General features: G+C 62.0%; 47 protein-coding genes (2 of these 47 running past the window's edge). 34 read left to right on the top strand and 13 right to left on the bottom strand.

Going from position 1 to position 57,671, the window contains the following annotated elements:
• From ACEXKH_RS04010 to ACEXKH_RS04020, 3 genes are all read left to right on the top strand, one after another.
• A protein-coding gene (locus ACEXKH_RS04010) for a hypothetical protein (protein ID WP_373573170.1) crosses the window boundary here: on the top strand, positions 1–143 show its 3' portion. It extends 52 nt beyond the left edge of the window; the window shows 143 of its 195 coding nt (coding positions 53–195); its start codon lies beyond the left edge, outside the window; the stop codon is at positions 141–143.
• A 112-nt stretch (positions 144–255) separates the two neighbouring features.
• Positions 256–1,881 (top strand): sensor histidine kinase, encoded by a 1,626-nt coding sequence (locus ACEXKH_RS04015; RefSeq protein WP_373573171.1) that lies wholly within the window; start codon positions 256–258, stop codon positions 1,879–1,881.
• A 4-nt stretch (positions 1,882–1,885) separates the two neighbouring features.
• The gene (locus ACEXKH_RS04020) at positions 1,886–2,599 is read left to right on the top strand and encodes a response regulator (protein WP_373573172.1); all 714 of its coding nucleotides are present in this window, start codon (positions 1,886–1,888) and stop codon (positions 2,597–2,599) included.
• 125 nt (positions 2,600–2,724) lie between these two features.
• Here the strand turns inward: ACEXKH_RS04020 and rlmKL are convergent, their stop codons facing one another.
• Positions 2,725–5,286 carry a bifunctional 23S rRNA (guanine(2069)-N(7))-methyltransferase RlmK/23S rRNA (guanine(2445)-N(2))-methyltransferase RlmL gene (gene rlmKL / locus ACEXKH_RS04025; RefSeq protein ID WP_373573173.1) on the bottom strand — a complete coding sequence of 854 codons (2,562 nt, stop codon included), beginning with the start codon at positions 5,284–5,286 and terminating at the stop codon, positions 2,725–2,727.
• A gap of 75 nt (positions 5,287–5,361) precedes the next feature.
• Here rlmKL and ACEXKH_RS04030 point away from each other — a divergent pair, with 75 nt between their 5' ends.
• Together ACEXKH_RS04030 and ACEXKH_RS04035 are read left to right on the top strand one after the other, a co-directional pair.
• Complete coding sequence (locus ACEXKH_RS04030; protein ID WP_373573174.1) at positions 5,362–6,189, top strand: HAD-IIB family hydrolase; 828 nt, start codon at positions 5,362–5,364, stop codon at positions 6,187–6,189.
• Positions 6,190–6,394: 205 nt separating this feature from the next.
• Complete coding sequence (locus ACEXKH_RS04035) at positions 6,395–7,099, top strand: transaldolase (RefSeq protein WP_373573175.1); 705 nt, start codon at positions 6,395–6,397, stop codon at positions 7,097–7,099.
• A 334-nt stretch (positions 7,100–7,433) separates the two neighbouring features.
• Here ACEXKH_RS04035 and ACEXKH_RS04040 read toward each other — a convergent pair whose 3' ends face one another.
• From ACEXKH_RS04040 to ACEXKH_RS04065, 6 genes are all read right to left on the bottom strand, one after another.
• Positions 7,434–14,147 (bottom strand): MBG domain-containing protein, encoded by a 6,714-nt coding sequence (locus ACEXKH_RS04040; RefSeq protein ID WP_373573176.1) that lies wholly within the window; start codon positions 14,145–14,147, stop codon positions 7,434–7,436.
• Between the two features lie 254 nt (positions 14,148–14,401).
• Complete coding sequence (locus ACEXKH_RS04045; protein ID WP_373573177.1) at positions 14,402–15,223, bottom strand: LytTR family transcriptional regulator DNA-binding domain-containing protein; 822 nt, start codon at positions 15,221–15,223, stop codon at positions 14,402–14,404.
• A 397-nt stretch (positions 15,224–15,620) separates the two neighbouring features.
• Positions 15,621–17,768 carry a Tex family protein gene (locus ACEXKH_RS04050; RefSeq protein ID WP_373573178.1) on the bottom strand — a complete coding sequence of 716 codons (2,148 nt, stop codon included), beginning with the start codon at positions 17,766–17,768 and terminating at the stop codon, positions 15,621–15,623.
• Positions 17,769–18,180: 412 nt separating this feature from the next.
• Positions 18,181–19,221, bottom strand: a complete 1,041-nt coding sequence (locus ACEXKH_RS04055) for a Gfo/Idh/MocA family protein (RefSeq protein WP_373573179.1) — start codon at positions 19,219–19,221, stop codon at positions 18,181–18,183.
• Positions 19,222–19,288: 67 nt separating this feature from the next.
• Entirely contained in the window at positions 19,289–20,545 is a 1,257-nt protein-coding gene (locus ACEXKH_RS04060; RefSeq protein ID WP_373573180.1) for an MFS transporter, read from the bottom strand.
• A gap of 66 nt (positions 20,546–20,611) precedes the next feature.
• Positions 20,612–21,493, bottom strand: a complete 882-nt coding sequence (locus ACEXKH_RS04065; RefSeq protein WP_271737117.1) for an SDR family NAD(P)-dependent oxidoreductase — start codon at positions 21,491–21,493, stop codon at positions 20,612–20,614.
• 233 nt (positions 21,494–21,726) lie between these two features.
• Here ACEXKH_RS04065 and ACEXKH_RS04070 point away from each other — a divergent pair, with 233 nt between their 5' ends.
• Entirely contained in the window at positions 21,727–22,605 is an 879-nt protein-coding gene (locus tag ACEXKH_RS04070; RefSeq protein ID WP_373573181.1) for a LysR family transcriptional regulator, read from the top strand.
• A gap of 43 nt (positions 22,606–22,648) precedes the next feature.
• Here ACEXKH_RS04070 and ACEXKH_RS04075 read toward each other — a convergent pair whose 3' ends face one another.
• The 4 genes from ACEXKH_RS04075 to ACEXKH_RS04090 all read right to left on the bottom strand — a co-directional run bounded on the left by ACEXKH_RS04075 (position 22,649) and on the right by ACEXKH_RS04090 (position 28,407).
• A complete protein-coding gene (locus tag ACEXKH_RS04075) occupies positions 22,649–23,740 on the bottom strand; it encodes a GGDEF domain-containing protein (protein ID WP_373573182.1) in 1,092 nt (363 codons plus the stop codon).
• Positions 23,741–24,181: 441 nt separating this feature from the next.
• The gene (locus tag ACEXKH_RS04080) at positions 24,182–26,101 is read right to left on the bottom strand and encodes an ABC transporter ATP-binding protein (RefSeq protein ID WP_373573183.1); all 1,920 of its coding nucleotides are present in this window, start codon (positions 26,099–26,101) and stop codon (positions 24,182–24,184) included.
• Complete coding sequence (locus tag ACEXKH_RS04085; RefSeq protein WP_373573184.1) at positions 26,094–27,908, bottom strand: ABC transporter ATP-binding protein; 1,815 nt, start codon at positions 27,906–27,908, stop codon at positions 26,094–26,096. The genes ACEXKH_RS04080 and ACEXKH_RS04085 overlap by 8 nt, the downstream gene beginning before the upstream one ends.
• Positions 27,901–28,407 carry a MarR family winged helix-turn-helix transcriptional regulator gene (locus ACEXKH_RS04090; protein ID WP_117655367.1) on the bottom strand — a complete coding sequence of 169 codons (507 nt, stop codon included), beginning with the start codon at positions 28,405–28,407 and terminating at the stop codon, positions 27,901–27,903. Before ACEXKH_RS04090 ends, ACEXKH_RS04085 begins: the two co-directional genes overlap by 8 nt.
• A 560-nt stretch (positions 28,408–28,967) precedes the next feature.
• On the opposite strand from ACEXKH_RS04090, the gene ACEXKH_RS04095 reads away from it, so the two are divergent.
• Entirely contained in the window at positions 28,968–29,792 is an 825-nt protein-coding gene (locus ACEXKH_RS04095; protein WP_373573185.1) for a PfkB family carbohydrate kinase, read from the top strand.
• A complete protein-coding gene (locus ACEXKH_RS04100; RefSeq protein WP_199408116.1) occupies positions 29,785–30,114 on the top strand; it encodes a TIGR04076 family protein in 330 nt (109 codons plus the stop codon). Before ACEXKH_RS04095 ends, ACEXKH_RS04100 begins: the two co-directional genes overlap by 8 nt.
• Positions 30,115–30,275: 161 nt before the next feature.
• Here the strand turns inward: ACEXKH_RS04100 and ACEXKH_RS04105 are convergent, their stop codons facing one another.
• Entirely contained in the window at positions 30,276–30,722 is a 447-nt protein-coding gene (locus ACEXKH_RS04105; protein ID WP_373573186.1) for a low molecular weight protein-tyrosine-phosphatase, read from the bottom strand.
• A gap of 63 nt (positions 30,723–30,785) precedes the next feature.
• Positions 30,786–32,015, bottom strand: coding sequence for an MFS transporter (locus ACEXKH_RS04110; RefSeq protein WP_373573187.1), 1,230 nt, complete (start codon positions 32,013–32,015; stop codon positions 30,786–30,788).
• Between the two features lie 167 nt (positions 32,016–32,182).
• Here ACEXKH_RS04110 and ACEXKH_RS04115 point away from each other — a divergent pair, with 167 nt between their 5' ends.
• The 26 genes from ACEXKH_RS04115 to atpA form a co-directional block, all read left to right on the top strand.
• A complete protein-coding gene (locus ACEXKH_RS04115; protein ID WP_373573188.1) occupies positions 32,183–33,124 on the top strand; it encodes an isopentenyl-diphosphate Delta-isomerase in 942 nt (313 codons plus the stop codon).
• Positions 33,125–33,367: 243 nt separating this feature from the next.
• Positions 33,368–34,825: an SLC13 family permease gene (locus tag ACEXKH_RS04120; RefSeq protein ID WP_373573189.1), complete on the top strand. Its 1,458-nt coding sequence runs from the start codon at positions 33,368–33,370 to the stop codon at positions 34,823–34,825.
• A 143-nt stretch (positions 34,826–34,968) separates the two neighbouring features.
• Positions 34,969–36,456: a UbiD family decarboxylase gene (locus tag ACEXKH_RS04125; protein ID WP_373573190.1), complete on the top strand. Its 1,488-nt coding sequence runs from the start codon at positions 34,969–34,971 to the stop codon at positions 36,454–36,456.
• 33 nt (positions 36,457–36,489) lie between these two features.
• Complete coding sequence (locus tag ACEXKH_RS04130) at positions 36,490–37,068, top strand: UbiX family flavin prenyltransferase (protein WP_373573191.1); 579 nt, start codon at positions 36,490–36,492, stop codon at positions 37,066–37,068.
• An 80-nt stretch (positions 37,069–37,148) separates the two neighbouring features.
• A complete protein-coding gene (locus ACEXKH_RS04135) occupies positions 37,149–38,060 on the top strand; it encodes a MerR family transcriptional regulator (protein ID WP_373573192.1) in 912 nt (303 codons plus the stop codon).
• Between the two features lie 101 nt (positions 38,061–38,161).
• A complete protein-coding gene (locus tag ACEXKH_RS04140) occupies positions 38,162–39,478 on the top strand; it encodes an ATP-binding protein (protein WP_373573193.1) in 1,317 nt (438 codons plus the stop codon).
• A gap of 114 nt (positions 39,479–39,592) precedes the next feature.
• Entirely contained in the window at positions 39,593–40,462 is an 870-nt protein-coding gene (locus ACEXKH_RS04145) for a hypothetical protein (protein ID WP_373573194.1), read from the top strand.
• Between the two features lie 79 nt (positions 40,463–40,541).
• Positions 40,542–41,435 (top strand): aldose 1-epimerase family protein, encoded by an 894-nt coding sequence (locus ACEXKH_RS04150; protein WP_373573195.1) that lies wholly within the window; start codon positions 40,542–40,544, stop codon positions 41,433–41,435.
• 294 nt (positions 41,436–41,729) lie between these two features.
• On the top strand, positions 41,730–42,656 hold the full coding sequence (locus ACEXKH_RS04155) for a transporter substrate-binding domain-containing protein (protein WP_225094001.1): 927 nt from the start codon (positions 41,730–41,732) through the stop codon (positions 42,654–42,656).
• Between the two features lie 9 nt (positions 42,657–42,665).
• Positions 42,666–43,814: an amino acid ABC transporter permease gene (locus ACEXKH_RS04160; RefSeq protein WP_373573196.1), complete on the top strand. Its 1,149-nt coding sequence runs from the start codon at positions 42,666–42,668 to the stop codon at positions 43,812–43,814.
• 22 nt (positions 43,815–43,836) lie between these two features.
• Positions 43,837–44,622: an amino acid ABC transporter ATP-binding protein gene (locus ACEXKH_RS04165; RefSeq protein ID WP_152078646.1), complete on the top strand. Its 786-nt coding sequence runs from the start codon at positions 43,837–43,839 to the stop codon at positions 44,620–44,622.
• Between the two features lie 72 nt (positions 44,623–44,694).
• Positions 44,695–46,110: a M20/M25/M40 family metallo-hydrolase gene (locus ACEXKH_RS04170; RefSeq protein ID WP_373573197.1), complete on the top strand. Its 1,416-nt coding sequence runs from the start codon at positions 44,695–44,697 to the stop codon at positions 46,108–46,110.
• Between the two features lie 291 nt (positions 46,111–46,401).
• The gene (prfA, locus tag ACEXKH_RS04175; protein ID WP_055252487.1) at positions 46,402–47,469 is read left to right on the top strand and encodes a peptide chain release factor 1; all 1,068 of its coding nucleotides are present in this window, start codon (positions 46,402–46,404) and stop codon (positions 47,467–47,469) included.
• A gap of 409 nt (positions 47,470–47,878) precedes the next feature.
• Positions 47,879–48,127, top strand: a complete 249-nt coding sequence (locus ACEXKH_RS04180) for a hypothetical protein (protein ID WP_373573198.1) — start codon at positions 47,879–47,881, stop codon at positions 48,125–48,127.
• A gap of 139 nt (positions 48,128–48,266) precedes the next feature.
• The gene (locus ACEXKH_RS04185) at positions 48,267–49,526 is read left to right on the top strand and encodes a N5-glutamine methyltransferase family protein (protein WP_373573199.1); all 1,260 of its coding nucleotides are present in this window, start codon (positions 48,267–48,269) and stop codon (positions 49,524–49,526) included.
• A gap of 68 nt (positions 49,527–49,594) precedes the next feature.
• Positions 49,595–49,780, top strand: coding sequence for a type II toxin-antitoxin system HicA family toxin (locus ACEXKH_RS04190; RefSeq protein WP_368156890.1), 186 nt, complete (start codon positions 49,595–49,597; stop codon positions 49,778–49,780).
• On the top strand, positions 49,747–50,238 hold the full coding sequence (locus ACEXKH_RS04195) for a type II toxin-antitoxin system HicB family antitoxin (protein WP_346978691.1): 492 nt from the start codon (positions 49,747–49,749) through the stop codon (positions 50,236–50,238). Before ACEXKH_RS04190 ends, ACEXKH_RS04195 begins: the two co-directional genes overlap by 34 nt.
• A 134-nt stretch (positions 50,239–50,372) precedes the next feature.
• On the top strand, positions 50,373–51,116 hold the full coding sequence (locus ACEXKH_RS04200; protein ID WP_349090487.1) for an L-threonylcarbamoyladenylate synthase: 744 nt from the start codon (positions 50,373–50,375) through the stop codon (positions 51,114–51,116).
• A 13-nt stretch (positions 51,117–51,129) separates the two neighbouring features.
• On the top strand, positions 51,130–52,671 hold the full coding sequence (glpK, locus tag ACEXKH_RS04205) for a glycerol kinase GlpK (RefSeq protein WP_373573200.1): 1,542 nt from the start codon (positions 51,130–51,132) through the stop codon (positions 52,669–52,671).
• Positions 52,672–52,794: 123 nt separating this feature from the next.
• Positions 52,795–53,442 carry a uracil phosphoribosyltransferase gene (upp, locus tag ACEXKH_RS04210; RefSeq protein ID WP_118376863.1) on the top strand — a complete coding sequence of 216 codons (648 nt, stop codon included), beginning with the start codon at positions 52,795–52,797 and terminating at the stop codon, positions 53,440–53,442.
• A 279-nt stretch (positions 53,443–53,721) separates the two neighbouring features.
• On the top strand, positions 53,722–54,033 hold the full coding sequence (locus tag ACEXKH_RS04215) for a hypothetical protein (RefSeq protein ID WP_195234844.1): 312 nt from the start codon (positions 53,722–53,724) through the stop codon (positions 54,031–54,033).
• A 3-nt stretch (positions 54,034–54,036) separates the two neighbouring features.
• Positions 54,037–54,840: a F0F1 ATP synthase subunit A gene (atpB, locus tag ACEXKH_RS04220; protein ID WP_022094263.1), complete on the top strand. Its 804-nt coding sequence runs from the start codon at positions 54,037–54,039 to the stop codon at positions 54,838–54,840.
• Between the two features lie 124 nt (positions 54,841–54,964).
• Complete coding sequence (locus tag ACEXKH_RS04225) at positions 54,965–55,159, top strand: ATP synthase subunit C (protein WP_022094262.1); 195 nt, start codon at positions 54,965–54,967, stop codon at positions 55,157–55,159.
• 15 nt (positions 55,160–55,174) lie between these two features.
• The gene (gene atpF / locus ACEXKH_RS04230; protein WP_195192805.1) at positions 55,175–55,777 is read left to right on the top strand and encodes a F0F1 ATP synthase subunit B; all 603 of its coding nucleotides are present in this window, start codon (positions 55,175–55,177) and stop codon (positions 55,775–55,777) included.
• A complete protein-coding gene (locus ACEXKH_RS04235) occupies positions 55,767–56,243 on the top strand; it encodes a F0F1 ATP synthase subunit delta (RefSeq protein ID WP_161155779.1) in 477 nt (158 codons plus the stop codon). The genes atpF and ACEXKH_RS04235 overlap by 11 nt, the downstream gene beginning before the upstream one ends.
• Positions 56,243–57,671, top strand: the 5' portion of a protein-coding gene (gene atpA, locus ACEXKH_RS04240) for a F0F1 ATP synthase subunit alpha (RefSeq protein ID WP_148346683.1). The gene runs 170 nt beyond the window's last position; only the first 1,429 of its 1,599 coding nucleotides appear in the window; the start codon lies at positions 56,243–56,245; its stop codon lies beyond the right edge, outside the window. The genes ACEXKH_RS04235 and atpA overlap by 1 nt, the downstream gene beginning before the upstream one ends.

Below are 57,671 nucleotides of genomic sequence, written 5' to 3' on the forward strand. Positions count from 1 at the left end.
AGGCGCGCGTCGACGCCGCCGAAGATCGGTTCTTTACGAATCGTGCCAACATGGACATGGCCGATCGCGTGATTTCGATCGTGGCATTGGTGTTTGTCGCGGCGTGCGTGTGCGCCCTGCTCGCGCACGTGCTGTTTGTCTAACGACCGCAGGCTGCAAAGGCTATACACTTGGAACCACCACAAGGGAAACCACCACAAAGGTGCCTGTCCCCTTTGTGGTGGTTTTTGTTTTTGAGAGAGGGGCGGGGCGCTGATGGACGTCCGTACGGACGGCGATATTGCCGATAGCTTTTGGTGGCGGCGTACAACGCTGACGCGCCGCACTCCTCTGTATGACGCCTGCGTATCGGTGGGGCTGCTGGTCGCGGCGACGATTGCGGGCGCGCTGCTCGACCATCCGGGTCTCGCGCCGAGCATCATGATCGTCTATGTGTTCGCCGTTCAGCTGTGCGCATTCTTTACCTGGAGTCGCCTGTATTGCTTGCTGAGCTCGGCTGCCGCCGTGGCGCTCTACAACTTCTTGTTTGTCGACCCGCGCTACTCGCTGTCGCTTATCGACCGCGTCTATCCCGGCATGTTCTTTATCATGTTTGCGGTGTCGCTCGTGTCGAGCTCCATTGCGCTGGCCCTGCGCCGCGCCTTGGCACAGGCTGCCGCCAGCGACCGCCGCACGCATATGGTGCTCGAGACCAACCGCATGTTGCAGCGCTGCGCCGACGAACAGCAGATCGTTCACGCTATGGCCACGCAGCTGGCGCGTCTTTCGGGCCGTCCGGTCGTGTGGTACGGCGCCGACGCCGAGGGCGATGACCTGCTGCCGCGTGCGACATACACGGCCGTGGGCGATGCCGCGCCGGTGCACGAGCTGGCGCCGCAGATGCCGCCGCGGCTCTCGGCGTCCGCCTATGTGGGAACGCCGCTCGATGCCACCTATGGCGGCTCGGCGTTTTATGGCATCTACCTGACGGTTCGCGCGGGCGACGGCTTCGTGCGCTCGGGCGACCCCGCCTCGGTGGTGGGCGTGCTGGCTATCGTTGCCGAGCCCGACGTGCTGACGCATGAGGAGCGGGCACTTGCCGATGCCATCGTGAGCGAAGGCGAGCTGGCACTCGATCGCGCCCGCGCCATGGAGGCCCGCGAGGAGGCGGCGGTGCTCGCCAAAAACGAGCAGCTGCGCGCCAACCTGCTACGCTCCATCTCACACGATCTGCGTACGCCGCTCACCAGTATTTCGGGCAATGCCGACGTGCTGCTCGATCAGGGCTCGACCGGCACCGCGGTGCTCGATGCCCAGACGCGCCGCGGCCTGCTCCTGTCCATTCGCTCGGATGCGCTGTGGCTCAACGCCACCGTCGAGAACCTGCTTGCCATCACCAAGCTCGAGGGCGGCGGCATGCATCTGTCGACTACGCTCGAGCTCATGGACGATATCGTCGAGGAGGCGCTGCGCCACGTAAGTCCGGCCGTGCGCGAGCACGACCTTAAGGTGGTGGCGTGCGATGAACCGGCGCTCGTTAACGTCGACGCGCGTCTGATGGTGCAGCTCGTGGTGAACCTGGTGAACAATGCCATCACCTATACGCCCGCAGGCTCGCATATCGTGATTTCGATTGGCGTCGATGATGGGCACGTGACGTGCTCGGTGGCCGATGACGGGCCGGGCATTGCGCCCGAGGACCGCGAGCGAATCTTTGAGTCGTTCTACACTGCCAACCACGGTCTTGCCGATAGCCACCGCAGCGTGGGCCTGGGACTTTCGCTCTGCCGCTCCATTGCGTTGGCGCATGGCGGTAGCATAGAGGTTGCCGCGGCGGACCCGCACGGCTCGGTCTTTACGATTGAGCTTCCCGTCGCCGATGTTTCGTTTGATAAGGAGTAGCGCCGTGCCGAACTCTGCCGTAAAACCGCTCATCTTGGTCGTTGAGGACGATCCCGCCGTTCGCAACCTTATCGTTGCCGCGCTCGAGGCGCACGGCCTGCGCCATATGGCTGTGGAGACCGCCCATGCCGCTATCGCCGCTGCCTCGTCGCAGGCACCGAGCATTGTGCTGCTCGATCTGGGCCTGCCCGATATGGATGGCGTCAAGGTGGTGGAGTCGGTGCGCGCATGGTCGGGCATGCCGATCATTGTGGTCTCGGCGCGCAGCGAGGACGCGGACAAGATTCGCGCACTCGATGCCGGTGCCGACGACTACCTGACCAAGCCGTTTTCGGTCGAGGAGCTGCTCGCGCGCATTCGCACGACGCTCAGGCGTCTTTCGTATGCGCAAATGGGCGGCGTTGCCTCCGAGGGCTCGTTCGATACTGGTGAGCTGCATATCGACTTTGACGCCGGCATCGCCACGATGGACGGCGAGGAGCTGCACCTGACGCCGATCGAGTACAAGTTGCTCTGCTTGCTGGCACACAACGCCGACAAGGTGCTGACGCACCAGTTTATTTTGCACGAGATTTGGGGTACGGCGACCAAGAGCGATCTGGCGAGCCTGCGCGTCTTTATGGGCACGCTGCGCAAAAAGATTGAGTCCGACCCCGCACATCCGCGCTATATCCAAACGCACGTGGGCATCGGCTACCGATTGGTCACCCAGGGGTAGGGCAGAACGCGGTCAGGGGCAGGACGGAGCGCGGCCCCTTTATATGAGTCGCGGTGGAATAGTTCCCGTTTTGGCCTTTGATGAGGCCGTCTGGGAACTATTCCACCGCATTTTTGTTACTTGCGTTACTTGCCCTTGGGCTTGCTGGCGTAGAACTTCTTCTTTTTGGGCTTGCCTGCTAAGGCAGACTTGCCGTCGCCGCGTGGCCCTCGGTCGCCGGCCTGCGCGTGCACGGGCGCTGCTGCGCGGGGCTTGCGGGCCTCGGGGCTGCGCAGCTCCTCGGTTCGCTCGGCAATTTCCTCGGCACTAAAGCCGACTTCGGCCATGGCGTCCTCGATGGGCAGACGGCGCACGATATAGCAATGATGCACCTTCTGGTTGCGCGCGAAGTCCTCGGGGATGGTCTGCGCCGTAATGTCCTCCAGCACGACGCCCGCGCGCGCGAGCTTGCGCGTCTCGGGGCGGAAGCCGCGCAGGTTGCAGCTAAAGATGGCATGGCCACCCTGTGCGAGCAGGCGCGATACGCCGGCCAAAAGCTCAACATGGTCGCGCTGAACATCCCAGGTGCGGCGGCCCATCTTGGACGAGTTCGAAAACGTGGGCGGGTCGACAAAGATCAGGTCCCAGCGATTGCGCGTCTGCCGCTGGTCGCGAATCCAGGCGAGCACGTCGTCGCGCACAAAGTGATGCTGCGGCCCCACAAAGCCGTTCTGGCGCATGTTGCGCTCGGCCCAGTCCAGGTAGGTGTTGGAGAGGTCGACCGTCACGGTCTCCTCGACGCCGCCGTCGGCCGCATAGCAGGTGGCGGTGCCGGTGTAGGCGAACAGGTTGAGGAAGCGGCGCGCCTGCTTGGCGTGCTCGCGCACCAGGTTGCGCGTGACGCGGTGGTCCAAGAAGATGCCCACGTCCAGGTAGTCGTCAAAGTTGACGGCAAAGGTCAGGCCGCCCTCCTCGATGAGCGGCAGGCGACGGCGCGCGATATTGGCGCGCTCGCCCGAGCCGCCCTTGCCGGCGCCCTGCTTGCCGTACTGCGAGCCGCCGCGCGAACGCATACGGGCTTTGGTGTGCACGTGTTCGGCCGGAACATCCAGGATGCGCGGCGCGATGGCCAAGATGTCGAGCATACGGGCCTGGGCCAGTGCCGGGTCGATGGTCTTGGGTGCGGCATATTCGGCGATGACGAGCCAGCGGCCCGGCGTCTGCGGGCAACCCTCGTACAGGTCGATGGCGGCGGAGTAGTCGGGCAGGTCGGCATCGTAGACGCGGTAGCAGCTCACGCCCTCGCGCTTTGCCCACTTGCGACGCAGGCGGGCGTTCTTGCGCAGGCGGTTGGCGAACTGCTCGGACTCGGGGATGAGCACGGGCAGCGGCTTGCCGTCGCCCAGGTCGAGTGTGGCGGCAGGTTCGGGCATGGGGGTGTTGGTGGCTTCGTCCTCGGCATGCGCGGCGGTCTGGTTCTCGGCGTCCGCGCTGGTCGCAGCTTCGAATGCTGCGGCAGCGCGGTCGAGTGAGGGCCATACCTCGATAGTTGCCTCTTCGTTGTTGGGCATGACGGCGATGGAGCGCGCGGGCTCGGCGTGGAGCGCGCGGGCCATAAGGCCGTCGCGGGTGAGCGCGGCGACCGGCGCCGAGGCAAGTTCGGGCGCGCGGCGCAGCTCGCCGACCAGCGTCATGGCGTCGTGCATGAGCGAGAGCGGGGTCTCGGTGGTGTCTGCGACCAGGGCGGCGCCGGCGACAGCGCCCGCGTGGTCCAGCACGGTGGCGGGCTTGGCGGCGCAAAAGTCGACAAAGCGCCTGTAGCCGGCGCACTTGACCATGCGCTCGGCGGTCTTGCGGGCGGCGGGGTCGATGTCCACGGCCACGATGCGCGCCTGGCGCTCGCGCGCTGCCGTCTCGCGCTCGCGTGCCTCGGCAAGCAGCTGCTCCCAGAGGGCGGCGTCATGCAGCTGCCAACCCTCAAAGCCCCAGCGCTCGCGCGCGGTGCCCGGGGCGCGATCGGTCAGGATGTTCACGGCCTCTAGCAGCAGGCCGCCGCCGGCGCACGAGGCGTCGATCAGCGTGGGCAGGGCCTCGTTTTCGTAGTCGTCGGCCGTCAGCTCACGCTCGCACAGCGCGGTCCAGCCGACCTGCGCCAGCACCAGGGCGGCGTAGTCGGGGCGCAGCACGTGCGTGCCCTCGCCGGCGCGGGTCGCGGCAGGCGGCAGGCGCTTGAACAGCGGATCGCCCGAAAGATCCAGGCTTATGCTCGCGCGGCGCTGGCGCAGCGAAAGCAGCAGGTGGACGTCGGGGTCGGCGGCATCGACATCGGCGCGGCGGCCTGTGGTCTCGGCCAGGCGGTCGCACAGTGCGTCCTTGGCGCGCAGGGCCGAGAAGCGCGTGTTGCGCAGCTGCTCGGTCACGCCGCGGGCGGTGATGGCAATCGTGGCGCCGGGGCGGACGATGTTTTCCCAGGCAATGTCGTAAACGCCGTCGTACAGCTCGTCGGCATCCTGCGCCTCAAAGCGCCCGAGCACCACAAACACACGGCTGGCCAGGCGCGACCACAGGCACGCGCGGTAGCCTTGCTCAAGCTCGCCCTCAAACGTGGCGCGGCCCTTAAGGCGGCGGACATGCGAAAGCCCGAGCCGTTTAAGCTCGTCGGCGAGTGCGGACTCAAAGCCCTCGGGGCAGCTTGCATAAAATTCCATGGGTGACCTCTCTGATTGCGTCGCTCCATTATATGATGGATGCTCCGCTTGCCATCGCCCTCGAAAGGAACCCATATGATTGATGCGTGCCCCGATTCCGCTGTGTTGTTTTTTGACGTGGACGGCACGCTGACGTCGTTCGACCCCGACAACATGACCGATAAGGACTTTTCGGCGGTGCGTCCCTCGCGCGCGGTCATCGAGGCGTTTCATCGCCTGCGCGATGCGGGGCACAAGGCGTTTATCTGCACGGGCCGCCCCTTGTGGCTGATTGCCGATGGCCTGCGCGCTCTGGAGCCCGCGGGTATCGTGGCCATGGCGGGTGCTACGCTCGAGGTCGAGGGACGCGTGGTGCACGAGGATTGCTTTGACGAGGACATTGTCGAGGAGCTCGTGCGTCGCATTGTTGCGGCAGGGTTCGAGGCCTTTTTCGAGGCCAACGCTGCGACCTTTGCGCTGGAGCCCGCGGGCGCCGAGCAGTCGACGTTGATCGGTGCCACTGTGGTGCACAGTGTCGAGGAGATGCGCATCGACGGTCGTCTGCGCGTGGGCAAGGTGTGCCTTAACGCGCCCAACCTGGCTCGCGTGGCCAACGACGACGGCTTTATCGATTGCAACTTTGAGCTGTGCAATACCGGCGGTTCGAACCGCGAGCTGAGCCCCAAGGGCATCGACAAGGGCGTGGGCGTGGCGCGAGCGCTTGAGTATCTGGGCCGCACTGGCAACGGGCGCACCTTTGGCTTTGGCGATTCGGGCAACGACCTGGGCATGCTCGCTGCCGTCGAGACGGCCGTGGCCATGGGCAACGCCATGCCCGAGGTCAAGGCGGTTGCCGACTACGTGACCGATGACGTCGCAAACGACGGCACCGTCACCGCCATGCGCCACTTTGGGTTGATCTAATTATTTCGCCGTTCTGCCCCTTCGTTCTGGCGCTTTTCGTCCCGCCGCTCACGGGTTTTACATGCTTAATCGATTTATCAATTCAAACGCTGAGGTGTTTATACCGTTCGCCGAGAAGATAAAAAACCGCAGTTCACGCCTTGATAAACGTAGGTAAAGTGTTTAGCAGCTCAACGCCCGTATGCAAACGAAAGGAATCAGGCAGATGGCAATCAAGGTGTTCGCTGACGGTGCAAACCTCGAGGGCATGCTCGACATGTACGAGAACGGCAACGTCCAGGGTTTCACGACCAACCCGTCCCTTATGAAGAAGGGCGGCGTGACGGATTACCGCGCGTTTGCCAAGGAGGTTCTGGCCCACATTACCGATGTGTCCGTGTCGTTTGAGGTCTTTGCCGACGACGTCGAGACCATGGAGGTCGAGGCCCGCGAGATCGCTACCTGGGCCGAGAACGTCTACGTCAAGATTCCGTGCGTGACCACCAAGGGCGAGTCCACCGCCGAGCTGGTGCGCAAGCTTTCCGCCGACGGCATCAAGGTCAACGTCACCACCATCTTTACCCCTGCGCAGGTCGACGAGATGGTCGAGGCCGTTGACGCCGAGACGCCGTCTATCATCTCGCTCTTTGCCGGCCGTATCGCCGACACCGGTGTCGATCCCATTCCGTTTATGACGGAGTCGGTCAAGAAGGCCGCCGTCAAGCCCAACTGCGAGGTCCTGTGGGCATCCACGCGTGAGCTCATCAACATTTACCAGGCAGAGGCCTGCGGTTGCCAGATCATCACGGTGCCCAACGGCATCCTGGCCAAGCGCAAGAACATCGGCCGTGACCCGTACGAGGTCTCGCTCGACACCGTGCGCGGTTTTGCCAAGGATATCGCCGCCCTGGGCTTCCATATCCTGCCGTAAGCAAAGGTACCCCCTCCGGCGACGTGCAAAAACGCGACTTTTCAGCAAAGAGGGGCCTCGTTATCGTCCCCGTGGCACGGAACGGCCCCCGTTTTGGCTCTGAAAACGCCAAAACGGGGGCCGTTTTTGCTTTTATGGCTCTCTGAGGAGCCCCAGAGACGCCTCGGAGCCACCGGGAAATGCTGAAAACTCGCCATTTTGCACGTCGCGAAGAGGGGGACCCTTGCTTCGCGGCCCCGCCATGCGTTTTTGGCGGGGCCGTTTTGCGTTGCGCGCAAAAAAGAGGGCGCCACGGCTGTGTGGCCGGGGCGCCCTCTAGGATGTTTGCGCTGCGCTATGCGCGACGTTTGATGAACATCAACGCGGCTGCAACGATGATGCCCCCGGCGATTCCCAAGCTCGCGACGATAGCGAGCGTGCGGTCGCCCGTGTTGGGGATCTTGGATGCGGTGCTCGTCGTGGTCGTAACGGTCTTGGTGGTCTTGGTGTTGCCGGGATCCGCAGGATTTGGCGTCGGGCTCGGAGTGGGCTCGGGGTTCGGTTCTGCGGCATCAACGACGTTGACCGTCCACCATCCAAAAACGCTTGCGTAGTTGCGCGCGTCGTTGGGCGTGTAACACGCCAAGAAGCGGTAGTTGCCCGTTGCCGTGAGTGCGGTTTCGGGGGCAACCCAGGCCCAGGTGCCCTCATCGTCTGCCGGGAGCTGCTGGTCACCGAGCTTGAGGGCGCCGGTGAGCGGCAGGTCGGGGAGTGTCGGGCCGGGGGTCGTCGGGTCGGGGTGCGGTGCCGCCTGAGGCGTGGGGGCGGCGCGGTAGATGTCGAAGATGGTGGTAACGCTGCCGGCGGCGTACTCGTCAGTCTCGGCAACCTCGAAGAGCACGGCGTAGTGGCCAGCGTTGACGGGGGCCATGTCCAGTTTGGTGAAGCTGTCGTCCGTGACCTCGAAATAGGTGAGGGTGCCGTTTACGGTCGGGGCCGCGCCCGTAGCGCTGTCGCGGGCCTCGGTCGTGATGCTCATCGGCATGGCGTCGTGGACTTCGGTCGTGATGCTCGCCGGCGCGCCGTCGTAGACCTTGGACGTTACCTCGATGGTCAGCGTGGGCTTGGGCTTTCCGGGCGTGGGCTCAGGGCTAGGCTCGGTGCCGTCGACAACGTTGAAGCTGAGCACGCGTGTCGTGCGGGAGAAGTTCTGCATGTCGACAGGCGTGTAGATGGCAAGGCCGCTCTCGGTGCCGGCTTCCGTGATGGCGCACGTGCTGTCGGCCCAACTCCAGGATCCATTGGGGTCGTTGGGGATGGTCACGTCCGCAAAGGTCAGGCCGTCGCGCAGCTCGAGGTTGTCGAGCTGGGGCGTATCGGGGTTGGGCGTCGCCCGGTAGATGCTGAACGATGCCGTGACGGGTTCGGCGGTGTAGCTGGCCGGGACATTGGCGGAAAGCTCGGCCAGGTAGGTGCCTGCGTTGGTGGGAGCCTCCTTGAGCTTGGTGGGCACGCCGTCGACGATCTCGTAGTAGGTGAGCGTGCCGAGATCATTGAGCGCGTTGCCCGTTAAGGGGTCAACGACCGACCAGACGGCAGCGACGGGCGCGCCGTCATAGGTCTTGGACGCCACGTCGAGCTTGAGCGTGAGCGGCGTCACCTCGATCGTGAGCGTGCCGGGGATCACGGTGATGCCGCTCTGGTAATTAACCTTGCCGGCATCCGTTAGCTGTGCGTTTGCGACGGTGATGGCGTCTGCGTATGTGCCTACAGCAAGGTCGGCGTAGGACGTCACGTCGCTTCCCGTGTCCTGGGAAATCTTCTGGAAGTCGAGCGCGGCGGCAGTCGACTGGATGACGCTATCGGCGGTCTCGCCGTCGGCGAGTCCCTCGACCGTAACGACGTATTTGGGCTCGCTGCCGCGCCAGGTGCCGGTGGCGTCCTCCACGGTGATGGTGGGCGCGGCGGCCTTGCCGATGGTGAACGTGCACGAGGCCTCATCGGCGCGGTAGTTGACCGTATCGGTCACGCGGAGCACGGCCTCGTAGCTGCCCGCGTTCTTGGGCGCGGCGGCACCCAGGTCCTCGGAGCGCTCGTCGCCGTCGAGGAGGTAGTAGTTGACCTCGTAGCTGGCATTAACCTTCTTGCCGGCGGCGTTGGCGATCTCCGCCGCGGGCTCAACGGGCTTGCCGTCGTAGGTCTTGTCCTCGACCGCGATGGTGCCCGTGACATTGGCGGGCTCGATGGTCAGCGTGCCGGCCACCACCTTGATGTTGGCTTCGTAGTTGACGGCGCCGTTCTCGCTCAGCTGCGGGTTTGCGACGGTGATGGCATCTTTGTGCTTGCCTGCGTCGAGCGCGCCGTAGTCGAGCTTGGAATCGAGCGCGGCGGTCGTGCCCTGCGCGATAACGTCCTCGGCTTTGTCCCCGCCGACAAGGCCGTTCACCTTAAACGAGTAGGCGGGCTCGGGCTCGCCGAAGACAACGCTCGCGTCCTTTACGGTGATGGTGGGCGCCGCGGCCTTGGCGATGGCGAAGTCGCAGCGGGCCTCGCAGGCGCCGTAGTTGGTCTGGGCGGGCACGTTCATGACGACCGTGTAGCTGCCGGCGTCGACGGGCGCCCCGTCGAGCGCCTCGGGCTCGCCGTCGCTGTTGCGGTAGTAGGTAAGGCTGTAGGAGCTGTCGAGCTTCTCCCCGGAGGTCGGGTCGATGACCGAGCAGGTGACCTCGGCGGGCGTCCCGTCATAGGTCTTGCCCGCGGCGTCCACGGCGGCCTTGGGCGTCAGCGGGGAGACGGTGAGCGTGCCCGCGATTACGGTGATGGCGTTCTCATAGTTGGCGCCCGCGCTCTTGTTGAGCTGCGGGTCCTTGACGGTGATGGCGGACGCGTAGACGCCGGCATCGAGACCCTGGTAGCCCTTGTCGCCCGTGACGCCCCGGTCGAGCTCTGCCTTGGTGCCCTTGGCGAGGACGTCCTTGTCCTTATCGGCAGGAACCAGGCCGGAGACGGTATAGGTGTAGGCGGGCTCGGCGTCGCGCCAGGTGACGGTGACGTCATTTGCGGTGATGGTCGGTGCCGGGGCCTTGGCGATGGTGAACGTGCACGAGGCCTCGTCGGCGCGGTAGTTGACCGTGTCGGTCACGCGGAGCACGGCCTCATAGCTGCCCGCGTTCTTGGGCGCGGCGGCGCCCAGGTCCTCGGTGCGCTCCTTGCCGTCGAGCAGGTAGTAGTTGACCTCGTGGCTGGCATTAACCTTCTTGCCGGCGGCGTTGGCGATCTCCACCGCGGGCTCAACGGGCTTGCCGTCGTAGGTCTTGTCCTCGACCGCGATGGCACCCGTGACGTTGGCGGGCTCGATGGTCAGCGTGCCGGGCACCACCTTGATGTTGGCTTCGTAGTTGATGGCGCCGTTCTCGCTCAGCTGCGGGTTTGCGACGGTGATGGCATCCTTGTGCTCACCAGCGTCGAGCGCGCTGTAGTCGAGCTTGGAATCGAGCGCGGCGGTCGTGCCCTGCGCGATAACGTCCTCGGCATTGTCGTTGCCGGCAAGGCCGCTCGCCTCATACGAGTAAGCGGGCTCGGGTTCGCCGAAGACAACGCTCGCGTCCTTGACGGTGATGGTCGGAGCTGCGGCCTTGGCGATGGTGAAGTCCTTCGACGTTTGGGCGGCGCGGTAGTTGGTCGACTCGGCTGTGGAGAGCGTGACCGTGTAGCTTCCGGCGTTAACGGGGCTTTCGGCAAGGGCCTCGCCCTCGGCGCTAGCAAAGGTGAGCGCGCCGGCGCCCTTGATCGCCTTGTCGTCAACGCCGAGCACCTTTGTTGTGATCTTGGCGGGATTGCCGTCGTAGACCTTGGATGTAGCTTCGAGTTTGAGGGTGGGCGTGGCCTTATCGATGCTGAACGTAGCCTCGGCGGTGCCACCGTGGTAGCCGCCGGTGTCCTCAACCGTCAGGATAACCTTGTATGTTCCGGCGTCCGTGGGCGCCTCAGCCAGCGGCGTTGCCGTATCACCCGCAAGCGCAACGTAGCTAAGCGTGCCCTTCGCGTCAAACTTCTTGCCCGTGTTGGGCTCGGTGATGGTAAAGCTCACCTTGGCGGGATCGCCGTCGTAGGTCTTGGACACGGCCTTGACGCTCAGATCAAGCTGGAAGGACTTAACGGTGAGCGTGCCGGGCTTCACGGTGATGTTGGACTTGTAGTTGTTGCTGCCGGCGGACGTCATGCGCGGCTCCACAACGGTGAGGGCGTCCTTGTAGGTACCAAGGCCAAGCTCCGCATAGGTCTTGCCATCGGTCTTGGTGGTGTCGAGCTGGACTACCGTGTCGGGCGCCAGGACGCCTTCGCGAGTGTCCTTGCCCTTGAGGCCATCGACTGTAAAGGTGTAGGCGGGCTCTGCCGCACCGATCGCGCCGACGATGCTGTCGACGCAGATCGTGGGCGCGGCGGCCTTGGCGATGGCGAAGTCGCAGCGGGCCTCGCAGGCGCTGTAGTTGGTCTGGGCGGGCACGTTCATGACGACCGTGTAGCTGCCGGCGTCGACGGGCGCCCCGTCGAGCGCCTCGGGCTCGCCGTCGCTGTTGCGGTAGTAGGTAAGGCTGTAGGAGCTGTCGAGCTTCTCCCCGGAGGTCGGGTCGATGACCGAGCAGGTGACCTCGGCGGGCGTCCCGTCATAGGTCTTGCCCGCGGCGTCCACGGCGGCCTTGGGCGTCAGCGGGGAGACGGTGAGCGTGCCCGCGATTACGGTGATGGCGTTCTCATAGTTGGCGCCCGCGCTCTTGTTGAGCTGCGGGTCCTTGACGGTGATGGCGGACGCGTAGACGCCGGCATCGAGACCCTGGTAGCCCTTGTCGCCCGTGACGCCCCGGTCGAGCTCTGCCTTGGTGCCCTTGGCGAGGACGTCCTTGTCCTTATCGGCAGGAACCAGGCCGGAGACGGTATAGGTGTAGGCGGGCTCGGCGTCGCGCCAGGTGACGGTGACGTCATTTGCGGTGATGGTCGGTGCCGGGGCCTTGGCGATGGTGAATTCGCAGCGGGCCTCGCACGCGTTGTAGTTGGTCCGGGCGGGCGCGTTCATGACGACCGTGTAGCTGCCGGCGTCGACGGGTGCCCCGTCGAGCTGTGCGAGCTTACCGTCCTTCTTGCGGTAATAGGTGAGGCTGTAGGCGCTGTCGAGCTTCTCCCCGGTGATCGGGTCGGTGATCGAGCAGGTTACCTCGGCGGGCGCCCCGTCATAGGTCTTGCCCGTGGCGGTCACGGTGGCCGTGGGCGTCACGGGCGCGATGGTGAGCGTGCCCGCCTTGACGGTGATGCCGTTCTCGTAGTTGCTACCTGCATCCTTGTTGAGCTGCGGGTTCTTGACGGTGATGGCGGACGTGTAGACGCCGGCATCGAGATCCTTGTAGCCCTTGTCGCCGGTGATGTGCTGGTCGAGCTCTGCCTTGGTTCCCTCGGCGAGGACGTTCTTGTCCTTATCGGCGTCGACCAGGCCGGAGACGGTATAGGCGTATTTGGGCTCGCTGCCGCGCCAGGTGCCGCTGGCGTCCTTCACGGTGATCGTGGGCGCCGCGGCCTTGGCGATGGTGAAGTCGCAGCGGGCCTCGCACGCGTTGTAGTTGGTCCGGGCGGGCACGTTCATGACGACCGTGTAGCTGCCGGCGTCGACGGGCGCCGCGTTGAGCGGTTCGAGCTCGCCATCGTTGTTGCGGTAATAGGTGAGGGTGTAGGAGCTGTCGAGCTTCTTCCCGGAGGTCGGGTCGGTGATCGAGCCGGTCACCTCGGCGGGCGTCCCGTCATAGGTCTTGTTCTTGGCGGTCACGGTGGCCGTGGGCGTCACCGGCGCGACGGTGAGCGTGCCCGCTTTGACGAAGATGCCGTTCTTATAGTTGGAGCAGTCGCCGCCTGCGTTCCTAATGAGCTGCGGGTCCTTGACGGTGATGGCGGCCGCGTAGACGCCGGCGTCGAGATCCTGGTAGCCCTTGTCGCCCGTGATGTCCCGGTCGAGCACGGCCTTGGTGCCCTTGGCGAGGACGGTCTTGCCCTCGTCGGCGGGAATCAAACCAGAGACGGTGTAGGTGTAGGCAGGCTCGCTGCCGTGCCAGGTGCCGGTAGCGTCATTCACGGTGATGGTCGGGGCCGGGGCCTGCTCGATCAGGAAGCGCGTGGAGACCTCGCCCCCTAGGTATTCATCGGTGCTCTCGACCGTCCATGTCACTTCGTGGCCGCCGGCAGAGCTGAAGATGTTGTTCCACCAAGGGTCGTCCCTATCGTTGTTTTTCTTGACCCGGTAGAAGGTTAACTTGCCTTTGACCTCGACGGGCTCGCCGGTCTCGGCATCGACGGCCGTCGTCGTGACAAGGGAGTCGCTATAGGGTTGGCCGTCGTAGGTCTTGTCCTTAGCCGTGATGGTCAGCTTGAGCCGCTTGAGCGCGGAGGGCGCATCCTTATAAGCCTCAAATGTGAGGTAGCGGTACACAACGGCATAGTTGGTGTTATTGGGCGTGAACATGGCGAGTGCGGTGACAACACCGGGTTTCTCGACAACCTGGTTTGCGACACGCCTTGTCCATGACCACGTTCCATCCTCGGGCTGCGCCGGGAAGGGCTCTTCGGAAGCCTTGAGGCCCTCGCGGAACTTAATGGGCTCAAGCGCGGGCGACTCGGGGTTGGGCAAAGCACGGTAGATGCGCACGTCCTGCGAGATGCTTCCGCCCAGGTAGTTGTCGGTGCCGGTCACAGTGTACGTCACACGGTACGTGCCGGCGTCCTTAGGCGCTCCATCGAGCGGTTTTTCGGGCTCGATGCTCTTGCCGTCGGCGCCGGTGACCTTAACGTACGATACTTCGCCCTTGACCTCCACGGGATCGCCCGTCGTGGGGTCGATTGCTTTGTACTCGGGTTTAAGCTCTTTGCCGTCGTAGTACTTGTTGTCGACGTCGAGCGAGAGTGTGAGCTGCGTTTTGGCGTAAAGGTCGTGGGACACCGTTTCGCCCGCATAGGCATTTGTTGACGGCGTGCCCGCAAAGAGCGTTGCCGAGAGCGCCGCGATAGAGCAGAGCGTAAGGGACAGCATTGCCCGTGATCTTCGATGCCCTTGGGTGGCCGGTAAGCGTTTCATGGAACAGCTCCTTTATCACAAATTGCCCCGGCGCCGTTTGTGCGGTCAACCGGGGCAGCGCTTGATGGTGCTGGTGCTTTTTGCACGTCATCCATCATCAAGTACAAAACCATAGATTGTTTTATTATCAGTGATTTGGTGTCTGTGAAAAGAAAAGTTCGTCCCGTCTTATGTCGTTTCGTCCCAAATAGTAAGGAGAGTATTTCTATTTAATGAACGTGGGGCAACGACTGGTGGCCGGCCGCTTCCTCGTATCCAAAATACAGCGCAAGGGCGTGGTCGGCGTCGGGGCTGCTACGCGCGTAATTGATGTTTTGGATGTCAAACAGGATGCAGCCGCAATGGCCAGTAAACGTCGGAAAACAGACGACCTTAAGGTACGTGTCGATCTCGGGGCTGTAATCGATGAGCTCGAGCGTCTCGCCCAAAAACGCAGCTCGTTCGTAGCAACGGAGCCACTTGCCGTCCATGTTGGGAAAGATGCTGCCAAATGAGTGGCCGATAAGCCGGTCGAGTGGCACCTTCTCGAGCCGTGCAAGGGCGTCGTTGCCGTATCGAAACACCCAGTCTACCGCCTGGCGTTGCCCGTCGAGAACCATTTCGATATCGGTAAAGGCAAAGGGCATGCCATCGAAACTCGCATAGTGGGCGCGGTAGCCCTCGGGGGTGGCGGGGGCATTTCGCTGCTCGTGATCTTTTATGAACGACGCGCGCCAGACTCGTAGCTCTTCGCGGAGTTGGCGCTTGCGTCGCACGATATATTCAAGTTTCTCGCCGTTGATGAGGTTGATGGTATCGGTGATATCGTGGATGGCGCGCGCCGAAACCAGGCAGCTGCGATGCGCGAGCAAAAAGCCGCTGCCTAAGATTTCGCGCAGCTCCCGTAGCGTGACGCGGATGTCGTGCAGCTCCCCGTCGGACATATGGATAAACGCATCGTTGCGCTTCATCTGGACGTACAGGATGCGCGTGGCATCGAGCGTGTATTCTTTTTTGCCCGATGTGATGGTGACGAGTTTGCTGGCGTACATAGACCCTCCGCGACGTGGCGTGCCCTTTCTTTGATTGTAGGCGGGCACAAGGGTTCTTTTCGGATTATTCCGTTTGAGCCGATGACGTGCGTTGGCCTTGGTCGTTGGCAGCGCCGACGCCCCTGGGGTATCGCCGCTCTGGGCTTCCATATCCTGCCGTAAGCAAAGGTACCCCCTCCGGCGACGTGCAAAATCGCGACTTTTCAGCAAAGAAGGGGGTCTGTCATTGGGTATGATCGCCCCCACGGCACGGAACGGCCCCCGTTTTGGCTCTGAAAACGCCAAAACGGGGGCCGTTTTTGCTTTTATGGCTCTCTGAGACGCCTCGGAGGGCTCGGGAAATGCTGAAAACTCGCCTTTTTGCACGTCGCCGGAGGGGGTACCTTTGCTTTGACGGCTATTTGCCCGGCACCATGGTGAGCGAAATCTTCTTGCGGTCGCGATCGACCTTCTCGACCCACACCTTGACCGTGTCGCCGACGCGCACCACGTCGCTCGGGTGCTTGACAAAGCGATCGGCCAGCTTGGAGATGTGCACGAGGCCGTCCTGGTGCACGCCCACGTCGACGAAGGCGCCAAAGTCGACGACGTTGCGCACCGTGCCCTTGAGCTCCATGCCGGGTTCCAGGTCGTCGATGGAAAGCGCCGAGCGGCTAAAGACCACCTCGGGCGCGTCGTCGCGTGGGTCGCGGCCGGGCTTCTTGAGCTCGTTGACAATATCGATGAGCGTCAGGGTGCCGCAGTCCAGGTCGCTTGCCAGCGCCGAGATGCTGCCCAGGCGGCGCTCGATGTCGGGCACGCCGCCGCGGCTAAGCTCGCTTGCCGCAACGCCGGCGCGCTCCAAGACGGTCGTCGCCACCTCGTAGCTCTCGGGGTGGACGCTTGTCGCGTCGAGCGGGTTCTTGCCGCCGCTGATGCGCAAAAAGCCCGCGGCGTTGAGATACGCCTTAGGTCCCAGCTTGGGGACCTTCTTAAGCTGGCGGCGATCGATAAAGGCGCCGTTTTCCTCGCGGTACGCCACGATGTTCTTGGCCACACTCGGCGTGATGCCCGATACGTATCCCAGCAGGCTCGCGCTCGCGGTGTTGACGTCGACGCCCACGCGGTTGACGACGTCCTCCACGACGTGGCCCAGGGTGCGCGAAAGCTCGGCCTGGTCAAGGTCGTGCTGGTACTGTCCGACGCCGATGGACTGGGGCGGAATCTTGACGAGCTCTGCCAGCGGGTCCTGCAAACGGCGGCCCAGGCTCATGGCGCCACGAACGGTGACGTCCAGGTCGGGGTATTCCTGACTGGCGAGCTCGGAGGCGGAGTACACCGACGCGCCGGCTTCGTTGACGATGGTGTAGCGAAGGCTGGGCGCCTGCTCGGCGATGAACTCCGAGACGACTTCCTCGGTCTCGCGGCTGGCAGTGCCGTTGCCGATGACGATGGTGTTGACGCCGTCCTTCTTGACGAGGCGGGCGAGCTCGCGCTTGGTGCCGGCGACGTCGTGGCGTGGCTTGGTGGGGTAGACCACGCCGTGGTCGAGCAGCTTGCCGGTCTCGTCCATGACGGCGACCTTGCAGCCGGTACGGTAGCCCGGATCGAGCGCGAGCACGCGGGCACCGCGCACGGGGCGTGCCGAGAGCAGCCCCTCGAGATTCTTGGCAAAGACGTTGATGGCCTCGGTCTGGGCGCGAACGGTGAGTTTGGCGCGGGCCTCGCGCTCCAGCGAAGGGGCCATCAGGCGCTTGTAACCGTCAGCGATGGCGGCGTCAAAGACGGGAGCGAAGACGCCTTGGCGACGGGGCCAGCGGCTGCCGAGGCGCGCCGTGGCGGCAGCGCCGTCGACGTTCACGCGCACGCGGAGTTTGCCCTCGCGCTCGCCGCGGTCGATAGCCAGTACGCGGTGGTTGGGTATACGGCGCAGCGGCTCATCAAAGTTGTAGTAGGGTTCGTAGGGGGTCTTCTCGGTGGGGTCGGTGGCCTCGACGACGATATCGGCGGTGTTTTGCGTAAAGGCGCGCAGGTCGGCGACGTTCTCCGGGTCCTCGGCTACCGTCTCTGCCACGATGTCGGCGGCGCCGGCGAGCGCCTTTTCGGGCGTGTCAAAGCCGGCCTCCTCGTTGACGTAGTCCGCGGCGGCGTCGAGTGCGCTGCCCTTGGCCGAGGCCTGCATGATGATCATGTTGGCGAGCGGCTCCAGGCCGGCCTCGCGGGCCTTCTGCGCGCGGGTCATGCGCTTTTTGCGGTAGGGCTTGTAGAGGTCCTCGACACGCTGGAGCTGCGTGGCCTCGCGAATCTGCTGCTCGAGTTCGGGCGTGAGCTTGCCCTGGGCGTCGATGAGCAGAACGACGTCCTCTTTGCGCTGCTCAAGATTGCGCAGGTAGGACAGGCGCTCGTCGAGCGCGCGCAGGGCGACGTCGTCCATGCCGCCCGTTGCTTCCTTGCGGTAGCGCGAGATAAAGGGGATGGTGTTGCCCTCGTCGATGAGCTTGACGGCCGCCTCGATGTTGGCGGCCTTAAGGTTGAGCTCGCGGGCGAGCTGGGCGATAAGATCCATGGGACTCCTTGCGTTTAAGGTGCGTTTGCGGCACAGAGCTACCAAGGATACCACCCGTCCCAAAAGACTGTTTTTGGGGCCGCGCCACGAAAACGGTCTATCTACTACGTTTGAACCGTATGGGTCGACCATCCCCCGGTTTTCCGAAAATACGCAAGCCGTCTACCTGCGCTTTTTATTTTAGGAAATTCGGCATGGTTGAGGGTAATCGGTTAAACGTAGTAGATAGGCCCATTTGGTGGCGAACGAATCAAGCCGAGGTGCAAAATAGCCCCCGCCCCAGAAAAATCGTCGTTAAGGTAGCAAAAAGCCCCGCGGGCAGGAGGCTGCTCGCGGGGCAAAGAAGAGGGGCATATTTGTGGCGGACCGAGGGGTTCGGCATGGGGTTTCTGCCGCGGCCGCTCTTAAGGCATTACAGCTCGACGAGCTGGCCGGTCTCGGCGGCCTCCTTGATGGCGTTAAGCAGCGTGAGCGTCTTAACGTTGTCGGCGGGGGTCACGACGGGCTCGACCTCGCGGCGAACGACCTTCACAAAGTGCTTGAGCTGCATCTTGTGCGGCAGCGCCGGGTCGACGGCCGGGATCTCCATCTGCAGCGGCTTGTGCCAGTTGGAGGCGCCGTCGTAGGAGAACTGGTGCAGGCGGGGCAGCGAAAGGGCGCCCTTAGTGCCGCCGATAAAGTAGGCGTCGGCGTCGAAGGGACGATACTGCGGATCCTCGCGAGCGGTTGCCTCCCAGTTCCAGGGGCTGGCGGCGGCGTCGGAGATGGTCATGCTTGCGAGCGCGCCATCGGCAAAACGGACGTTGACCACGGCGGAGTCCTCGGTCTCAAAACCGCGGGCGGCGCTGGACTGCATACCCTGGACGGCAACGGGCTCGCCCAGCAGATAGCGGAGCAGGTCGACGTCGTGCACCAGGTTGACCAGGATCGGGCCGGCACCCTTCTTGCGACGCCACTCGACATCGAAGTACTCGTCATTCTTATAGATCATGTAGTGGAAGCTCGAAACAGTAAGCTTGCCCAGCTCGCCGGACTCGATGATCTCCTTGGCCTTGTTGACGAAGGGGTTGTGGCGACGGTGCTGGCCCACGAGCACGGGCACGCCGGCGGTCTCGGCCTCGGCGGCGAAGGCCTGGGCATCCTCCAGGTCGTTGGAGATCGGCTTTTCGACCAGCGGCACGATGTTGCGCCTCACAGCCTCGCGGGCAACGCCCAGGTGCAGGTCGTTGGGCGTGGCGATGATGACGGCCTCGGGCTTGACCTCGTCCATCATCTGAGCGGGATCGGTGTAAAACGGCACGCCGGCGGCCTCGGCCGTGGCACGGGCGCCCTCAAAGGCGTCGGCGATGGCAACGAGTTCGGCCTCGGGCTCCTCGGTGACAAAGCGGATGTGGTTGCGGCCCATGGCGCCGGCGCCGATAACGGCAATGCGGACGGGGTTGAGCTCAGACATTTCGACTCCTTAATACTGGTGGCGGTGGAATGCGGCAAGGGGGCGGTCCTTGCCGCATCAAGCAAAACTAGGCGGACTTCTTCTTGCTGTCGGAGACCATCATGTAGACGGTGAGCACGACGGCGATTGCGGCGATTACGATGGCACCGTAGAAGGACTGCTGGTAGGCGGCGCTGCCGGCCTCGGCGTGATACAGCACGGCGGTGATGGGCTGGCTGATCCAGGTGGAGGCGGCGTAGCCCAAAAACATGATGCCGTAGTTGACGCCGATGTTGCTGGTACCAAAGGCGCCACCGGTGAGCGGCGGGTAGATGACGAGCAGGGCGCCAAAGCTAAAGCCGAGCAAGGCGAGCGCCACAAAGAACATGGCCTGTGTAAAGCTCATCGACATGATGACGAGCGCGACGATGGTGACGACAAGGCTGATGAGCAGCGACTTATAGGCGCCGAGCTTGTCGATGATCTGGCCAAAGGACAGACGACCGACCAGGTTGGCGCAAGTGTTGACGGAGACGACCACACCGCCGAGGGCGACGGCCGCGGCACTCGTGGGGTCGGCGAAGAGCTGGACGGCGGCGATGGAGGCAACCTTGCCCACGAGCAGGGTGCCCGCGGTGGCGGCAAAGGCGAAGGTGACGATGAGGACCCAGAAGCGCGGGGTCTTGACCATCTCGCCCGGGGTGAGGTCACCGAAGGTGCCGGCATGCGCGCCGCCCTTGGGGGCCTCGAAGCCCTCGGGCAGCCAACCGGCCTCGGGGGCCTTCAGGAACAGGGCGGAGGCGGCGATCGTCACAAAGAAGATGACGCCGAGTGCCTTGAGGGCGTCAAAGATGCCCAGGCTCGGGATGAGCAGCGAAGCGAGCACCGGGGACAGCACGGCGGGACCGGCGGTCGAAGCGGCCAGGGTGATGCCGGAGGCGAGACCCTTCTTGTCGATGAACCACTTTTGGCCGGTGGTGAGCGCCGGGTTGTAGCCCAGGCCGTTGCCGACAGCGGCGACGAGCGAGAACCACAGGTAGAACTGCCACGGCTCGGTGACGGTGCCGGACATGAACCAGCCCAGGCCGTAGCACACGGCGGCAGCGATCACGACGTTGCGCGGGCCGATCTTATCGGAGATGCGGCCGGCGAAGATGCCCGTCACGGCCATGATGGTCTGGAAGACGGGGAAAGCCCAGGTAAGGGCGCTCGACCACTCGGGGTAGACGGCGAGCAGATTCTTGCTCACGACGGAATACAGCGCGATGGAGCTGATGAAGAACATGGTGACGCACGCGGCGGAAAGCACGACGGCGCGACCCTTGTTGGAGTTGGTGGAAGCCATTGGACTCTTTCTCATCGATACGGGGGAGGGGCGGGCGTGTCCGCGGGGCCTCCCTGTTAGGTTGGTTTACTGGTCAGTCGGCTTGGCGACGCCGGACTCGTCGGACCAGAGCTCGACACCCTTGTTCTTAAGGTAGTTGTCGGCATAGGCGCGACGGCCGCCGGGCTTGGCGGTGAGGTCGCCCATCATGTTGGAGAAGCCGCCGTCGACCTTGATGGCGTCGCCGGTGGTAAAGTCCGAGCGCTTGGACGCCAGGAACATGACGGCGTTGGCGATATCGCTGACCTCGCCGATGCGGCGCGTGGCGATCAGACGGCTGCGGCTCTTTTCGACCTCGGGGTCGGCGTAGAAGTTGGCCGACATCGGGGTCTTAACGAAGCAGGGCTCGACGCAGTTGGAGCGGACGCCGTAGGGGCCCCACTCGGCGGCGAGCATCTTGGACATCATGTTGACGCCGGCCTTGGTGGAGCTGTACACGCCCGAGAACGTCTCGGGGGAGTGGCTGGCGACGGTCGAGATGTGCACCAGGCGACCCTGGCCGGCCTTGATCATCTCGCGACCAAAGCGCTGCGAGGTGATGAAGTAACCGGTGAGGTTGACGTTGAGCACCTGCTCCCAGTCGCTCAGCGGCAGGTCCTCCATGGCGGCGAAGCGCAGGATACCGGCGGTGTTGACGAGGACGTCGACGCGGCCGAAGTTGGCGATGGTTGCGTCGACGGCAGCCTGAACCTCGGCCTCGTCGGTGGCGTTCATCTTGTAGCCCTCGGCGTGGATGCCAAATTCGGCAGCGAGGTCGGCGGCAGCGGCCTTGACCTTCTCCTCGTCCAGGTCGAGCATGACGACGTTGGCGCCATTGCGGGCGAACTCGCGGCAGATCTCGGCGCCCATACCGCCGAGCGCGCCAGTCACGGCGCAGACATCGCCCTCGAGCTTAAGCCAGTTGCTCATAGGAACTTCCCTTCTTGTGCCTCCCGGTGGGCCGCTCCCATTAATCGACCCACGTGGTTTTCGCTGGTTATCGTATGCTTTGCATTTGCGCAGGTGAATTGCATATTTGTTAGAATGGCGTTAACCGTAGGTTTATAGCTCGCAAGACGATGTGTCCTTAATTGAGTGTGTGACCTGCCAAAACGATCCCCTTTGGCAGTTCGTTGCCATACGTCTGGAAACGGGAGATTGACGTGTACGATCGACGACTCGAGGCCATATCGGCCGCCGCGGAGCTGGGAAGCTTCTCACGTGCGGCGGCAAAATTGCGTGTGTCGACTCCGGCGCTCGTCAAGCAGGTGTCGGGCTTCGAGGCCGAGTTCGGCATCACGCTGTTCGAACGCTCGCACTCGGGCGTTAAGGTGACGCCGGCGGGCGCTCTGCTGGTGGACGACGCACGCTCGATCATGCGGCAGTCCGAGGACGCGCTGCGCCGTGCCCGACGCGCGGCGGGCGATGGCGGTGCCGTGCGCCTGGGCGTGTCGATGATGTGCCCGGGGCGCCAAACGCTGTCGATGTGGACGGGCATCCACGAGCTGGAGCCATCGTTGCGATTTGAGATCGTGCCGGTAAGCGACCTCTACGACGAGCGCGAATCCGTCATGCGCAGCTTGGGCCGCGAGGTCGATGTGGTGCAGTCGAGTTTTTCGACCCCGCGCTGGGGCGACACCTGCCAAAAGCTCCGCATCGTCAACGTGCCGTTTTATATCGACGTGCCGCGCACGAGCCCGCTGGCGCGCAAGACACGCATTACGGTCGCCGACTTGGAGGGCATGCGCCTGCGCGTGCTCCGCCACGGCAACGACGCCATGGACAGCCTGCGCATCGACCTGTTGGCCGACGGCGGCGTGGACGTGATTGACGTGGATAGCTTCGACTTTGCGCTCTTTAACGAGGCGGAGGAAAAGGGCGACGCGGTGCTCACCTGCGGCGCATGGTCGGGCGTGCACCCGGCCTTTGTGGGCGTGCCGTTCCTGTGCGGTCGCGAGGTACCGGTCTTTCTGCACTACCCGCTCGAGCCCACCCTCCAAGTACAAAAATTCGTGAACGCCATGGCCCAGCTTCTCAAGTAGCCAAAAGAGCCCCGTCCCAAATTAGCTACCCTTTGCTACGGGTTTAGCGTTCCTCGCGTGGCAGCCCGGCTGCCTCGGCTGCCTTTACGTGGTTCTTGTCGATGTACATGTTTTTGTCGGCCTGGGAAAAGAGCTCGCGCATGGTAGGCGGCTCGTCAAAATCACTGGAAAGCGCATAGCCCACCGCATAGCTGATGGGCATGTCGGGGTGAGCCTCGGAATACTCGTTCACGTTCGCACGAACCCGAGCGAGACAGGACTCCACGGCAGCTCGATCGGTATCCCGCAGCACCGCGATAAACTCATCGCCGCCGTCGCGGCCCACAAAGCAGGTCTCGGACGCCACACGCCCCAGCTGCCGGGCAAAAGAGCGGATGTATTCGTCGCCCTTCTCGTGACCAAAGCTGTTATTGACCGTATGCAGGTTGTTAAGGTCGAAGACGCACACCGCAACGGGCGCCTCCGCGGAGACAGGCTGCTCCTGCCCCAAGATCTCCTCGCACTTGTTCTTGTTGGGCAGTCCTGTGGCTTCGTCGAGATAGACTTTGTTCTGCAGCTCGCGATTGAGTGCGGCAGTTCGCACCGCGCGAACAAGTTCGACCGCAAAGGTCGCCACCAAGCCCACGATGTCGACGATCACCAAGCCCTCGAGATAGTTGAGCGCCGACGCCTTCTCCTGAGAGTAGTCCTCTGCGAGTCGCGTAGCATCGTCGCAAATGCCAAAGAACTCCTCGCTCATAGGGATGATGTCGGTGTTCTCATAGCCAACTTCGCGCACGCGGATGATCTCGGCGCAAAGCTCATCAAAATAATTTGCAAGCTCGGTCATTTTTGCCTGATACTCATCGTCGTCGAGACGGACGAGGTTGAGGTCGTCACTTCCGTAACGCAAACCGTTGATGTATGAATCCACGGCTTTGAGCAGGTCATCTTGAGGCTGGCCCGCATCCTCGAGCTTAACGATTCGCTGTGTGGTACCGCGCACCAGACCGGCGTAATTGACCACGCGCGCCGTGCCCTGGATATCGGAGACGAGCAGCATAACATTGATGAAGAAGAAGATGAGAACTGCCGTGAGCACCATCATGAGCAGGCGCACCGCCTGGCTGGCCTTCTTGGCGACAGAAGTATTCACAAGTTCATTCCCCCAAATGACAAAAGAGCAGGTAGCACGCAGTGTGCTGAAACTCATGGGTGGTTAACTCTACCATATGGGCCAGCAGCCTCAAACTGCAGTAGACGCTCGTCTAAATTGGCGTGACGCTTGCCTTGTTGTTCTTGACCTGGCTGCGCTATCGGACATGCTTCTGGTCTTTGATCACCATGGGAAAGCTCATCCCGTTTTGTGCGTCTAGAGTGGGATGCGGCTTCCCAAAGGTGCCGTTAGGGGAAACTACATCCCGGTTTACCCCCTTGAAATGGGATGCCGTTTCCCGGAGGGGGTCCAGCGGGAAACGGCATCCCATTCTGGGTCCGAAAAGTGGGATACGGTTTCCGGCCGGCATGAAAAAAGCCCCCACAGCTCATATGAACTGCGGGGGCTTATGCGTTGCGGCGTAGTTCCGAGTTGCCAGATCTACTCCAACTCAAATGCTCCGGTGTAGAGCTGGTAGTAATATCCACGCTTGGCGATCAGCTCGTCGTGGTTGCCGCGCTCGATGATGCGGCCGTGGTCCAGGCAGATGATCGCGTCGGAGTTGCGCACGGTGGACAGACGGTGCGCGATGACAAACGTCGTGCGGCCCTCCATGAGCTTATCCATGCCCGCCTGCACGATAGCCTCGGTGCGGGTGTCGATGGAGCTCGTGGCCTCGTCCAGAATCATCGCCGGCGGATCGGCGACGGCGGCGCGTGCGATCGAAATCAGCTGGCGCTGGCCCTGCGACAGCTGGGCGCCGTTGCCGGTGAGCATCGTGTCGTAGCCGTCGGGCAGGCGGGTGATAAAGTCGTCCGCGCCGGCGAGCTTTGCCGCCGCGATGCACTCCTCGTCGGTGGCATCCAGGTTGCCGTAGCGGATGTTATCCATCACGGTGCCAGTGAACAGGTTCACGTCCTGCAGCACCACGCCCAGCGAGCGGCGCAAATCGGCCTTGCGGATCTTGTTGACGTTGATGCCGTCGTAGCGAATCTTGCCGTCGGCGATGTCGTAGAAACGGTTGATGAGGTTGGTGATGGTCGTCTTGCCCGCACCGGTGGCGCCGACAAACGCGACCTTCTGGCCCGGCTTGGCAAACACGGACACGCCGTGCAGCACCTCGTGGTCGGGCGTGTAGCCAAAGTCGACGTTGTCCATGACCAGGTCGCCGCGCAGCGGCACGTACTCGATCTCGCCGGTTGCGCGGTGCGGATGCTTCCACGCCCACATGCCGGTGTGGTGGTCGGCCTCCTCGAGCTGCCAGGTGTCGGGGTTGACCTGCGCGTTGACGAGCGTCACATAGCCTTCGTCGGCTTCGGGCTCCTCGTCGATGAGCTCAAAGATGCGGTCGGCACCGGCAAGGCCCATGACTACGGCGTTGATCTGCTGCGAGATCTGGCCGATCTGTCCGCAGAACTGCTTGGTCATGTTGAGGAACGGCACCACGACGGCGATGGACAGTGCCATGCCCGAGATGCTCAGGTTGGGCACGCCCAGTGCCAGGAAAATGCCGCCGGCAAGGGCCACCAGCACGTAGAGCAGGTTGCCCAGGTTCATAAGGATGGGCATGAGGATGTTGGCGTACATGTTGGCCTTCTGCGAGACCTCGAAGAGCTTTTCGTTGCGCTCATCAAAATCGGCCTCGGCGGCAGACTCGTGGCAGAACGCCTTGACGACCTTCTGGCCGTTCATGACTTCCTCGATATGGCCCTCGACCACGCCGAGCTCGGTCTGCTGCGCAATGAAGAAACGCGCGGAGTTGGAGCCGAGCAGCTTGGTCATAAAGGTCATAAAGGCGACGCCGGCCACAATGACCAGGCACATCCACGCGCTGTAGTACAGCATGATAAAGAACACCGTGACGATGATGATGATCGTCATGAGCAGGTTGGGCAGCGACTGGCTGATCATCTGGCGCAGCGTGTCGATGTCGTTGGTGTAGTGGCTCATGATATCGCCGCGCTGGTGCGTGTCGAAGTAGCGGATCGGCAGGTCCTGCATGCGGTTGAACATCATCTCGCGCAGCTTCTCGAGCGAGCCCTGCGTGACGATAGCCATGGCGCGGTTCCAGAAGAGCGAGGACAGGACACCGACGCCGTAGATGCAGGCGAGGGTGGTCACGAGCTGCAGAATCTTGGGCTGTGCGGCTTCCCAATCGCCCGACTGCCACGATTCGCTAATAATCTGCAGGGCGCTCTGCAGGAAGGTCGCGCCGATGGAGTTGATGATGGCGCAGAGCACCACGCCGGCGACGACAAGGGGCAAAAGCACGGGATAGAAGCCAAAGAGCGTCTTGATGAGGCGCGACATGGTACCGCCCTTACGGTTGAGCGCGCGCTCGGCGGTCGTTGCCTTACTCATGTGCCTCGCCTCCTTCCTGGGTCTGAGCTTGCGTTGCGGATGCCTCGGTGTCGGCCTCGATGGCCCCTTCGCCCTCGGCAGACATCTTGTTTTGCGAGGTAAAGGTCTCTCGGTAGATCTCGCTCGTCTTGAGCAGCTCTTCGTGGTTGCCGATCTGTGCGATGCGGCCGCCCTCCATGACAATGATGCGGTCTGCGTCCTGCACGGAGCTGATGCGCTGGGCGATGATGAGCTTGGTCGTGTTGGGCAGATAGCTTGCCAGGCCTGCGCGAATCTTGGCGTCAGTCTTGGTGTCGACGGCGCTGGTGGAGTCGTCCAGGATCAAGATCTTGGGGCGACGCAACAGGGCGCGTGCAATGCACAGGCGCTGCTTCTGACCGCCCGAAACATTAGAGCCGCCCTGTTCGATCCAGGTGTCGTAGCCCTTGGGGAAACCGTCGACAAACTCGTCGGCGCAGGCCAGATGCGCTGCCTCGCGGACTTCCTCGTCGGTGGCGTTCGGGTCGCCCCAACGCAGGTTCTCGGCGATGGTGCCGCTAAACAGCACGTTTTTCTGCAGCACCATGGCGACCTGGTGACGCAGCGCGTCCAGGTCGTAGTCGCGCACGTCCACGCCGCCCACGCGCACAGCGCCTTCGGTGGTGTCGTACAGGCGGGCGATGAGGTTAACGAGCGTGGACTTGGCCGAGCCGGTGCCGCCGATGATGCCGATGGTCTCGCCGCTCGTAATGTGCAGGTCGATATCGTCGAGCGCCTGGCGCTTCGCATGCTTGGAATACTTAAAGCTCACGTGGTCAAAGTCGATGGAACCGTCGGCAACCTCGAGCACGGGCTCGGCGGGATCGGCGATCGTGGGCTCGGCGGCCAGCACCTCGGCAATGCGGTGTGCCGATTCGTCGGCCATGGTCACCATGACAAAGATCATCGACAGCTGCATCAGGCTCATGAGAATCTGGAAACCATAGGTAAAGGTCGAGGAGAGCTGGCCCACGTCGAACAGCGTGCCCTGGCTCGTGATGATGAGCTTGGAGCCCAGGTAGATGATGACGACGAACGCGCCGTTGACGCAGATGTTCATCATGGGGTTGTTAAAGGCGAGGAGCTTCTCGGCGCGGGTGAAGTCCATCTGGACGTCGCGTGCGGCGGTCGCGAACTTCTCCTTCTCAAAGTCTTCGCGCACATAGCTCTTGACCACGCGCATGCCGGTGACGTTTTCCTCGACGGACTCGTTAAGGGCGTCGTACTTGTGGAACACGCGCGAGAAGATGGGGCGCACCTTAAAGATGATAAAGAACAGCCCAAAGCCCAGCAGCGGAATGATGACCAGGTAGACCATGGCGACGCTGCCGCCCATGATAAATGCCATGGTAAAGGCGAAGATCAAGACCAGCGGCGCGCGCACGGCGATACGGATGATCATCATAAAGGCCTGCTGCACGTTGTTGATATCGGTGGTCAGGCGCGTGACGAGCGAGGAGCTCGAGAACTCATCGATGTTGGCAAAGCTGAACGTCTGGATCTTGTAGAACAGGTCGTGACGCAGGTTCTTGGCGAATCCGCAGCTCGCATGGCTGCAGGTGACACCAGCCGCGGCGCCAAAAGCAAGCGACGTCAGCGCGATGAGCACCAAAAAGCCTGCGGTGGGAAGCATCTCGGCTACGGTGGCGCCGTCTTTGATAGCGTCGATCAGGTTGGCGGTGATAAATGGAATCAGCATCTCGCAGAGCACCTCGCCAAGCACGAGCAGCGGCGTGGCAACAGTGACTTTCATATAGTCGCGGATGCTTCCCATGAGGGTTTTAATCATCCAGTTCCTCCCAGGTTACGCGGATTTTATCGAGCATTTCGGCGAGGTCCTCGCGCTCGTCGTGGGTGAGCGCGCTAAAGGCCTGCTCTCTAAAGCGAATGCGGGCCGCCTGCTCTACGTGGGCCTTTTCCCATCCCGCTTCGGTCAGGCGAATGGTGAGCTGCCGCCGGTCTTTGGGATTGCGGCTGCGCTCGATAAGGCCGGCGCATTCGATCTTGGAGAGAATCTCGGAAAGCGAACCGGGCTTAAGATCAAAGTGCAGGCCTAGTTCCTGCTGTGACATCTCGCCGTTTGGCTGCTTGGCGAGCAAGCAGACGATGGGGGCCTTTCCCGAGGCGCCGCCGCCGTGAAAGTGCAGAAAGTGGCCGCAGAAGCCCAGCCCGTTTAGGATGTGCTTGGCGAGCGCGTCTGATTGGGACTGTGCCGCGGGCGCATCTGCGGGTTCATGGGGGTCGCCGCCCGGCGTGTGGGGGCAGAGGCCGATGTGGTCATCGCACATGGTGTCGCTCCTTTCTTTAGTTAGGTAGTGCAATTGTTTTGTGCCTAACTAATTTAGGAGTGCAAGAAATAAATGTCAAGGTACCAAACTTATTAAGTTACGGCGTTTTACCAAACGCCGTAACCGCTCGATGCTGCAAACGCTCCTAAGCGGCAATCTGATCCCTTGGGGACGAAGGAAAAGGTATCGTTTTGGGCTGCGATGATGCCTTTCGAAGCGGCCTTGCCAAAAACTATGCCTAATTACTACGATGAATCCAGCATCGCTGACCACAACAGCTGTTTCTGAAAAAACGCAAGCTATCTACCTGCGGTTTTGTTGGAGAGAAATTCGTTGTGGTTGGAGGCGGGCGGTTAAACGTAGTAAATAGGCATAGTTTTGAAATGGCGCTATATGAGTAGCATCAACTAGGCCGCTATGGAGCAAACAGCCCCCATTTCCGAAACCTTTCCGCAACAATTTGCCCTTCGTACCGCTCGCCTCCGCCCACAACGCCTCCTGCGCTACACTTAGTCGCACTGTGGCGCTGCTGCGCTGTGCCCGAAACAAGGGAGACCCTCATGAAGAACACTCAGCTGCTGCTGATCAACGATATGTGCGGTTACGGCAAGGTCGCGCTTTCCGCCATGCTGCCGGTGCTGTCGCACATGGGTTACCGTATCCACAATCTGCCGACGGCGCTTGTGTCCGATACGCTCAACTATCCCAAGTTCTACATCCACGACACCACGGAGTACGTGCGTCAGAGTCTTGCCATCTGGGAGGAGCTCGGCTTTGAGTTCGACGCCATCTCGACCGGCTTTATCGTGACCGAGGAAGAGACGCGTATCATCTCGGACTTTTGCCACCGCCGCGCGCAAAAGGGCACCAAGGTGTTCGTCGACCCCATCATGGGCGACAACGGCAAGCTCTATGCGGGCGTGCCCGAGTCCACGATTGGCCTTATGCGGCACCTGCTGGAGTGCGCAGACTACGCGGTGCCCAACTACACCGAGGCCTGTCTGCTCACTGATACGCCTATTGCAGAGCAGATCACGCCCGATGAGGCCCGCGCCCTTGTGGACGCCGTGCGCGAGCTGGGTGCCAAATCGGTGGTCATTACGAGCGCCGTGGTCAATGGCGCGAACGCGGTTATCGGTTACGACTATGTGGCGGGGGAGTACTTCACGATTCCCTTTGACCTGATTCCGGTCTATTTCCCGGGCACGGGCGACACGTTCTCGGCGGTGCTCGTCGGCCGCGTTATGGCAGGCTGGAGTCTGCAGCGCGCGACGTCCGATGCCATGCGTGTGGTGGCTGAGCTTATCGAGCGCAATGCCGACCAAGAGGACAAGTCGGCTGGCCTTCCCATCGAGGCCTGCCTGGATGTGATTGACCATGAGTAATGCTGGCGAGGACGGCGTCAAGCCTGCGGGCGAGAACAGGCCGCTCGGCGCGCCGCGTGGCAAGCGTCCGCGTATCCGCGTGAGCTGCGTGGACCAGCTGGGCACATGCCGCTGCCATCACGGGCACAAGCCGGGTGACGTCTTCGACTTCGACCGCGACCGCGGCAAGATGTGTTCCATGGCATGTCACGTGGGCTTTCCCTATATCGATATCCTGCGCTACGGCGGAACCGTGCCTGGCAACGAGCCCGGTACGGCAAAGTTCTGCTGCCCCGAGGTCGACACCCTCAACGTCTGGCTCGCCGAGATCGTCGACGAGTAACCGAGCGTGGATAATCTCCCACCGAGATAATGAGCGTGGATTTTCTCCCGTTTAGAGCGCGCTTGAACGCTCAAAGTGGGAGAAAATCCACGCTCATTTTTCATGTGGGAGATTATCCACGCTCGTTTCGCGCCGAAGGCGTGGCCTGCGACCTTGCTTGCCTACAGCTGCTCGAGCATAGCGGTGCAACCGGCGAGCACGTCGCGGTAGGTGGCATCGAAATTGCCGGTGTACCAGGGATCGGCCACGTCGCCGGGGCGTTCGGTCCAATCGAGCAAGCGCGTAATCTTGCCGTCGGGGTCGTCGCCAAAGATGCGACGCAGGCCACGCGCGTTCTCGGCATCCATATAGACGATGCGATCCCAGTCGCCATACTCCGCGCGACACACCTGACGTGCGCGATGTGCGACGACGGGAATTCCGACCTCGCGTAGCTTGGCAACGGTACCGTGGTGCGGCGGGTTGCCAATCTCCTCAGTTGAGGTCGCGGCGGAATCGATGACAAACTCCGCCTCGCGCCCGGCGCGGCGCACGAGCTCGGTAAACGCCGACTCGGCCATCGTCGAGCGGCAGATGTTGCCGTGGCAGATAAAAAGAATGCGTTGCATGAGCGGTTTCCTTTCGATCGTCATCATCGAGCTCGAGTATTGCGTCTACGTCTACGTCTACGTCTACGCCCGCTTGCGCTCCCAGCGAGCCAACTTAATCGTCACCAGCGTAAGCGCCCAGGCCACAAGCGAGAACGCGGCGCCCACGGCGCCCACGTACGCAATGCCAATGCTGCTTACCACGGCGCCGCCCACTGCAGTGCCAAACGAGATGCCGACGTTAAACGCCATGGGCTCAACCGAACTTGCGAGTACCATCGACTTGGGATGGCGGTTGCGTGCCACGTCCATAAAGTGCGTGATGCACGACACCGAGAACAGGTACATGAGCAACGCCAAGCTAAAGACAAAGACCAGCGCGAGCGGCATGGTGCCGCCCACGGCAAACAGCCCGAGTAACGCCGCAGCCTGCAGTACAAACGTCACAAGCAGTGCCTTCATGCCAAAACGCGCGTCGATCCATCCGCCCAAGATGTTCGAGATCAGGCAGAACACGCCGTAGGCCATAAGCGTGGTGCTCGCCTGAACGGTGCCCATGCCCAGCACCTGCTCCAGATAGGGCGTCACGTAGCCGTAGAATACGTAGACCGACCCCACGCCAAACAAAAAGATGAGCATGCCGGTGATGATGCTCGGTTCGCGTAGAAGCCCCGCCTGCTCGCGAAAGGTGGCAGGCTCGTCGGTTTGCCCAGCGCGCGGCATAAACGCCACGAGCGCTCCGCAGATTAGAACGGCAAAGGTCAACGTGCCGTACATGGCCACGTGCCAATCGAGCGTGTCGGCCACAAACTTGCCGATCGAAGTGACAAAGACCATTGCCACGGAAAACGCACCGTACACGACAGAGATGGCAAGCGAGGTTTGCTGCGGGGACAGCAGCTCGGGGATGTACGTCACACCCACGGCGAGCAGTGCGCCCGAGACGGAGCCCAGGACAATGCGCGAGATAAACAGTACCTGGAAGTTGGGCGCCAACGCCATGACCAGGTTGCCGAGCACAAAGACGATGCTGTAGCACACGAGCAGCTGGTAGCGGCGGAATCGCCCCGTGCTGAGCGCAAGCACCGGCGTGGCGATAGCGTAGACGAGCGCGAACACGCTGATGAGCTGACCCGCGGTGGCAAGCGATACGCCGAGTTCCGTTGCCAAGTCGCTTTCGATGCCGATGACCACGAACTCGGAGCAGCCGAGTGAGAATCCCAACAGCACGAGCAGCGCCAGGCAGAGCTTGGTGCGCGCGGGGGAGAGCGCGGTGGCGGTTGATTTACTTTTAGACGTGGTTGCGGCGGTCAAGGTTGTCACTCCAATGTCGCATGAATAAGCGGGATTCAATCCCTGCAACTCTAACAGAATGTGTCAGATGCCTGCTCCCTTTGTCGCAGGCTGCGCTTGCCTGTATAGTCGCAATACAGGCGAAGATGGTCTCGAGTAAACCGCGGGCGACAGGAGATCCCATGGGTATGCACACGACAAAGGTTGCAGTGGGCGAGGGCAAGTTTGCGCTCGAGGCCCAGCTGACGGTGACGCCGCGGGGCATGGTGGTGTACGCCTGCTCGCCGGAGTTCGCGCACCTGGGCGCCACGGCGCAGGCCATTCCGCGCCCCGAGCCCGGCCGTACGGCGACGGTGAGCATCCTGGCCGTTCCGTGCCATCGAGACGAGATCCCGGCGCACGATATCGCGGCGGCGCTGGCCACGCGCTTTGGCGTGCCGGTCGTTGCAAGCACGGGTTTTCATGTTGAACAGGCGAGCGGTGACGACCTCCAGCACGTGCTCGACACCACCAAGGAGCTCATCGCCGCGCTCGAGGAGGCCGCCGCGCGCATCCTGCGCGCCGGCTGGGATGAGGGCGGCGCGGGCGCCGAGGTCGTGGCGGTCGATGCCGCGACCGGCGAGGCGCTTGGTCCTGTCGACCGCATCGATGCCCATGTCGGCGAGGGCATCCTGCATCAGGCATTTCTGACGCTTTTGGTCGAGGGCCGGGGCGAAGACGCGCGCCTGCTGCTCTGTCGTCGCAGTCCGCTCAAACGCCTGTGGGGCGGGGTGCTGGCCGATGGCTGTGCCGGCCATCCGCTCCCCGGGGAGGACGTTGTCGCCGCGACGGCGCGCCGCATCAACGAAGAGCTTGGCATCACGCGCGAGCCCGATCAGCTCAAGCACCTCGGACACGTGGTGTACCGCGTGGACCACGGCGACGGCCGTTGCGAGTGCGAATGGTGCGAGGTGTTCGCAGCCCATGTTGAGCCGGGCGAGCTGCATATCAACCAAGAGGAGATCTCGGAGGTGCGCCGCGTGGCCCCGTCCGAGCTCGACGGCTATCTGCAGGGTCACCCCGAGCAGCTGGCCCCCTGGCTCCGCGAGGCCCTCAGCGACCCGTCCATCCGTACGGCCCTCGCCATGTAATAAAGGTACAGTCCCTTTGCCATATCCAAACCGTCACAACATTCGATGAAAATCTCGAAAACGAGGAAAAGCGTCGAATGTTGTGACGGTTTTTGTCCAGGGGATCGCTTCCCATCCAAAAATCCCGCTTGACTGTATTGCCGCAACACAGCGCAACGTAAGAGGTGTCCGATAACGGGCGCCCCTTTTTAAGTGGCAACGCGGCTACGAATCCGGAGCGCCCCCAACAAGAAAGGTGGGGAGATGGAAGCGGAAAAGAAGGCGTTTAAGATTACCAAGCGCGAAATTGGCTTTGTGCTGGGTATCGTTGTCTTTTTGCTGGTGAAGTTTCTTCCTTTGGCGGAGCTGAGCTCGACGGTCGAGCTTACGGTCGGCGGTCAGACCTGTCTGGCGTTGACGCTCGCCACGGTGGTGTTCTGGGCGTGTGGCGTGGCACAGCCGGGCTTTGTGGGCCTGCTCTATTGCGCGCTGCTCGTTCTGTTCAAGGTGTGCGTGGACGACACGGGCGCCGCGAGCATCTCGGCGACGGTCGCCTCCACGTTTAGCTCGTGGACCAAAGCCACCATGTGGCTCGTCATCGGCGCCTACCTCATCGCCAGCGCGGTCAAGGAGTCGGGCCTGGGCGAGCGCATCGCCTATGCGTTTATGCTCAAGTTCGTGCGCGATGCCAAGTCGCTCATCATCTCGATCTTCGCGCTCACCTTTGTGCTGTCGCTGCTGATCCCGCACCCGTTCCCCCGTGCCTTCCTCATCCTCGCCGTCGTCTCGGTCATCGCCGAGTCCGCCGGCTACGGTGACGACGACAAGGGTAAGCTCGGCTTTCTCGTGTTTGCCGCTGCCGCCCCGGGTTCCATGTTCTTCCTGACGGGCGACTCCACGCTCAACCCGCTCGTTGCGCAGTACAGCGTCGAGGCCGGCGGCATGAGCCCGTCCTTTATCGACTGGTTCCTGTACATGAGCGTGCCCATGCTGGTCGCGCTGCTGTGCACCCTGTTCCTGGGCCTCTTCCTCTTTAAGCCCAGCAAGGAGCTCGTTTACGATCGCGAGCAGATCGTGGCCAAGCAGGCCGCGCTCGGCAAGCTCTCCGTCAAGGAGATTCGCACCATCGTGTGGCTTGTCATTGCCATCGCGCTGTGGCTTACCGTCTCGGGCGATTACATCGGCTGGGTGACACTTGCCATCGGCGTCGCGCTCGCCATGCCCATCATCGGCGAGGTCCTCACTCCCGCCAGCTGGAACGCTGTCGACATCAAGTCCCTCATGTTCCTGACGGCCGCCATGGCCGTGGGCTCCGTGGGCGGCGCCACCGGCATGAACGCCTGGATCGCCGACGTCGTACTCCCCAGCTCCGTGCCCGAGAACATCTTCCTGTTCGCCCTGCTTGTCGCCGCGCTCTCCATGGTCATCCACATGTTCATGGGCTCGGTCATGGCCGTGCTCGGCGTGTGCGTGCCGGCGTTCATCAGCTTCGCGGCCGGCTCCAGCGTGAGCCCGCTTGCCGTGGCGCTCATCGTCTTCACGTCCATCAACATCCACTACATCCTGCCGTTCCATAACCTGCCGATTCTTATCGGCGAAGGCAAGGACGCCGGCGGCTACACCTCCAAAGAGGCCATGCGCATGGGCATTCCCCTCACCGCGGTCGTCTTTATCGTCGTGCTGGTCGAGGCCGCCTGGTTCCACCTCTTTGGCCTGATGTAAGCGGTCGAGCGTTTTGGCTGTAAGCAGCCGAGCGCTTGAACCGCGAGTGGCCGAGTGCTCCGTCTATGAGCGCCACGGCCCCATTACGTTACCCAGCCCGGCGGCACACCGCCGCCGGGCACTCTCCCCGAAAGGAGCACGCCATGTCCACTACCGATGCTTCCCAGATCCACGATCTGCGTTCTGCTCTCGACTTTTTGCGCGAGATGCCGGGCCAGCTGCTCGAGACCGACACCCAGGTCGATCCCGATGCCGAGGTCTCGGGCGTCTACCGCCACGTCGGTGCCGGTGGCACCGTTATGCGCCCGACCAAAGAGGGTCCGGCGATGGTCTTCAACAACGTCAAGGGCTTTGACGACGCCAAGGTCTGCATCGGCATGCTTGCCAGCCGCAAGCGCGTTGCCGCCCTGCTCGACCTGGACGAGGAGCACCTGGGCCTCGAGATCGGCAAGCGTTTCGAGAACCTGATCGCCCCCGAGCAGATTGCCGAGGGTGCGCACGTCGACTGCCAGGAGGTCGTGTACAAGGCGACCGACGAGGGCTTTGACCTGCGCAAGATCGTCCCCGCCCCCACCAACACGCCCGTGGACGGCGGCCCCTACATCACCATGGGCCTCGCTTACGGCACGAGCCCCGACGGCTCCCAGTCCGACGTGACCATCCACCGCTTCTCTTGCGTCGACAAGGACAAGCTCGCCATGTGGATCACCCCGGGCAGCCGTCACCTGGGCGCTTTCTTTGACGAGTACTGCCAGCGCGGCGAGGATATGCCCATCTCCATCTCCATCGGCCTGGACCCCGCCGTGTACATGTGCTGCGGCTTCGAGGCTCCCACCACGCCGCTCGGCTTCAATGAGCTGCAGATCGCCGGCGCCCTGCGCGGCCATGCCGTCGAGCTCGCCGACTGCGTCACCGTTCCGCAGAAGTGCATCGCCAATGCCGAGTACGTGCTCGAGGGTTACCTCATGCACGACGAGACCATCAACGAGGACGTCAACGGCCACGGCTACGCCATGCCCGAGTTCCCCGGCTACACCGGCGGCGCCAAGGTCTGCCCGGTAATCAAGATCACCGCCGTTACCACGCGCACCAACCCCATCATGGAGAGCTGCATCGGCCCCTCGCACGAGCACGTCTCCATGGCCGGCATCCCCACTGAGGCCTCCATCTACAAGATGGTCGAGACCGCTATCCCGGGCCGCCTGCTCAACGTCCACGCCGCTCCCTGCGGTGGCGGCAAGTTCGTTGCCATCATGCAGTTTAAGAAGTCGAGCAAAAATGACGAGGGCCGTCAGCGCAACGCCGCCATGCTCGCCTTCTCGGCATTCTCCGAGCTCAAGCATGTGATCCTGGTCGACGAGGACGTCGACATCTTCGATATGAGCGACGTGATGTGGGCCATGACTACGCGCTTCCAGGCCGATGTTGACCTCATCACCATCCCCGGCTGCCACTGCCACGTGCTCGACCCGTCCAACGACCCCGCGTTCGATCCCACGATCCGCGAGCACGGCATCGCCTGCAAGGCCATCTTCGACTGCACGGTTCCGTTCAACCTCAAGAAGAACTTCATCCGTTCGCAGTTCATGGAGATCGACATGGACAAGTGGGCCGCAGAGCTTGCTTTCTAGTAAGTAGCCCTATCGAGCAACTAAGGAGTTGTCATGCCTGAGTCTTCTGTCCGTCCTCGTCGCATTGTCGTTGGCGTGTCTGGCGCCAGCGGTGCCGCGCTGGGCCTTGAGTGCCTCGAATGCCTGCGCCGGGCCGGCGCCGAGTCGGCGCTTGTCGTCACGCGCGGGGGAGAGATCACCATCGAGCAGGAGCTCGGCATGACGCTCGACGAGTTTGCCGCGCACGCCGATGTGGTTTACGACAACAAAAACATCGGCGCCGCCATTGCGAGCGGCACCTATCCGGTCGACGGCATGATCGTGGCGCCCTGCTCCATGAAGACGCTCGCCGGCATCGCGAGCGGCTACAGCGAGAACCTGTTGCTGCGCGCAGCCGACGTGCAGATGAAAGAGCAGCGCCGCCTGGTGCTCATGGTGCGCGAGACGCCCTTCAGCGCCATTCATGTCGACAACATGGCGCGCCTGGCGCGTGTGCCGGGCGTCATGCTCATGCCGCCCATGCTCACGTTTTACAATGGCCCCGCCTCGCTCGATGACGCGGTGCACCACATCGCCGCCAAGGCACTCGAGGCCGTTGGCGTGTCATGTGCAGACTATAAGCGCTGGTCGTAGGCGTTTTTAGGGTAGGATACGAGTAGTGTTTGAGCCCGCTGCCCCTGTGGGCGGCGGGCTTTGGTGTGTCGGGAGGACCTATGCAGACGGGCATGTATGCGATTAGCGAGATGGCGAGCTTGTTTAACGTTTCGCGCCAAACGCTCATCTACTACGACAAGATCGGTCTGTTTAAGCCCGCCGTGGTAAACGAAAAGGGCTACCGCTTCTATTCGCCCACGCAGATCCCGCTCATGCGCCTGATCTGCATGCTGCGCGACCTGGGGCTCGAGCTCGACGAGATCGACCGTCTGACCTCGACGTTCGATATTGGCGAGATGACCGACCACCTGCGCTCGCGGGTGCAGGCACTCGATGAGCAAATTGCCGGGCTCAAGGCCGAGCGCGCGAGCGTGCAGGAGCGTCTGAGCTTTTATGACGAGGCCATATACTGGCGCGAGCGCGAGGGCACCCCGGAGCTCAAGCAATTCGAGCGGCGCTACGTGGTCTTTGAGGAGTTTCCGGGCGATGCCGAGCGCGGCCGCTCGATGCTGCACCCCACGCTCATGCGGGCGATCTTGCGGATGCGCGCGCTCACGGGCACGCGCCCCATGCGCGGCTGGGGCGCCATGCTGCGTCGAGAGGCATTGCATGCGGACGACCCCATCGCCGGCGCCGGCTCCTTTGCCGTGCTGCCGCGCGGTGCCGAGGAGCTGCTGCCGAGCGATGCTGCCGAGCTGGCAAAGATTGGCGTCGAAGTGCTGCCCGAGGGCACATACCTGTGCATGAGCCGCTGGGGCATGCCGTACGAGCCCGAAGGCATCCGTGCCATCGTGGCCTGCATGGACAAGCACGCGCTCCAGCCCGTTGGCAACGCCTTCGACTTTTGCTACCTCGATACCACGAGCTACGACGAGTCCCACCAAGAGGACTTTTGCTGCATCCAAATCCCCGTCGCCCTTCAGATGCGACAAGGGGACGATCCCTTTGTCACAGCCACGCCCATTTCTTAGAAACTTGCAAAATCTGCAAGTTTCTAAGGTGGCATCTTATAAACTTGCAAATAATGCAAGTTTATAAGATGTTACGTCTGGACGGGCGCTAGGGAGACTCCATGAACATCGTTCGCCGAAGCCGCTATCTTGATCGACTCATTGCTTTTCAGGATACCGACCTCATCAAAATCGTGACGGGTATACGCCGTTGCGGCAAATCCACGTTATTGGACATGATGAGGGAGCACCTGGCGCAACAGGGGGTGCCGGCCGAGCGTTTGCTGACCTTTAAGATGGAATCTCTAGAGTATGCGGGGATTACAGATTACCTGACGTTTTATCGCATGGTTCGGGCGCGCGTTGACGGTGTCGATCGCCCCTACCTGTTCTTTGACGAGCTCCAGAATGTCGAGGGCTGGGAAAAGGCGGTTAACTCGCTCCGAATCGATTTGCCGTGTGATATCTATGTCACGGGCTCCAATGCCTTTTTGCTATCGAGCGAGCTTGCAACGCTTATCTCGGGCCGGTATATCGAGGTCAAGATGCAGCCGCTCACGTTTGGCGAGTATCTTGATTTTCGCTCGATTGATGCGGTCGTCGCCGAAGGGCTTAGCGAGAGGGCCGAGCTCGTTTCCAAGACGGGCGATCGCCTTAATTCAAACACCGTGCTCGAGCAGTACATAACCTATGGCGGCATGCCGTTTCTGGCTCATGACGAGCCGAGACGCGAGGCGTGCCGCGACTACATCCGCAGCCTCTATCAGACGATTGTCGCGCGCGATATCCTATTGCGCGCGACGCGTAGAGGTCGCGGAGCTATCACCAAGCGCGACGTTCTCGAGCGGCTTTGTGCGTATCTGGCAGACAACATCTCCAATCGAACCTCGGTCAACAAAATCGTAGGGACGCTCAACGAATCGGCGGGCGGTAAGACCAACGCATCGACGGTGTCGGCGTATATTGACGCTCTGGAAGAGACGTACCTGTTTACCAAGGTAAAAAGGTATGACGTCAAGGGGCGGGAGCTTCTCAAGACAGGCGGTAAATATTACATAGCCGATACGGGAATCCGCAGCTATCTTGACGGATATAGAGGCAGCGATAGCGGAAGGATGCTCGAGAACGTTATCTACAACCAGCTTGTCTTTGAAGGATACGAAGTGTTTTGCGGCCATCTGCGCGCGGGGGAAATCGACTTTGTCGCAATCGGCGAGGGATCGGACCGTAAATATATCCAGGTTACCGAACGGATCGATGCCGAGGCGACCAGAGAGCGCGAGCTGCGACCGCTCAAACTAAACACGCTGGGAAAAATCCCTGATTCGTACGAGAAGATCCTGATCGTCAGGGATGGTGAGCATCCAACAGACATCGACGGCATCAGAATCGTAGGGGCGGTCGACTTCTTGCTGAGAAACAAGATCGCCCACGGCTAAACGCAAAATGTGACAAAGGGATAGTCCCTTTGTTACATTCCATGCGAGCCGCCGTGCCATCTGGGGGTATAAGGCTGGCAAGTGTTTATTTGCGAGGCCTAAGGGGCGCCCCGTATGGATATCGATAACTTTGAATGGTGGTATAGCGAGGGCGAGGCTTCGGACGAGGAGTGGGACGAACCCGCGCCGCGTGACGTGTCGAGCGACGAGGACGAGACCGGCAACGATGCCGCTGTCGAGCCTGATGCCGCCTCTGATGCCGCCGAGCCCCTAACCTTTGAACAGGCCTGGGCCCAGGCCGAGGCCGACGAGGCTAAGGCCGATGCCACGGCCACACTGGGTGAGCCAGCCGACATGTCCATCTCGCCGGCAAAGACCCCGCAGCCGCGTCACACTATCGACCCCGACAGCACGGCATCCTTCAGCATACTCGACGTGCCCGCGCAGGGTGCCCAGGCGCCCGCCCCCACGCATCGCCCCAACCTGGCTCGCGAGGAAGACGCGGCCCGCCGCTCACCACTCGGCCCCATCCTCATCGCCTTCATGGCCGGCGTCATCGCTTGCTCGGCGATCGGAAATGTCTGGAGCCACGTGGAGCAACAGCGCAAAGACGCCGCCAAGGTCGAGATGTCTGTCGAGCAATCGCTCAGCCGTACGCGCTCGGTGCATGTGTCGGTCGAGGTCAAGGACGGTGCGACATGGGACACCGCCCGCGGCGACAGCCAGATGCTCATCCACATCGTGGGCCGCACACTCAGGGGGCAGGCGATTGACGAGTATCAATATGTCAACTCCGCTGGCGACGGCATCGAACTCAAGCCCGGCGACTACGAGCTCACGGTCGACGAGCCGCCCGTCGCCACCGATGGCACGCGCTTCCGCGCCTCAAAGCGCATGGTTCCCGTGAGCTTTAACTCGCGGGCGCCCGATACGGTCGACAGCACGCCGCAGGGCGGGTTCGACCTTTACGTAATCGCTCAATAACTGTGTCTGCCGCTTCTCCTTGCCGCCAAGAGTGGGACAATAGCCCTCGATACTGTTGTTTATTTTTGGAGGAAGTAGCATGTCCACCGTCACTACCATCAAGCGCGGCGGCCTCACCGCGGCCATCGATTCCATGGGTGCCCAGCTCACGAGCCTTGCCCTCAACGGCAACGAGTATCTGTGGCAGGGCGACCCCGCCTTTTGGGGCAAGCACGCGCCCATTCTGTTCCCCATCGTGGGCTCGCTGCGCAACAACACAGCGGCGTCTGCAGCCGGCACCTGCGAGATGCCGCGCCACGGCCTCGCGCGCATCGTCGAGCACAAGCTGGTCGAGGTCTCCGAGGACGGCTCGTCCGTCACCTACGAGATCACTGACACGCCTGAGTCGCTCAAGGCCTTTCCGTTCCACTTTAAGCTCAACATGACCTATGCCCTGACCGGCGACGCCACGCTTACCCAGACCTTTGCCGTCACCAACACCGGCGACGTGGACCTGCCGTTCTCGGTGGGCGGCCACCCTGCATTTAACGTGCCCGCCCCCGGTGCCGAGGACGAGGCATTCGAGGATTACGAGCTGGCGTTTACCGAGGCTTGGACCAACGAGGCTCCCATCATCACGCCCGATGGCCTCATGACGTTCGAGGGTAGCTACAAGGCGCCCGATAACTCTGACGTGCTGCCCATCACGCACCGCAGCTTCGATAACGACGCCATCATGTTCACCGATACCCCGGGTTCCACGCTCACGTTGCGCGGCCGCAAGTCGGGGCACGGCGTCAAGATCGACTTTGAGGGCTTTAAGTACATTGGCGTGTGGTCTGCCGCCAACGATGCTCCGTTTGTGGCGCTTGAGCCTTGGACCGGTCACACCACCATGGACACCGAGGATGACGTCTTTGAGCACAAGGTCAACACCATCACCTTGGCCCCCGGCGAGACGGACAAGCGCAGCTTTAGCGTTACCTTGCTCTAGAGGTTCCGCCGTTCTGACGAACGGCGGGCCGGTCGACGCTGCGCGCCACCCAGAGCGACAATTTGTCATTCAAAAGGCAAGGCATGACCAGAAGGTCTATGCCTTGCCTTTTTCATGCCTAGTCGTTGGGGACGTTCTTGTTTGACTAGTCGTTTAAGAACGTCCCCAACGACTACCAATCGTTTTCAGTTCGTAAACTTGTATATATGCATCTTATATATGCATCTGCTGGAAGTAACGCTGAGCGGTATCCTGTTAAGTCGTTAGCGTACGATTCAACAGGGAAGGCAGATTATGCATTCTCCCCATCAACGCGACGCGCATCCACAGCCGGTATGCAGCCGTCGCATCTTTTTGGGTAGTGCTCTCGCTGCGAGCGCTTCCGTCGTCGCCGGCGCGCTCGCCGGCTGTCAGCGTCCGTCCACGCTCAAAGTGGTTCAGCCCACGACGGGCGGCGGTCGCGACGACCTGTCCGATTCCGTGATCGGCAAGGACAAGATCCGCATTGGCATGGAGGCGGCCTACGCCCCGTACAACTGGCAGGTTTCCGAAGCCAGCGAGTACACCATTCCCATCGACAACGTGCAGGGCGCCTATGCCGATGGCTACGACGTGCAGATCGCCAAGATCGTCTGCAAGGCCCTCGGTGGCGAGCCCGTTGCCGTCAAGCAGAGCTTCTCGGGCCTCATCGATTCGCTCAACAACGGCCAGATCGACCTCATCATCGCCGGTATGAGCGCCACGCCCGAGCGCGAGGAGTCGGTCGGCTTTTCCGACCCGTACTTCATTGGCTACTTTGGCCTGTTCGTAAAAGAGGGTTCCCCCTACCAGAACGCCACCAAGCTTAGCGACTTTAGCGGTGCCACGGTGCTCGGCCAAAAGGACACCATGCTCGATACCGTCATCGACGAAATCCCGGGCGTTGTGCACAAAAACCCGGTCGATTCGGTCCCCACGGTGTTCTCGAATCTGCTGCAGGGCACCTGTGACGCCGTGACCTACAACACCGAGAACGAGAAGGGCTATATGGCCCAAAACCCGGGCATTGTCCCCATTCATTTTGCCGAGGGCGAGGGCTTTAAGCAGGAGGTCGCGGCAAACGTCGGCTGCCGCAAGGGCTCGGACAAACTGCTTAAGCTCATCGATAAGACGCTCAAGGGCATTAGCCAGGAGGAACGCGACCAAATGTGGGACGCGTGCCTCGATCGTCAGCCGGCATAGGGAGGCAGCATGAAAGCCATCAATCGTCTGGCCTCCTTTATCAAGGCCGACCACCGTTATGTGTACCTAGGCACGAGCGTTATCGCGGCGCTCGGCCTGGCATTTAGCCAACGCAACCCCACGCCGCTGAGCTTCTTGGCGCCTACGGGCGTGTTCCAAGACTGCCTCTGGGCGATTCTTTGGGCCTGGCTCGTCGTGTCGGCGGCGGCGCTCGTCACCAAGCTCATGCACTGGAACGACTATCGCGAAACGTCGCCGTTCGCTTCCGAGCGCTTCCGTCGCGGCGCGCGCCTGGGCAGCTATGTCGTGGTCGCCATTGCGGCGATCTTCTTTATCGACCGTTGCGTCATGTCGTTTATCGACCTGGTGCAGGTGAGCATTGTCTCGGACTCCAACCCCAGCGACTTTTTGTCGAGCCTGGTCTACATGACCTACAAGAGCGGGGACTTCTTTATCCGCGGCATCGAGATCACCATCGCACTTGCGACCTTCGGTACCGTCATCGCCTTTTTCCTGGCGCTGCTCTTTGTGTTCCTGCGTATTCAGACGTTCGACCGCGTGGATAACGATCTCACGCGCTTCTTCAAGAGCATCGGCCGCGGCTTTGCGACCGTCTACTCTACCATCGTGCGCGGCACGCCCATGATGGTCCAGGGCCTGCTCATCTATTACGCGGGCTTCACCGTTTTGCGCGGCATGGGCTTCGAGACCGCCCAGGCCAACCAGATCTGGAGTACCTTCACCGCTGGCCTCGTCACCATCTCGCTCAACTCTACCGCCTACATGATGGAAGTTCTGCGTGGCGGCATCGAGTCTATCGACGCCGGCCAGGCCGAGGCGGCGCGCTCGCTGGGTCTGTCGCAGTGGCAGGCTATGCGCAAGGTCGTGTTCCCCCAGGGCATTAAAAACGCGATTCCGGCGCTCACCAACGAGCTCATCATCAACATCAAGGACTCGTCGGTGCTTTCGGTCATCGGCGTGTTCGACCTTATGTACGCCACCACCACCGTCGCCGGCGTGTACTACCGCCAGATGGAGGTCTACTGCGTGGCGCTCGTGGTCTACCTGATCCTGACGCTCGTGGCGAGCCGCCTGCTCGAAGCCTTTGGCAAAAAGCTTGGCGCCGAGGCCCCGGCAACGCTGCCCAGCTCCAACTAGGCTCAAGACGAGGAGAATCATCATGGCAGATACCGCCACTACCGGCACCGCGGCCGCCGCACAGACCAATGGGCCGCTCATCCGCGTCGAGGGCCTGCGCAAGAGCTTCGGCTCGCTCGAGGTGCTCAAGGGCATCGACCTGTCCGTTAACCCCGGCGAGGTCGTCACCATTATCGGCGCCTCGGGCTCGGGCAAGTCGACCTTCCTGCGCTGCCTCAACCTGCTCGAGACCCCGGACGCGGGCCACATCTGGTTCCACGGCCAGGACCTTACGGCCGAGCGCTGCAACATCAACAAGCTGCGCGAGGACATCGGCATGGTGTTCCAGGGCTTTAACCTGTTCAACAACATGGATGTGCTCGACAACTGCACGCTCGCGCCCGTCACGCTCAAAAAGATGAGCAAGGCCGAGGCCGAGAAGGTCGCGATGGAGCATCTGACGAGCGTGGGGCTCGAAAAGTTCGCGCACGCCGCCGTGGGTCGCCTGTCCGGTGGCCAAAAGCAGCGCGTGGCCATCGCCCGCGCCCTGTGCATGAATCCGCAGATCATGCTGTTCGACGAGCCGACTTCCGCACTCGACCCCGAGATCGTGGGCGAGGTGCTCGAGGTCATGCGCAAGCTTGCGGCCGACGGCATGACCATGGTCGTCGTCACGCACGAGATGGCCTTTGCCCGAACCGTGTCCGACCGCGTGGTCTTTATGGACAAGGGCGTGGTGCTCGAGGACGCCGCGCCGGCCGAGCTCTTCGGCAACCCCAAACACCAGCGCACTCGCGAGTTCCTCTCTCGCTATCTCGAGGACAAATAACCGACCGCAAACGCTTGCGTGGCAGGGCCGCTCCCGTGGGGCGGCCTTTGTCGTCACAATCGAAAGGATGTCATGGCCGAGGTTTGGCGCTTCTTTGCGCATGAGGACGATTTTGCCGATATAGACGAGGCCGGCGCGTGCGAGCGCTTGGGCCGCGTGCTGTCGTTTCCAACCATTTCGAGCATGGATGCTGAGGCGGTGGATTGGCAGCCGTTCGACGAGCTGCGCGCCTATATGCAGCAGGCCTGGCCGCGCGTGTTTGCGGCGGGCGAGGTCGAGCTTATCGATCATTCGCTGCTGGTGACGCTTGGCGGTTCCGACCCCGCCCTCAAACCCGTCATGCTCATGGGCCACATGGACGTGGTCCCCGTGGTGCCGGGTACCGAGGCCGACTGGACACATGCCCCCTTTAGCGGGCACGTGGACGACACCTACATCTGGGGCCGCGGCGCGATCGACATGAAGGATCAGGTCGCAGGCATTCTCGAGGCGGTCGAGTATGCGCTAGCGCACGGTTGCCAGCACGAGCGCACGCTGCTCCTGGCCTTTGGCCAGGACGAGGAGACGACGCAGTACGGAGCAGGCGCCATCGGTCGTGCGCTCGAGGAGCGCGGCATTGAGCTTGAGTACCTGATCGACGAGGGCGACTACCGCATCGTTCCGGCTGCCGAGTACGGCGCAGGCGAGGGCTGGCTTATGCATGCCGATCTCGCGGAGAAGGGCTACGCCGATATCGTGTTGAGGACGCGTAGCGAGGGCGGGCATTCCTCCAACCCCTACGGTGGCACCTCGCTCGAGGTGCTGAGCCGCGCCATCGCCGCAATCTGCGATATCGAATGGCCGACGCGCGTCACGGATCTGCTTGCCGCCCAGCTCGTCGAGCTGGGGCTCTACACGGCCGACGAGATCGCCTCCAACAAGGACGTCATCGTGCGCGAGTGCCTCGCCAGCAAGAAGCTCTATCCGCTCGTGACCACCACCTGTGCACCGACCCAAATCGAGGGCGGTAGCACCGGTGCTAACGTGATGCCGCAGGATATGTGGGCCAATATCAATTTCCGCATGCTCGAGGGCACGAGCGTGGCCGATGTCGTGGCCCGCTGCCGCGTCGCCGTTGCCGAGGCGGGGCTCGCCGACCGTGTCGAAGTGGAGCTGGGCCCCGGCAGCTCCGAGCCCTCGCCGTCCCCGCGCATCGGTGGTCCCGGCCTCGAGGCGGTTCGCTCCATCGCCGCCCACTATTTCCGTGATCCAAAGGGGACGGAGGAAAACGGATCATTCGAGCCAGTGGCAATTGTGCCCTCGACCGTGATCGGTGCGACCGACGCTGCCAACTACCAGCACATTTGCCCTGAGTGCATTCGCTTCTCGGCCTTTGTGGTTGATGACGACGAGTGTGATCGCGGCGTCCACGGCACCGACGAGCGCATCACCCGCCGCGCCTACCTCCAGGGCATCCGCTTCCTCGTCGCTCTACTCCAAACGCTCTAGAATGTGACAAAGCGACAGTCCCTTTGTTAGCCGTTGGGGACGTTCTTAAACGACCGGTCGTTAATGAACGTCCCCAACGGCTACGTCCACTCATTCCGTGCGGGTTATATGCAGGTTTGTCTGCGCACGCTATCATGTATGGGTTAGACCGCAACTATGTACCCCACACGCGAAGGGATGCGCATGTATCTGAAGATCGACATGTTCTAGCTGGGCTTACCCCCGCAGTGGCGCCATGCGCCCCATCAACTCTGCCGATTTTCACCTTCACGCATATAAAGGAGTCCTGCCATGCGCGACAAGCTCGAAAAGATCATCAAGGCCTACGAGGAGCTCGAGAAGAAGCTGTCCGACCCGGCCGTCGCCTCCGATATCAAGGAGTTCACGCGTCTCAACAAGGAGTACGCGCACCAGTCCGACCTCATTGCCGCCTCGCGCGAGTACATCGGCGCGCTCGATGACATCGAGGCTGCCAAGGAAATGCTCCACGATACCACCGATGCCGACGAGAAGGAGATGCTCCAGATGGACATCTCCGAAAACGAGGCCAAGCTTCCCCAGCTCGAGGAAGACATCAAGTACATGCTCATCCCGAGCGACCCCAACGACGACAAGAACACCATCGTCGAGATCCGCTCCGCCGCCGGCGGTGACGAGGCGGCCATCTTTGCCGGCGATCTGTACAAGATGTATCAGCGCTTCTGCGAGTCGCGCGGCTGGAAGACCACCGTGCTCGATTCCAGCCCCAGCGAGGCCGGCGGCTTTAAGTCCATTGAGTTCAAGGTCGAGGGCGACCGCGTCTACTCCGTCATGAAGTTCGAGTCCGGCGTGCACCGTGTCCAGCGCGTTCCCAAGACCGAATCCCAGGGTCGCATCCAGACCTCCACGGCAACCGTAGCCGTACTTCCCGAGGCCGAGGAGATCGACGTCCAGATTAACCAGTCCGACCTGCGCATCGACACCTACTGCGCCTCCGGCCCTGGCGGTCAGTGCGTTAACACCACTTATTCCGCCGTGCGCATCACCCACCTGCCCACCAACACCGTGGTGCAGTCGCAGGAGCAGCGCTCCCAGATTCAGAACCGTGAGGTCTGCATGCAGATGCTGCGCGCCCGTCTATACGAGATGGAGCTCGAGAAGCAGCAGGCCGAACTCGGCGCCGAGCGCCAGAGCCAGATTGGCCACGGCAACCGTTCCGAGAAGATTCGTACTTACAACCAGCCTCAGGACCGCGTGACCGACCACCGTATCGGTTTCAACTCCACCTACAACGGCGTCCTTCTGGGCGATCAACTTGGCACCGTCATCGAGGCGCTTGCCGCCGCCGAGCGAGCCGAGAAGCTGGCACAAGCAGTTTAAGTTACGGCGTTTTACCAAACGCCGTAACGGCTCGACGCTGCGCCCTTAGGTTCCGCCGTTCTAACGAACGGCGGACCAGCTGACGCTGCGCGCCGCCCAGAGCGACAATTTGTCATTCAAAAGGCAAGGCATGACCAGAAGGTCTATGCCTTGCCTTTTTCATGCCAACTTGTTCGCTCTGGACGTCGCTCGCTGTCCGCTTTCTACCTGCGGCGTTCTCTTGGGTAGTCATTGGGGACGTTCTTAAATGACTAGTCAAAAGGGACATTCTTGCGGCACTTGGCACTTGGGGACGCTCCTTTTGTGCCGGCAGTTGGGGACTGTCCCTAAAGGCTGGCAGATGGGGACGGTTCTTTGTGGCTGGCTGCGAAGACTGTCCCTGACAGCTAGTCGTTTAAGAACGTCCCCAATGACTAGGTCGGGCACATTGCTTTGTGAGTTTATTCAATCTTCTTTAATAGCAATTAAGTTGTTTACCTGCTTAAATTTACTTATCATTTTTAAAAATAATGCTCGAAAAATCGTTCAAGAAGTCGCGGGGCGATTTTTGATGCGTCGCGCGTCAAGCGATGTGGCAAGTATTTGGTTAGATATTGGTCAGTTTTGGGGCAACCTTGCCAAAAGCTTGACGGATGCAGATATGGACGTCGGCGAATGAACACTTTGAGCGAGCCCGGTGCAAAATTCTGGGCTGATTCTCGATAATCGCCTTCAATCGTCCCTTGCCAAGCGCTGGCCTCGCGTACAATCTGCTCCGACATTCGTGCGCCGCCCGGCGCTTAAGAGGGGAGGACCCCATGGCAAACGAGATCTGGACCATCAAGCGTTGTCTCGAGTGGACCAAGGAGTACCTGGCCGAGCGCGGCGAGGAACACCCCCGTCTTTCTGCCGAGTGGCTGCTGTGCGCGGCAACGGGCCTGGCGCGTATCGACTTGTATATGCGCATGGACGAGACGCTCGACGCGGCGCAGCTCGAGACCATGCACGCGGCGGTCGTCCGTCGCGCGAAGGGCGAGCCGCTGCAGTACATCACCGGTAGCACGCAGTTTCGCATGGTCGATGTTGCGTGCGCCCCCGGCGTGCTCATCCCGCGCCCCGAGACCGAGATGCTCGTCGAAGAAGTCCTCAACTACCTGGATGCCGAGGTGCTGAGCCCCGAGGCCGCCGCCCGCCAGCGCGTGGAGCTGCCTTGGAACGATGAGGTCGAGCAGGCTCGCAAAGCCGAGGCGGCGCTGGCCGACGAACGCGCGACCGCCGAGCGCCGTGCCGCCAACCTGACGGCCGCCGATGAGGCTGCGCTGGGTAGCGACGTGCTCGGTAGCCGCGCCTATGCCGAGGAGCTTGCCGATCGCGAGGCCGAGGAAGCCGCCGCGCAGGCGGCAGAAGTAGAGGCCATGGAAACCCCCGAGCCCGAGCTCGACGAATACGGCATCGCCATTGAGGGCAACGACCAACAGACGACTCTCGTGCAAGATGCCGCCGAGGCCAACGTACCTGCCCCAGCCGAGCCCCGCACTGCCCGCGTTCTCGAGGTCGGCTGCGGCACGGGCTGCATCTCGCTCTCGCTTGCCTGGGAGCGTCGCGGCCACGTCACCTGCACTGCTACCGATATCGAGCCGCGCGCCATCGACCTTGCTACCAAAAACCGCGATGCGCTTGGCCTCACGTCCGACGAGGTCGCCTTTAGCCTCACGAACCTGGTGAGCTCCATTCCCCGCGAAGAGTGGGGCACCTTTGACGTACTCGTCTCCAACCCGCCCTACATCCCCACCGATGTCATGCGCTCACTGCCGCGCGAGGTCAAGGACTTTGAGCCCGACCTGGCGCTCGAGGGCGGCGCCGACGGCCTCGATATCTTCCGCCGTCTGCTCAACGCGGCGCCCTACATGCTGCGCGCCGGCGGCCTGTTTGCCTGCGAGCTCTACGAGGGCGCGCTCGACGCTGCGGCCGAGCTCTGTCGTCAAGCGGGTCTGTCGGACGTGCGCATCGTCCACGACCTCACCGATCGCCCCCGCATCGTCCGAGCCATCGTCACCGAGCCCAAACAGCGCCAGTAATATTTATTAACTGGTTAGCAAAAATTATAAAGTAGTTTATAATTAGGACGGCTGAAAGAGGTCGGCCCATGCAACCTCCTACCTTTCGGGAAATCATTGCCCTACTCAAGCACGATGGATTCGTGAAGGTCGCGCAAGTCGGTAGTCATGCTAAGTATGTTTCTGGTGACCGTGCTGTCACCGTGAACGGCTCTGGTGGTGATCGACCAAAGAAGGGCACGTGGGCAAGTATTCGTCGCCAAGCTGGATGGTAGTTGGAGGCAAAATGAGGCAGCGATTTACCTATGACTGCGTTCTCATAAAAGAAGACGACGGTTACTGCGCCAGCTTCCCGCAGATTCCCGGCGCCTTTGCCGATGGCGATACGCGCGAAGAAGCGATTGCCCATGCCACCGAGGCGCTGATGGCGTTTTTGGCCGACGATCTCAACAACGGTTTGACTCCGGCAGGGTACGAACGCTCGGCCGAGGTCGTGGCCCTTTCAGTCGAAATCGACCACGAGGGCGCTCGGGAAGCGGCGTGCCGCACATTTAAAGACGCAGCACTGGACCTCAAAGTCTCCGCTCCGCGGATCACCGCGCTGGTCAAAGCCGGAAAGCTCGATGTTGAACTCGTCGACGGTCGTCGGATGATAACGATAGACAGCATCGAACGTTACGCCGCCCAAGAACGTCACGCCGGAAGACCAAAGAAGTTCGTAGCTGTCCAATAACCCCCTCACTTTCACCGACTACTAGAGCCGCTCACCAAACCAACATGCGCTCTGGGCAAATAGGTTGAACGTTTCGTGCGAGAATGCCCCACAGTAAACAAACTTGCACCAGAGCGTAAGGGGCTGGCATACACATGCAGACGGTCTATCGGGTATACGAGGGAGCGCGCGAGCCGCATCGGCTTGCAGTCGAGCGCACGGCCGAGCTACTCGGTCGCGGTGGCCTGGCGCTTATTCCAACCGAGACGGTCTACGGTGTCGCCGTGGCGGTCAACGCCTTCTCGGATGCCGTTCCACAAGATACAAGTGAACCTCTGCCGTGGCCGCGCGATCCGCAGGCCACCGTCAACGGCGCCGCGGCCCCCGCCCTCGGTACCGGATATCGTCGCATCTTTACCCTCAAGCAGCGCGAGCTCACCCAAACGGTTGCCTGGCTGGTCGATGATGCCGAGGCACTCGACCGCTATGGCGTGGATATCCCTAACGAGGCCCGCGTGCTCGCCCGACGATGCTGGCCGGGCGCCCTGACTATCGTGGTCAAGGCGGCCCCCTGCGTGCCGACCTTTATGCGCGCCGCCGACGACACGGTGGCACTTCGCGCTTCGGCCTCGCCCGTGGTTCAGGCGCTCATCCGCGCCTGCGGCAGCCCTCTTGCCTGCACCAGCGCCAACACGCACGGCGCGCCCGCGCCGGCAAGTTTTGTCACGGTGGAGGAGCGCATCCTGGAGGGGGTCGATGTGGCTGTCGATGCAGGTGAGACCCCGTGTCGCGACGCCTCAACCATCGTGTCGTTTCAGCGCGGCGAGCTCCAGATCCTGCGCCAAGGCGCGCTCCCCGCATCAGAGATCGAGCGGGTCCTGTCCGACCCGATGCAATAGAAAGGTGTAAGCGATGTCGTTGAATCTAGGTAGCCTGGGTATGGAAGACGCCTCGTTTAGCTTTGGCGGTTCCTACATCATGGCGCTCGACTGCGGCACTACCTCGGTACTCGCGACCATCGTCGACGAGTACGGCTGCATCGTCGCCCAGGCGCGCCGTAGCGTCAAAACCAGCTTCCCGCGCCCCGGCTGGGTGGAGCAGGATCCCACGGAGGTGCTTGCCAGCCAGATCGGCGTGATGATGGAGGTCCAGTTTAAGAGCGGCATCCATTCTGACCGCATTGCCGCCATCGGTATCTCCAACCAGCGCGAGACCACGGTGGTGTGGGACCGCATAAGCGGCCAACCCATCTATAACGCCATCGTGTGGCAATGCCGTCGCACCGCACCTCTGATCGACGAGCTGGTCGAGCAGGGCGCAGAAGAACTGGTGCGCTCCCGCACGGGACTCACACTCGATCCGTATTTCTCGGCTTCCAAGGTGCAGTGGATCCTCGACAACGTTGACGGTGCGCGTGAGAGCGCGGTGGCGGGCGACCTCATGTTCGGCACCATCGACACCTGGCTCATCTACAACCTCACCGGCGGTCAGGTCTTTGCCACCGACTACACCAATGCCAGCCGCACCGCGCTCTTTAATATCCATACGCTCGATTGGGACGACGATCTGCTGGCGCTCTTTGACGTTCCACGTTCCATGATGCCCGAGGTTCGTTGGAGCTCGGGCGACTACGGCCGCGTCGCGAGCGACATCATGACCAACATGCCACCCATCATGGGCGTGGCGGGCGACCAGCAGGCGTCGCTGTTCGGCCACTGCTGCTTCCATCCCGGCCAGACCAAAAACACCTATGGCACGGGTTGCTTTATGCTCATGAACACCGGCGACGAGATCGTCGAATCCAAGAACGGTCTGGTCTCCACGATCGGTATCGCCGCGGACGGCAAGATCAGCTATGCGCTCGAGGGCTCTATCTTTGCCGCCGGCTCAACCATGAATTGGCTGCGCAACAACATGGGCATCATCTCGAGCGTGAGCGAGTCCGCGCAACTCGCCACTTCGATCAGCGACAACGAGGGCTGCTACTTCGTCCCCGCCTTCGCAGGCCTGGGCGCTCCCTGGTGGGACCCGCATGCTCGCGGTATCGTGTGCGGCCTGACCGGCGCCTCGAGTCGCGCGACCATTGTGCGTGCGGCCTGCGAGTCCATGGCCTACCAGAGTTATGACGTACTACGCGCCATGGAGCAGGACGTGGGACTTTCGATTGAGCGCCTGTCCGTCGATGGCGGTGCCTCGCGCAACGAGTTCATCATGCAATTCCAGGCTGATCTGCTGGATATCCCCGTGCTGCAGTGCGAGACGGTGGAGACCACGGCGATTGGCGCCGCGTACTTGGCGGGCCTTGCTGTCGGCTATTGGGAGGATTTGGAGGAGCTGGAGCAAAACGCTCAGATCGTCAAAGTCTTCCATCCTCACATGTCCGCCGAGCGCCGTGAGAGCAACCTCGCTGGTTGGCGTGATGCCGTCAAGCGTTCGCTCAACACCGCTCAGTAGGGTTGCGACGAGCTGCTCGATACAACAAACCGTTAAACTTATGCACGGCGCGAGGCAACAATGTCGCCAGGCGTCTTGTCAGCAAGGCCATCTTCCGGCCGCAACGAAAGGGGCAATCAACCCATGACCGTCACCTACGATACGTCCCGCGTGACGCTTGTCGACCATCCGCTCGTCCAGCATAAGCTGTCGATCCTGCGCGACAAGAGCACCGGCACCAACCAGTTCCGCCAGCTCGTGCGCGAGCTTGCGCTCTTTGACGGCTACGAGGCCATGCGCGACCTGCCCATGGAAGACGTCGAGGTCGAGACCCCCATCACCACTGCCACGTTTAAGCAGCTTGCCGGCAAGAAGCTCGCCATCGTTCCTATCCTGCGCGCGGGCCTCGGCATGGTCGATGGCATCCTCGACTTGGTGCCCTCCGCTCGCGTGGGCCACATCGGTATGGAGCGCGACGAGGTCACCCACGAGCCGCATGAGTATTACTGCAAGATGCCCAAGGATATCGATCAGCGCATCTGCCTGGTTGTCGACCCCATGCTCGCCACGGGCGGTTCGGCCGAGATGGCCATCAGCTACCTGCGCGAGCGCGGTGTCAAGGATATCCGCATGCTGTGTATCGTCGCCGCGCCCGAGGGCCTCAAGTCACTGACCGAAAAGGACCCCGACGTACATATTTATACGTGCGCCATCGACGACCATCTCAACGAGGCCGCCTACATCGTTCCCGGCCTGGGCGACGCCGGAGACCGCATCTACGGCACGCTCTAGTCGTTGGGCCTTGTCGGCTACGGTCACAAATACGAAGAAATGGTGCGCGCGGGCGAGCAAAAGTCGTCCACGCGCACTTCTGTTAACGGACGTTTTGCCCTGAGGGGTTCGAAAAAACGTATTACCGTACCTGCGGCATAAAGAAGGCCTTAAGAAAACGTACAGGTGCGTATTAACCGTTTGTTTTACGGTTGTACTTTAGCGATTGGCTCGTACAATAGTCACCAATGTTTGGCTGGGACTGTGCCGTGAGGCGTAAAAAGGAAAGCGAGGAAGCCAGTGTTTCAGATAGCCGATCTGCTCGCTATCGTTGCAGGCGCCATCGCGGGCGCAATTGCCTTCCTTCCCTTTGTCTTTACGCTCAAGCCGGTTCTTGACGATAAGCAGAATGCGGACATGCTCAAGGGCATGGTGAGTCTGGCGGTCTCGGCAGTCGCCCTGCTCGTCTTTACCTTGGTTGTGTTTGCGTTGTTCGGAGAGGCATTTCGCATGTTCCTCCTGGGCGAGGCGATCGGCTTCGTGGTCTTTATGGCCGCCTGCACGGTTCGCGTCGCCAAGGCGCTGCGAGATCCTCATGAGGTCGAAAGGTAAGTCGTGGAAATTTTTGAAAAGCTGCCTGATGAGATTAATCATCTGGTCAGCGAGTTCAGCTCCACCCCTGTCGTGGGCGATCTGAGCTGCGGCATCACGCAGTACTCGTTTTGGCTGATCGTCTCCACGATCGTGCTCCTGATCGTCCTGGCCGTGTTCAAGAAGAAGCAGACCCTAGTTCCCAAGGGCTTCTTCGTCAACGGTTTCGAGTACATCATCGAGTACGTCGAGAACGATATCGGCAAGGGCGTCGTGGGTGAGAACTGGAAGAAGCACTTCCCGTTCCTGTGCTCGCTTTTCCTGTTCATCCTGATCAATAACATGATCGGCCTGATCCCGGGAATGAAGCCCGGCACCGGCGCAATCGGCTCCACCGCCGCGCTCGCCATCTTCGCCTTCGTGTACTTCATCTACTACGGATGCAAGGCTCACGGCGTGATCGGCTACATCAAGAGCCTCGCCCCGCAGGGCGTGAGCTTCCCGATGAACGTGCTTGTGTGGGTCGTCGAGCTTTTCTCGACCTTCCTGCGCCTCATCACGCTCGCCGTCCGTCTGTTCTGCAACATGTTCGCAGGACACGTGGTCATGGGCTCGTTCGCCATCATGGCGAGCATGTTCATGCAGCCGCTGCTTCAGCAGGTTTCCGCGGCCCACGCCGTCGGCGCCCTGCCTTCGCTGGCCTGGCTTGCCATCCTCATCCTGATTTATGCGATCGAGCTTGTGGTCGGCGCCATCCAGGCTTACGTCTTCACGGTCCTTACCGCCGTGTATGTCTCCGAGGCAGAGGAGGTCGCGGAGGAGGAGTAGTCTTCCGTTCGCGCCTTAAAGGTAAGGCAATTCGTTAAACCGCCGGTGCCCGTACCCATGGAGCCCGGCAGTTATAAAAAGGTTATCCTGCGTGAAATAAGACACGCACGACAAAGGAGGAATCGTGGGAGTTATCGGTTACGGTCTCGGTGTTATCGGCGCTGGTCTTGCTATCGGCCTGTCTGCTCTGGGTGCTACGGGTGCTATGGCCCGTCAGCCTGAGGTCCAGGGCCGCGTGTTCACCGTCTTCATCATGGGCTCCGCCTTCGGCGAGGCTCTGGCTCTGATCGGCTTCGTTGTTGCGCTGATCGTTAAATAGCACGGAGCGTCAAGTATGAATCTTTCATCCCAGAAGAGCGCGATCGCACTCTCCGCGTCCGCGGCCGCGCTGCTCATGCCGGTTTCCGCGTTCGCCGAGGACGGCGCTGCCGGTGCGGACATCCTCATCCCTAAGATGGCGGAGTTCATCCCGGCGCTTATCGCCTTCCTGATCATCTGGATCGTGCTGGCCAAGGTTGCCCTGCCGGGCATCATGAAAACCATGGAGGAGCGCGGCAAGAAGATCGAGGAGAGCCTCGACGAGGCCGAGAAGACCAAGCAGGAGGCCATCGCCAAGCGCGCTGAGTCCGACTCGATCGTCACCGACGCCCGTCGTCAGGCTGCCGACATCGTTCTCGAGGCCCGTAAGGACGCCGAGTCCGAGCGCGCCCGTATCATCGAGGCTGCTCACAAGGAGGCCGAGGAGATTATCGCCAAGGCCCACACGACCGTCGAGGACGAGCGCAAGTCCATCTACGCCGGTGCCGCAAGCTCCATCGCCGACCTGTCCGTTGCCGTCGCCACCAAGATCGTGGGCGAGGCACTCGAGGACGAGGGCGAGCAGAAGAAGCTCATCGAGCGCTACATCCAGGAAGCAGGTAGCCTGAATGCCGACTAGCCGCTATCAGGACAAGGTGCTCGAGACCTACGCGCGTTCCCTTTTGGAATCCGCCAAGGCCGAGAACCATGTGTTCGAGGACCTCGAGATGATCGAGCGCCTGGCTAGCGCCAGCCCCGAGATCATCGCCGTGCTCGACACCATGTCCAAGCGCGACCAGCTCGACCTTCTTCCCAAGGTGGCAGCTGCCTTTAAGTATGTTGCCGAGGAAGACGAGGATGTAGTGGGCGTGACCGTCACCACGGCGATCCCGCTCGACGACGAGCTGCGTCAAACCATCACTAAGAAATGCGAGCAGGACTTCGGCCGCAAGGTGTTCCTTATCGAGCAGGTCGACCCATCTATCGTGGGCGGCCTGGTGCTCGAGGCCCGCGGCGAGCGTCGTGACATTTCCGTCAAGACGCAGCTGCGCATCGCGCAGGAGACCCTCGCAAACTCTGCTAATTCGTACGGAGGTGAAGCCTAATGTCCGAAACCCTCAATGCCCAGGATATCGCCAAGAAACTGCAGGAGCAGCTCACGAGCCTCTCCGCGACGGTCGATACGCATGAGGTTTCAACGGTCGACGAGGTAGGCGACGGCATCGCGCGCGTCTCCGGCCTCAAGAGCGCCATGGCAGGCGAGCTTCTGGAGTTCAAGAGCTCCGATACCGGTGAGACCGTCTTTGGCCTTGCCCAGAACCTTGACCGTGACGAGGTCGGCGCCGTTCTGTTCGGTGCCGTTGACTCCATCAAGGAAGGCGACGAGTGCCGCACCACTGGCCGCATTATGGATATCCCCGTGAGCCGCGCCATGCTCGGCCGCGTCGTCAATCCGCTCGGCCAGCCCATCGACGGCCTGGGCGACATCGTCGCCACGCATCGTCGCCCCATCGAGTTCAAGGCCCCCGGTGTCATCGACCGTACCCCGGTGTGCGAGCCGGTTCAGACCGGCCTGCTCGCTATCGACTCTATGGTGCCTATCGGCCGCGGTCAGCGTGAGCTCATCATCGGCGACCGTAAGACCGGTAAGACCGCCATCGCCATCGACGCTATCCTCAACCAGCGCGGCAAGGGCATGGTCTGCATCTATGTCGCCATCGGCCAGAAGGCCTCCACGGTTGCCAACATCCGCGAGACCCTCGCTCAGCACGGTGCGCTCGACTACACCATCATCGTTTCGGCAACCGCTGCCGATTCCGCCCCTATGCAGTACATCGCGCCTATGGCCGGTGCCGCTATCGGCGAGTTCTTCATGTACAACGGTGAGGACGGCAAGCCCGCCAGCGAGACCAACCCCGGCGGTCACGTGCTCGTCATCTACGACGACCTGTCCAAGCAGGCCGTGGCATACCGTCAGATGTCGCTGACGCTGCATCGTCCGCCCGGACGTGAGGCCTATCCTGGCGACATCTTCTACCTGCACTCTCGTTTGCTCGAGCGTGCCGTCAAGATGTCCAAGAAGAACGGCTACGGCTCCATGACGGCGCTGCCGATCATCGAGACCCAGGACGGCGACGTCTCGGCCTACATTCCGACCAACGTCATTTCCATTACCGATGGTCAGATCTACCTGCAGTCCGAGCTCTTCTTCCAGGGTCAGCGCCCGGCAGTCGACGTGGGCATCTCCGTGTCCCGTGTCGGTGGCGACGCTCAGACCAAGGCCATGAAGCAGGTTGCCGGCAACCTTCGCCTGGACCTCGCTTCGTACCAGGAGCTCGCCGGCTTTACGCAGTTCGGCTCCGACCTTGACGAGGCCACGCAAAAGCAGCTTACCCACGGCGCTCGCATGACTGAGCTCCTGAAGCAGCCGCGCTACAAGCCGTTTGAGGTTTCCGAGCAGATCGTTACGCTGTTTGCCGGCAACGAGGGCTTCCTGGATGACCTGGAGATCGCCGACGTGCTGCCTTTCCGTG

It is taken from the genome of Collinsella aerofaciens ATCC 25986, from assembly GCF_964259375.1.
GTDB classification, from domain to species: domain Bacteria; phylum Actinomycetota; class Coriobacteriia; order Coriobacteriales; family Coriobacteriaceae; genus Collinsella; species Collinsella aerofaciens_BO.

Excerpts from the sequence above, each read along its gene's own strand:
- ACEXKH_RS04015 (WP_373573171.1), top strand. The coding sequence starts at position 256 with ATGGACGTCCGTACGGACGGCGATATTGCCGATAGCTTTTGGTGGCGG.
- rlmKL (WP_373573173.1), bottom strand. The coding sequence starts at position 5,286 with ATGGAATTTTATGCAAGCTGCCCCGAGGGCTTTGAGTCCGCACTCGCC.
- ACEXKH_RS04030 (WP_373573174.1), top strand. The coding sequence starts at position 5,362 with ATGATTGATGCGTGCCCCGATTCCGCTGTGTTGTTTTTTGACGTGGAC.
- ACEXKH_RS04035 (WP_373573175.1), top strand. The coding sequence starts at position 6,395 with ATGGCAATCAAGGTGTTCGCTGACGGTGCAAACCTCGAGGGCATGCTC.
- ACEXKH_RS04040 (WP_373573176.1), bottom strand. The coding sequence starts at position 14,147 with ATGCTGTCCCTTACGCTCTGCTCTATCGCGGCGCTCTCGGCAACGCTC.
- ACEXKH_RS04045 (WP_373573177.1), bottom strand. The coding sequence starts at position 15,223 with ATGTACGCCAGCAAACTCGTCACCATCACATCGGGCAAAAAAGAATAC.
- ACEXKH_RS04050 (WP_373573178.1), bottom strand. The coding sequence starts at position 17,768 with ATGGATCTTATCGCCCAGCTCGCCCGCGAGCTCAACCTTAAGGCCGCC.
- ACEXKH_RS04055 (WP_373573179.1), bottom strand. The coding sequence starts at position 19,221 with ATGTCTGAGCTCAACCCCGTCCGCATTGCCGTTATCGGCGCCGGCGCC.
- ACEXKH_RS04060 (WP_373573180.1), bottom strand. The coding sequence starts at position 20,545 with ATGGCTTCCACCAACTCCAACAAGGGTCGCGCCGTCGTGCTTTCCGCC.
- ACEXKH_RS04065 (WP_271737117.1), bottom strand. The coding sequence starts at position 21,493 with ATGAGCAACTGGCTTAAGCTCGAGGGCGATGTCTGCGCCGTGACTGGC.
- ACEXKH_RS04080 (WP_373573183.1), bottom strand. The coding sequence starts at position 26,101 with ATGAGTAAGGCAACGACCGCCGAGCGCGCGCTCAACCGTAAGGGCGGT.
- ACEXKH_RS04085 (WP_373573184.1), bottom strand. The coding sequence starts at position 27,908 with ATGATTAAAACCCTCATGGGAAGCATCCGCGACTATATGAAAGTCACT.
- ACEXKH_RS04090 (WP_117655367.1), bottom strand. The coding sequence starts at position 28,407 with ATGTGCGATGACCACATCGGCCTCTGCCCCCACACGCCGGGCGGCGAC.
- ACEXKH_RS04095 (WP_373573185.1), top strand. The coding sequence starts at position 28,968 with ATGAAGAACACTCAGCTGCTGCTGATCAACGATATGTGCGGTTACGGC.
- ACEXKH_RS04100 (WP_199408116.1), top strand. The coding sequence starts at position 29,785 with ATGAGTAATGCTGGCGAGGACGGCGTCAAGCCTGCGGGCGAGAACAGG.
- ACEXKH_RS04105 (WP_373573186.1), bottom strand. The coding sequence starts at position 30,722 with ATGCAACGCATTCTTTTTATCTGCCACGGCAACATCTGCCGCTCGACG.
- ACEXKH_RS04115 (WP_373573188.1), top strand. The coding sequence starts at position 32,183 with ATGCACACGACAAAGGTTGCAGTGGGCGAGGGCAAGTTTGCGCTCGAG.
- ACEXKH_RS04120 (WP_373573189.1), top strand. The coding sequence starts at position 33,368 with ATGGAAGCGGAAAAGAAGGCGTTTAAGATTACCAAGCGCGAAATTGGC.
- ACEXKH_RS04125 (WP_373573190.1), top strand. The coding sequence starts at position 34,969 with ATGTCCACTACCGATGCTTCCCAGATCCACGATCTGCGTTCTGCTCTC.
- ACEXKH_RS04130 (WP_373573191.1), top strand. The coding sequence starts at position 36,490 with ATGCCTGAGTCTTCTGTCCGTCCTCGTCGCATTGTCGTTGGCGTGTCT.
- ACEXKH_RS04135 (WP_373573192.1), top strand. The coding sequence starts at position 37,149 with ATGCAGACGGGCATGTATGCGATTAGCGAGATGGCGAGCTTGTTTAAC.
- ACEXKH_RS04140 (WP_373573193.1), top strand. The coding sequence starts at position 38,162 with ATGAACATCGTTCGCCGAAGCCGCTATCTTGATCGACTCATTGCTTTT.
- ACEXKH_RS04145 (WP_373573194.1), top strand. The coding sequence starts at position 39,593 with ATGGATATCGATAACTTTGAATGGTGGTATAGCGAGGGCGAGGCTTCG.
- ACEXKH_RS04150 (WP_373573195.1), top strand. The coding sequence starts at position 40,542 with ATGTCCACCGTCACTACCATCAAGCGCGGCGGCCTCACCGCGGCCATC.
- ACEXKH_RS04155 (WP_225094001.1), top strand. The coding sequence starts at position 41,730 with ATGCATTCTCCCCATCAACGCGACGCGCATCCACAGCCGGTATGCAGC.
- ACEXKH_RS04160 (WP_373573196.1), top strand. The coding sequence starts at position 42,666 with ATGAAAGCCATCAATCGTCTGGCCTCCTTTATCAAGGCCGACCACCGT.
- ACEXKH_RS04165 (WP_152078646.1), top strand. The coding sequence starts at position 43,837 with ATGGCAGATACCGCCACTACCGGCACCGCGGCCGCCGCACAGACCAAT.
- ACEXKH_RS04170 (WP_373573197.1), top strand. The coding sequence starts at position 44,695 with ATGGCCGAGGTTTGGCGCTTCTTTGCGCATGAGGACGATTTTGCCGAT.
- prfA (WP_055252487.1), top strand. The coding sequence starts at position 46,402 with ATGCGCGACAAGCTCGAAAAGATCATCAAGGCCTACGAGGAGCTCGAG.
- ACEXKH_RS04180 (WP_373573198.1), top strand. The coding sequence starts at position 47,879 with ATGACTAGGTCGGGCACATTGCTTTGTGAGTTTATTCAATCTTCTTTA.
- ACEXKH_RS04185 (WP_373573199.1), top strand. The coding sequence starts at position 48,267 with ATGGCAAACGAGATCTGGACCATCAAGCGTTGTCTCGAGTGGACCAAG.
- ACEXKH_RS04190 (WP_368156890.1), top strand. The coding sequence starts at position 49,595 with ATGCAACCTCCTACCTTTCGGGAAATCATTGCCCTACTCAAGCACGAT.
- ACEXKH_RS04200 (WP_349090487.1), top strand. The coding sequence starts at position 50,373 with ATGCAGACGGTCTATCGGGTATACGAGGGAGCGCGCGAGCCGCATCGG.
- glpK (WP_373573200.1), top strand. The coding sequence starts at position 51,130 with ATGTCGTTGAATCTAGGTAGCCTGGGTATGGAAGACGCCTCGTTTAGC.
- upp (WP_118376863.1), top strand. The coding sequence starts at position 52,795 with ATGACCGTCACCTACGATACGTCCCGCGTGACGCTTGTCGACCATCCG.
- atpF (WP_195192805.1), top strand. The coding sequence starts at position 55,175 with ATGAATCTTTCATCCCAGAAGAGCGCGATCGCACTCTCCGCGTCCGCG.
- ACEXKH_RS04235 (WP_161155779.1), top strand. The coding sequence starts at position 55,767 with ATGCCGACTAGCCGCTATCAGGACAAGGTGCTCGAGACCTACGCGCGT.